The organism is Acinetobacter sp. YH12106, assembly GCF_013418995.1.
GTDB lineage: Bacteria > Pseudomonadota > Gammaproteobacteria > Pseudomonadales > Moraxellaceae > Acinetobacter > Acinetobacter pseudolwoffii.
On sequence record NZ_VPAV01000022.1, the window covers coordinates 1 to 41384 of the forward strand.

The 41384-nt window shown below is 45.0% G+C and carries 41 protein-coding genes, 6 tRNA genes and 1 pseudogene; 14 read left to right on the top strand and 34 right to left on the bottom strand.

The window, feature by feature from the left end; all coding sequences use genetic code 11:
- From FTU45_RS12665 to FTU45_RS12755, 19 genes are all read right to left on the bottom strand, one after another.
- Window positions 1–126, bottom strand: a 126-nt coding sequence (locus FTU45_RS12665) for a GTP-binding protein (protein WP_227518531.1), incomplete at its 3' end; no start/stop codon positions are given.
- A 150-nt stretch (window positions 127–276) separates the two neighbouring features.
- Window positions 277–351, bottom strand: a tRNA-Thr gene (locus tag FTU45_RS12670).
- A 17-nt stretch (window positions 352–368) separates the two neighbouring features.
- A tRNA-Gly gene (locus tag FTU45_RS12675) sits at window positions 369–444 on the bottom strand.
- A 38-nt stretch (window positions 445–482) separates the two neighbouring features.
- Window positions 483–566 (bottom strand) — tRNA-Tyr (locus tag FTU45_RS12680).
- A 54-nt stretch (window positions 567–620) separates the two neighbouring features.
- Window positions 621–696 (bottom strand) — tRNA-Thr (locus FTU45_RS12685).
- A gap of 98 nt (window positions 697–794) precedes the next feature.
- Window positions 795–2288 (bottom strand): anthranilate synthase component I, encoded by a 1494-nt coding sequence (trpE, locus tag FTU45_RS12690; protein WP_005095263.1) that lies wholly within the window; start codon window positions 2286–2288, stop codon window positions 795–797.
- Window positions 2289–2396: 108 nt separating this feature from the next.
- On the bottom strand, window positions 2397–3065 hold the full coding sequence (gene gph / locus FTU45_RS12695; RefSeq protein ID WP_100329455.1) for a phosphoglycolate phosphatase: 669 nt from the start codon (window positions 3063–3065) through the stop codon (window positions 2397–2399).
- A 78-nt stretch (window positions 3066–3143) separates the two neighbouring features.
- Entirely contained in the window at window positions 3144–3803 is a 660-nt protein-coding gene (locus tag FTU45_RS12700; RefSeq protein WP_005095259.1) for an FHA domain-containing protein, read from the bottom strand.
- A gap of 62 nt (window positions 3804–3865) precedes the next feature.
- A complete protein-coding gene (gene gspD, locus FTU45_RS12705; RefSeq protein WP_180076498.1) occupies window positions 3866–6118 on the bottom strand; it encodes a type II secretion system secretin GspD in 2253 nt (750 codons plus the stop codon).
- A 38-nt stretch (window positions 6119–6156) separates the two neighbouring features.
- Complete coding sequence (locus tag FTU45_RS12710) at window positions 6157–7020, bottom strand: type II secretion system protein N (protein WP_180076499.1); 864 nt, start codon at window positions 7018–7020, stop codon at window positions 6157–6159.
- A complete protein-coding gene (gene gspN / locus FTU45_RS12715; protein WP_180001408.1) occupies window positions 7020–7763 on the bottom strand; it encodes a type II secretion system protein N in 744 nt (247 codons plus the stop codon). The genes FTU45_RS12710 and gspN overlap by 1 nt, the downstream gene beginning before the upstream one ends.
- Before the next feature lie 181 nt (window positions 7764–7944).
- Window positions 7945–8271, bottom strand: a complete 327-nt coding sequence (locus FTU45_RS12720; RefSeq protein WP_167381258.1) for an H-NS family nucleoid-associated regulatory protein — start codon at window positions 8269–8271, stop codon at window positions 7945–7947.
- A gap of 142 nt (window positions 8272–8413) precedes the next feature.
- On the bottom strand, window positions 8414–8842 hold the full coding sequence (locus FTU45_RS12725) for a thioesterase family protein (protein ID WP_180076500.1): 429 nt from the start codon (window positions 8840–8842) through the stop codon (window positions 8414–8416).
- Between the two features lie 8 nt (window positions 8843–8850).
- Window positions 8851–10044 (bottom strand): heme biosynthesis protein HemY, encoded by a 1194-nt coding sequence (locus tag FTU45_RS12730; protein WP_180076501.1) that lies wholly within the window; start codon window positions 10042–10044, stop codon window positions 8851–8853.
- Between the two features lie 6 nt (window positions 10045–10050).
- Window positions 10051–10887 (bottom strand): hypothetical protein, encoded by an 837-nt coding sequence (locus FTU45_RS12735; protein WP_180076502.1) that lies wholly within the window; start codon window positions 10885–10887, stop codon window positions 10051–10053.
- Window positions 10884–11663, bottom strand: coding sequence for a uroporphyrinogen-III synthase (locus FTU45_RS12740; RefSeq protein WP_100354891.1), 780 nt, complete (start codon window positions 11661–11663; stop codon window positions 10884–10886). The genes FTU45_RS12735 and FTU45_RS12740 overlap by 4 nt, the downstream gene beginning before the upstream one ends.
- On the bottom strand, window positions 11663–12586 hold the full coding sequence (gene hemC, locus FTU45_RS12745) for a hydroxymethylbilane synthase (protein WP_005095241.1): 924 nt from the start codon (window positions 12584–12586) through the stop codon (window positions 11663–11665). The genes FTU45_RS12740 and hemC overlap by 1 nt, the downstream gene beginning before the upstream one ends.
- A gap of 107 nt (window positions 12587–12693) precedes the next feature.
- A complete protein-coding gene (locus FTU45_RS12750; RefSeq protein WP_005095238.1) occupies window positions 12694–13434 on the bottom strand; it encodes a LytTR family DNA-binding domain-containing protein in 741 nt (246 codons plus the stop codon).
- 69 nt (window positions 13435–13503) lie between these two features.
- Window positions 13504–14658, bottom strand: a complete 1155-nt coding sequence (locus FTU45_RS12755; RefSeq protein WP_180076503.1) for a sensor histidine kinase — start codon at window positions 14656–14658, stop codon at window positions 13504–13506.
- Between FTU45_RS12755 and argH the strand changes: the two genes are divergently transcribed.
- Window positions 14649–16079: an argininosuccinate lyase gene (gene argH / locus FTU45_RS12760; RefSeq protein WP_180076504.1), complete on the top strand. Its 1431-nt coding sequence runs from the start codon at window positions 14649–14651 to the stop codon at window positions 16077–16079. The genes FTU45_RS12755 and argH overlap by 10 nt on opposite strands.
- Before the next feature lie 29 nt (window positions 16080–16108).
- A complete protein-coding gene (locus tag FTU45_RS12765) occupies window positions 16109–16378 on the top strand; it encodes an oxidative damage protection protein (protein ID WP_005095230.1) in 270 nt (89 codons plus the stop codon).
- A 346-nt stretch (window positions 16379–16724) separates the two neighbouring features.
- Here the strand turns inward: FTU45_RS12765 and FTU45_RS12770 are convergent, their stop codons facing one another.
- From FTU45_RS12770 to uvrC, 4 genes are all read right to left on the bottom strand, one after another.
- On the bottom strand, window positions 16725–17000 hold the full coding sequence (locus FTU45_RS12770) for a hypothetical protein (RefSeq protein WP_180076505.1): 276 nt from the start codon (window positions 16998–17000) through the stop codon (window positions 16725–16727).
- Window positions 17001–17042: 42 nt separating this feature from the next.
- Window positions 17043–17630: a CDP-diacylglycerol--glycerol-3-phosphate 3-phosphatidyltransferase gene (gene pgsA, locus FTU45_RS12775; RefSeq protein WP_005095228.1), complete on the bottom strand. Its 588-nt coding sequence runs from the start codon at window positions 17628–17630 to the stop codon at window positions 17043–17045.
- 107 nt (window positions 17631–17737) lie between these two features.
- A complete protein-coding gene (locus FTU45_RS12780) occupies window positions 17738–18532 on the bottom strand; it encodes a thioesterase family protein (RefSeq protein ID WP_100329465.1) in 795 nt (264 codons plus the stop codon).
- Window positions 18533–18647: 115 nt separating this feature from the next.
- Window positions 18648–20447, bottom strand: a complete 1800-nt coding sequence (gene uvrC / locus FTU45_RS12785) for an excinuclease ABC subunit UvrC (RefSeq protein ID WP_180076506.1) — start codon at window positions 20445–20447, stop codon at window positions 18648–18650.
- Window positions 20448–20671: 224 nt separating this feature from the next.
- Between uvrC and FTU45_RS12790 the strand changes: the two genes are divergently transcribed.
- Window positions 20672–21733: an AAA family ATPase gene (locus FTU45_RS12790; RefSeq protein WP_180076516.1), complete on the top strand. Its 1062-nt coding sequence runs from the start codon at window positions 20672–20674 to the stop codon at window positions 21731–21733.
- A 1-nt stretch (window position 21734) separates the two neighbouring features.
- Here FTU45_RS12790 and FTU45_RS12795 read toward each other — a convergent pair whose 3' ends face one another.
- On the bottom strand, window positions 21735–22163 hold the full coding sequence (locus tag FTU45_RS12795; protein ID WP_034609149.1) for a PH domain-containing protein: 429 nt from the start codon (window positions 22161–22163) through the stop codon (window positions 21735–21737).
- A 583-nt stretch (window positions 22164–22746) separates the two neighbouring features.
- Here FTU45_RS12795 and fadB point away from each other — a divergent pair.
- From fadB to FTU45_RS12815, 4 genes and pseudogenes are all read left to right on the top strand, one after another.
- Window positions 22747–24897, top strand: a complete 2151-nt coding sequence (fadB, locus tag FTU45_RS12800) for a fatty acid oxidation complex subunit alpha FadB (protein WP_180076507.1) — start codon at window positions 22747–22749, stop codon at window positions 24895–24897.
- 12 nt (window positions 24898–24909) lie between these two features.
- Window positions 24910–26082: an acetyl-CoA C-acyltransferase FadA gene (gene fadA, locus FTU45_RS12805; RefSeq protein WP_180076508.1), complete on the top strand. Its 1173-nt coding sequence runs from the start codon at window positions 24910–24912 to the stop codon at window positions 26080–26082.
- A 58-nt stretch (window positions 26083–26140) separates the two neighbouring features.
- A pseudogene (locus FTU45_RS15590) lies at window positions 26141–26740 on the top strand (ImmA/IrrE family metallo-endopeptidase); the annotation flags it as partial.
- Window positions 26741–26890: 150 nt separating this feature from the next.
- The gene (locus FTU45_RS12815) at window positions 26891–27316 is read left to right on the top strand and encodes a hypothetical protein (protein ID WP_180076509.1); all 426 of its coding nucleotides are present in this window, start codon (window positions 26891–26893) and stop codon (window positions 27314–27316) included.
- 96 nt (window positions 27317–27412) lie between these two features.
- On the opposite strand, the gene tehB is transcribed toward FTU45_RS12815, so the two are convergent.
- The 8 genes from tehB to FTU45_RS12855 form a co-directional block, all read right to left on the bottom strand.
- Entirely contained in the window at window positions 27413–28279 is an 867-nt protein-coding gene (gene tehB / locus FTU45_RS12820; protein WP_180076510.1) for an SAM-dependent methyltransferase TehB, read from the bottom strand.
- A gap of 213 nt (window positions 28280–28492) precedes the next feature.
- Window positions 28493–28765, bottom strand: coding sequence for a hypothetical protein (locus FTU45_RS12825; RefSeq protein ID WP_005095207.1), 273 nt, complete (start codon window positions 28763–28765; stop codon window positions 28493–28495).
- Window positions 28766–28875: 110 nt separating this feature from the next.
- On the bottom strand, window positions 28876–29625 hold the full coding sequence (locus FTU45_RS12830; protein WP_180039569.1) for a hypothetical protein: 750 nt from the start codon (window positions 29623–29625) through the stop codon (window positions 28876–28878).
- A gap of 172 nt (window positions 29626–29797) precedes the next feature.
- Window positions 29798–30301 carry a hypothetical protein gene (locus FTU45_RS12835; protein ID WP_180076511.1) on the bottom strand — a complete coding sequence of 168 codons (504 nt, stop codon included), beginning with the start codon at window positions 30299–30301 and terminating at the stop codon, window positions 29798–29800.
- 237 nt (window positions 30302–30538) lie between these two features.
- On the bottom strand, window positions 30539–31051 hold the full coding sequence (locus tag FTU45_RS12840; RefSeq protein ID WP_257224041.1) for a hypothetical protein: 513 nt from the start codon (window positions 31049–31051) through the stop codon (window positions 30539–30541).
- Between the two features lie 283 nt (window positions 31052–31334).
- Window positions 31335–31410, bottom strand: a tRNA-Phe gene (locus FTU45_RS12845).
- Between the two features lie 136 nt (window positions 31411–31546).
- Window positions 31547–31622 (bottom strand) — tRNA-Phe (locus FTU45_RS12850).
- A gap of 201 nt (window positions 31623–31823) precedes the next feature.
- Entirely contained in the window at window positions 31824–32201 is a 378-nt protein-coding gene (locus FTU45_RS12855) for a GNAT family N-acetyltransferase (RefSeq protein ID WP_005095200.1), read from the bottom strand.
- A 96-nt stretch (window positions 32202–32297) separates the two neighbouring features.
- On the opposite strand from FTU45_RS12855, the gene hisB reads away from it, so the two are divergent.
- The 6 genes from hisB to FTU45_RS12885 all read left to right on the top strand — a co-directional run bounded on the left by hisB (window position 32298) and on the right by FTU45_RS12885 (window position 37617).
- A complete protein-coding gene (gene hisB / locus FTU45_RS12860; protein ID WP_180076513.1) occupies window positions 32298–32891 on the top strand; it encodes an imidazoleglycerol-phosphate dehydratase HisB in 594 nt (197 codons plus the stop codon).
- On the top strand, window positions 32891–33508 hold the full coding sequence (gene hisH, locus FTU45_RS12865) for an imidazole glycerol phosphate synthase subunit HisH (RefSeq protein WP_100354903.1): 618 nt from the start codon (window positions 32891–32893) through the stop codon (window positions 33506–33508). Before hisB ends, hisH begins: the two co-directional genes overlap by 1 nt.
- 359 nt (window positions 33509–33867) lie before the next feature.
- Window positions 33868–34530: a 3'-5' exonuclease gene (locus FTU45_RS12870; protein WP_074383908.1), complete on the top strand. Its 663-nt coding sequence runs from the start codon at window positions 33868–33870 to the stop codon at window positions 34528–34530.
- A gap of 406 nt (window positions 34531–34936) precedes the next feature.
- Window positions 34937–35707: a hypothetical protein gene (locus FTU45_RS12875; protein WP_074383907.1), complete on the top strand. Its 771-nt coding sequence runs from the start codon at window positions 34937–34939 to the stop codon at window positions 35705–35707.
- A 199-nt stretch (window positions 35708–35906) separates the two neighbouring features.
- Window positions 35907–36641: a 1-(5-phosphoribosyl)-5-[(5-phosphoribosylamino)methylideneamino]imidazole-4-carboxamide isomerase gene (hisA, locus tag FTU45_RS12880; protein WP_074383906.1), complete on the top strand. Its 735-nt coding sequence runs from the start codon at window positions 35907–35909 to the stop codon at window positions 36639–36641.
- 64 nt (window positions 36642–36705) lie between these two features.
- On the top strand, window positions 36706–37617 hold the full coding sequence (locus FTU45_RS12885; protein ID WP_074383905.1) for a DMT family transporter: 912 nt from the start codon (window positions 36706–36708) through the stop codon (window positions 37615–37617).
- A 71-nt stretch (window positions 37618–37688) separates the two neighbouring features.
- Here the strand turns inward: FTU45_RS12885 and FTU45_RS12890 are convergent, their stop codons facing one another.
- Together FTU45_RS12890 and FTU45_RS12895 are read right to left on the bottom strand one after the other, a co-directional pair.
- Window positions 37689–39095, bottom strand: coding sequence for an FAD-binding oxidoreductase (locus FTU45_RS12890; RefSeq protein WP_180076514.1), 1407 nt, complete (start codon window positions 39093–39095; stop codon window positions 37689–37691).
- Window positions 39096–39135: 40 nt separating this feature from the next.
- Entirely contained in the window at window positions 39136–40467 is a 1332-nt protein-coding gene (locus FTU45_RS12895; RefSeq protein WP_180076515.1) for an APC family permease, read from the bottom strand.
- A 96-nt stretch (window positions 40468–40563) separates the two neighbouring features.
- Between FTU45_RS12895 and FTU45_RS12900 the strand changes: the two genes are divergently transcribed.
- Window positions 40564–40923: a helix-turn-helix domain-containing protein gene (locus tag FTU45_RS12900; protein WP_005095181.1), complete on the top strand. Its 360-nt coding sequence runs from the start codon at window positions 40564–40566 to the stop codon at window positions 40921–40923.
- Window positions 40924–41384: the final 461 nt, after the last annotated feature.

Sequence of the window (41384 nt, forward strand, 5' to 3'; positions counted from 1 at the left end):
GCCACCGAATTTCTTCGCACATACAGTTGCAATCGCAGCTGTTAAAGTTGTTTTACCATGGTCGACGTGACCAATTGTGCCCACGTTAACGTGTGGCTTATTACGTTCAAACTTAGCCTTAGCCATGTTAATACTCCTCGTTTACGTCGAACACAATTCTGAGTAAAACCCAGTTCCGACATGTCGTTTTAAAAAACCAAATACCAAATACTTGAAAAGCAGACTAAATAGCCTGCTTCTGGAATATTGTGCAATAAAAATTGCTAAACTGTAATCTGGAGCTCTTATCGAGATTTGAACTCGAGACCTCTCCCTTACCAAGGGAGTGCTCTACCACTGAGCTATAAGAGCAAATATTAGCACTTCAATGGAGCGGGAGACGAGGGTCGAACTCGCGACATGCAGCTTGGAAGGCTACCGCTCTACCAACTGAGCTACTCCCGCACGATGTTGGTACAAACCACTTATTGAAGTATTAAAATTGGTGGTGAGGGAAGGATTCGAACCTTCGAAACTTTCGTAGCGGAGTTACAGTCCGCCCCCTTTGACCGCTCGGGAACCTCACCATTTTACACTTACATCAGTGCTGTTCTTTACTCAACCCTTGAAACTCTCTAAGATGGTGCCGGCACACGGATTCGAACTGTGGACCTACTGATTACAAGTCAGTTGCTCTACCAACTGAGCTATGCCGGCGTTTCTTAGTGTTTCGTACGTTTCGTATCGGAACGGTGTGCAGTTTAGCAAAACTCACAAACCATGCAAGTGTTTTTTTCAAAAAAAACCCCAAAAACTCATAAAATCAAACCATTTGATGATAATTCAACCGCTTTGATCACTGCGCGAGCTTTTATTTGGGTTTCATTCCATTCAGATTCGGGATTTGAGTCGGCAACCAGCCCTGCTCCGGCCTGAACATAGACCTTATTTTCACGAATCACACAGGTACGAATCGCAATCGACATGTCCATTTCACCGTGCCAGCCTAAATAACCGACAGCGCCTCCAAAAATTCCGCGTTTTACCGGCTCAACTTCGTCAATAATTTCCATGGCACGAATTTTTGGTGCACCTGAAAGCGTACCGGCAGGGAAGGTTGCCTTAAAAACATCCAAGGCATCCACATCATCACGCACTTCACCCTGTACATTCGAGACAATATGCATGACATGCGAATAACGTTCGATCACCATTTGATCAGTCACTTGAACTTTACCAATTTTTGCAATGCGTCCGACGTCATTGCGACCCAAGTCAATCAGCATGACATGTTCGGCAATTTCTTTTTCATCAGAGAGCAAGTCTTGCTCAAGGGCCAGATCTTCTTCCTTGGTTTTGCCACGTGGTCGTGTGCCTGCTAAAGGACGCACTGTGGCAATGCCATTTTCCAGACGTGACAGAATCTCTGGCGAAGAACCGACAATATGGAACGGTGTATTGTTTTCCAAGGTTTGCCCTTGTACCAGAAACAGATACGGCGAAGGATTCAGATGACGTAGCGCACGATAGACCTGCAAAGGATCACCATCGAAATCTGACACCATACGATGCCCGGGCACCACCTGCATCACATCGCCGGCACGAATATATTCTTTGACCTTTTCAACCGAGGCAATAAAGTTGTCATGTCCGGTTAGAGATTCAAAATGTGGCGGACTATGTTTTTCAGCTTTCAGGCTAATCGGTGTTGCCAGAATATTTTCCAATTCATTCAATTGTTCATGTGCTTTTTCATAAGCAATCGGGTCAGCTGCATCGGCATGCACAATCAGAAATAAGGTATCTTTTAAATTGTCAAAGACAATGACGGTTTTAGACAACATCATCCAGATATCAGGCAAGCCAACCGGATCTGCTTCAGGCACATTTTTGAGTTTGGGTTCAATATAACGCACGGCATCATAACCAAAGTAGCCCACCAGACCGCCAGTGAAGCTTGGCAATGCAGGTAAGTCCTGTTGGGTCGGCACTTTAAACTGAGCCTGAAAGTCACGAATATAGTGAAAAGGATCTGCACAGTGCTGCTTTTCAATCGAGCCGTCCGCATGCTGTACCGTCAGTTCACCGGCATTACAGGAAAATACCGTAGATTCGCCCAGCCCAATAATCGAATAGCGTGCCCAGTTTTCTCCACCTTCGACAGATTCAAACAGATAAGCCTGCTGATGCTGCTTAAGACGCGCGAAAATAGAAAGTGGGGTATCCGTATCGGCCAGACGCTGACGGTACACTGGAATCAGGTTATAGCCTTGTGCAGCAAGTTGCTGGAATTGTGCTTGTGTGGTCATGCGGTTTTTCTCTTTAAATTGGGTTTACTCAGTGTATAAATAGACTTGAACTGAGCGACGCCATCGAAAAACCTGATCACTATTCATTTTATTTTCCTAACACCCTAATTAAGCAAGCAATTCACGTAGATCATCTACAATTTCTTGAGGATGACAGTCTGCTATATTTTCACCGTGATTATAGCCGTAGCTCACCACAATACAATCAATCCCGGCGCGACGTGCAGCCTCCACATCATTGGAAGAATCCCCGATCAGTAACACCTGTTCTTTCGTTACACCATACTGTTCGACACAGTGTAATAATTGACGCGGATGCGGTTTACGCTCGCTAAAACGGTCGCCACCAATGGTCTCGGCAAAATAATGTGCCATATCCAATGTCTCTAAAATAGCACAAGCAGGAAGCTCCGGCTTATTGGTGACGCAGATCAGGGTTTTGCCCTGCGCTTTGGCCCAGTCGAGAAACTTCAGAATTCCGGGAAATGGAACCGTGTCGACACAAGGATCAACATTATAAATATCCAGAAAAGTATTCAGCAGCTCCTGATGCTGTGCGGGTGTGACTTCACCAACCAGATGTAGCAATACACTTTCACAAAATATCGAGGTGCCCTTGCCCACCCAGGTACGAACCTGCTCTTCCGTGACCAAAGGCAATTGCAACACATTCAGGCTCATATTCATGGCACGATACAGGTCATGCGCCGAATCAACCAAAGTACCATCCAGATCAAACAAGATCAGTTCACGCTGTTCTAATTGTGCAATAGACATCCCGACCCTCTTTTATATTATTCGCAGCCACAAAAAAGGCATGCGCTGTGCATGCCTTGATTGTAACCAATCATCGGCTTATTTAAACATTACCCAAGCCATAATTGCCAAAATAATTAATACAATCACTGAAATCAAACCAACAGACACATTTTTCTGGGTTTCTTTTTCCTGCTCTACCCGTGACACAGGCTGCTCAACCGGCATTGGCGTAGGTTCTGGTTTCACTGCAGCAAGATCGACGCCTTCAGGAATCGGCGCTGGTTTTGGAATCCCGACATGGGTTGGCATGCCATCTCGGGTCAGCTGGACTGAGGCATCTCGCTGTGTCAGTTCCGGTATACCCTGCTCATTCATTTGTTGTGCTGGCGTTGGTTCAGTCACTTCAACCTGTGCCACGACTTTTTCTGCCGTGGCTTCTATTTCTGCTGGAACTTCTACCGCAGCCACAGGCGCCAACACGGAAAATTTCAGGCTGGCAAACTGAACGATATCATCCTGTTTTAATAACGTTTCCTGTGCAATCTGCACATCATTGACGAAAGTGCCATTCGATGATCCTAAGTCCTGTACCCAGAGCGCATCATCTTTGAGCAAGAAAGCAGCATGTTTGCGCGAGATCTCTGCGGCCTGCAACACAATGTCTGCGGCCTGATGTCGTCCCACCAGCATATCACGGTCAATGCTAATCTCTTGCCCTGTCAAGTCACCTGTAATCGCGTGTATTTTCCAAGTCATGAATTTACTTCTCTTTTCTCTTTGACATTATCATAACATGCTGTTTGTTCATGCTACATCACTTAGCTCTTCGGTCTAAGTGTTGTGGTGGTCACGGTATTTTTACGCTTTTCGACGTGTTGTCCGGGTTGTGACTGCAACACAGGCTCAATCGCGACAGGCGTGACTACCACAGCAGCTGGCTGAGTCGGCACTGGAGCCGTCGGCACAGTTTGATAAGACGAATTTTGTAAAGGTGTTTTCGAAACCGGAATACGCTGTTGATAGACATCACTGACCTGTTCCGGCAGCTTGGCAAAATTACCATCAGCATCCAGGGCCAGTTGCAGACTATACAGTTGGCTATAACGTTGCTGGGTCAGTTTACTGACTTCATTTTTATCCCCCACAATCGTTGGATGGATGAAGATCAGCAGATTACGTTTCTGATTAGATTTACCTTCAGAACGGAATAAACGCCCAAGACCAGGGATTGCGCCCAGACCCGGAACTGCCTGACGGCCATAACTGGTGTTATCCGAAATCAGACCACCCAGCACAATGGTTTGCCCATTTTCAGCCAGAATCGAAGTTTTAATCGCACGCTTGCTGGTCACCAGATCCTGCGCTTGTCCACGATCCCGATTAACAGCCGATACTTCCTGCTCCACTTCCAGACGCACCGTACCATCTTCACCAATATGCGGCACCACTTTTAAAGTGACCCCGACATCTTTACGTTCAATCGTGGTATAGGGATTGGCCACCCCAGCAGCGCCAGTTGAAACCGAGCCTGTCACAAAGGGTACGTTTTCACCGACCACAATATAGGCTTCTTCGTTGTCCATGGTCACAATGGATGGCGTAGACAACAGATTGGACTTGGTGCTTTCTTTTAAGGCCTGAATCAGCGCACCATACAGACGGCGTGAACCATCACTGCCTTCACGATAATCACCAAGCACCAACGAAGTCCCAGCTCCCACGGCACTTGCAGCACCTGCACCACCGCCGGTGAGATAACCGGCTGCCACATTTTTTAGGCTGGTACCAAAATTATCAAAGTTAATCAGCCCGATACCGCTACTGATATCTCCCAAGGCCCATTGCACCCCAAGCTGATCGGCATCTGTACCTTCTACTTCGATAATGGCAGCTTCAATCAGTACCTGTTGACGGCGAATATCCAGCTGATTAATTGCTGATTCGATTTCCCGCATCAATTGTGGATCGGCCTTAACCACCAAAGAGTTTTGCGTGGCATCGGCAATAATACTCACCCCATTTGCGCTAAAGCTGCTAATTCCACCCTGCTCGGTGTTCATGCCGGTATTCAACTGAATAGCGGAGGAAGTATTATTTCCGCTGGTGTTGCTACTGTTGTTATTGCTTAAACTGTTATTCGAACTCAGGGAAGATGAACCCGAAGACGTGCTAGTGGAATTTGAACTACTGTTCACCGCCTGCCCTGTCACCAGTCCCTGCAAGATCTCTGCCAGATTCTTGGCACTGGCATATTTCAAACGAAAGACTTTCAAGCCGCCCAGACGGTCTGCCGCCGGCACATCCAAAGTTTCAATCATTTGACGCAGCCGCTTACGCGTTGTCGGATCACCTTTAATGATAATCCGGTTGGTGCGGGTATCTGCGATGACACGTACCCGCGAACCACGAACATCTTTGGCTGCACCCGTGGCTGTCATGGACTCGATCAGCTCGATCATTTCCTCGGCCTGACTCGATTGTAGACTGACCGCTTCCATATCATTTTGACCGGTGCCATCCAGATTACGAATGATGGTTTCCAGCTGATAAATATTATTGGCCCGATCTGATACGATCAGCGCATTGGTGCCCGGCACTGCTGCCAGATGGGCAAATTGCGGCATCAAAGGGCGCAGTGCTGGAATCAGATCATTCGGATTGGTATTTTCCAGCCACAATACCCGAGTCACGATCTGGTCACCACTGGCACGGCTTCTGGCATCATAGGGAATGCCCGAGCTTTTGACATTGCTGTCCGGTACCAGCTTGATGGTATTGCCCGAAGGAATCGCCACCACACCATTGACATTGAGCACACCTAAAAACAGGTCATAGACTTCATTTTTATTCAGTGCTTTATTGGAAATAACGGTAACATTACCACGCACCCGCGGATCGACTGCGAAGTTCTTGCCGGTAATGTCAGCCACTTCATTAATGAATGCGGTGAGGTCAGCATCCCGCAGGTTGATTTTCCAGGTTTGCGCATAACCCGCCGTACTGATCATTGCTACGAGCGGGGCGGCCACACAGCATGCCCATGCTGATCGATTATTATTAAATAAAGCCATAAACTTTTGTGTTTCCTAACCCTATGCGTGATGACACATCACTTCAAATCTTGTTGTATGGTCATCGTCTGATCACCACGTTTTATTTCGAGTTTGACCTGACCTTCACGTCGAGCCTGTTCCAGTAATTGCGCCTCGGTTTGCCCCTGCGATAGCGTCTGACCGTTTAAAGATAAAATCCGGTCTCCCGGTCTTAAACCGAGTCGATTACGCAGTGCAGCTGGTGTCCGGGAAGTGATTTCAAAGCCTCCATCCGACGCACTGACCCCCATATTCTGTAAATACTGATCCTTGTTTTCCTGCATCTGCTGGATTGCCCGACCGATTTCATTTTGCACTGAAGGCAGATTTTGTGCTTCAGCTGCGCTATTCATAATCGAAGATGGAGCAGACATCGTATTAGATGCTGGGGTTGCCGGCACGATCGGCTGATTCAAGCCATTTTCCAGCCCCTTGAATAACACTTCATGAGTGGCACCGGTTGCTCTGCGCAGAATGACCCGATCCCAATAGACCTCGGCCAGCTCAAAACCACTACTGCCCAGCATTTCTCCAACGCGATAACGATCCACCTGATCATTGACTTTCAGCACCGCAGAAGAGTTATAGCTTGGACTGGCAACCACCACGCCTTGCAAAAGAATATTGGCAGCTTCTGCTCCTGCCGCTGTTTGTCCACTTTCCTGAAACAGCGAAAATGCACTGATATTGGGGATTTGCGCCTGTTGTGAACCCAGTTCCACCCGATCCAGCTGCATAGCTTGAGGTGGTGCAATCAGCAACCAGAACATGGCCGCCAGTTTCCAGCATAAATATAGAATCAACAACAGCAACACGACAGGCGCAACACGATTGGCCTGTTTCAGATCGATATTTTTTAGATCGCCAAGAGAAATGGCCATTAGTTCAAGCCTCCCATTAGGGGTTGGCGGGTACTAATCACATAAGTATCCAGGCCAGCTTTACCTTCATAGGAGGGTGCATTCATTAAAAAGCGCTGGGTAAGCTGGATATCGAGCATCAGACTGGGATCAAGCTTTATATTCAGCATACGTTGCTCTCGGTTATCCCGAACGTCGAGTAAGAGCTGTCCGCTCTCATCTGCCAGTTGTCCGGTCATGGCCGGTACATTCATACGTTCCTGACGCTGGGCAAAGCTATAAATCAGCTCACCACCCGCCCATTGCATTTGCCCGGTCACCTGACTGAAGCCTTGTTCCTGTTTATATTTAAAATCCAGCTCTTTAAACTGAATAGCAGTCGCTGGCCATTGCCAGTCTGCCACTTTTTTTAAGGTTTCCGGCGCGAGCTGACCCTCAAGATTTTTGACGATCAAGGCTTTATTCAGCCCATAGCCCATGATCCCTGAAAGCTGAGTATTGCCGCTATGCAATTCAACATCTGCCCCAACTCGCAGCAACAGCAAGTCCAATGGCCGTACTTTCCAGTTCAGGCTGCCCCGCAAATTACCTTTTTTCCAGTCAGCACTGCCCTGCCAGATATTCCCGTTTACATTGTGCAAGGCCTGATTATTTTTATAAAATTTTGAAATCAACCAGGCAGCTGGCACTTGCAGGATCACAAAGATAAAAAACGCCACAAGAGCAAGGATGAACCATTTTAAAGTTTTAGGTTTATTGCTCATCCCACCACGACCAATATCTCAAGTCTAAATCCCCATTTATAATGTTTTCCTTATACAGACACATTATGCACACTTTTTTCCCAACGCCAATTCATAGATATAAAAAAACCAAGCAATCATGCTTGGTTCAGCAATCTTAGACTGTCTGTATGACAGCCTAATGACGAGATCAAATCGAGGCTTAGATCAAGAAATCTTCAAGCTTGGCACCTTTGTCCAGCTCTGCCACCAACCAGCGCGGCTGCTTGCCACGACCCGTCCAGGTATCATCTGGGTTGCTTTTACTACGATAACGTGGCTCTACTGATTTACGTGATGATTTCTTGCGTTTAGACGCGCCAAATTCAAGTAACTGTTCAACCGTCATACCTACTTTGTCAGCAACGGCCAAGATTTGCTGATAAGCATCTTCGATCTCTTGGTCTTTTTTTGAAGCAATCAGTGATTCTGCTTCGGCTTGTAAACGCTTTAACTCTTCTACTGATAAATGAGTAATATCTGGCATAATGCTCTCCGATTAAATAATATTATTTGTTTTGTTAAATAATACCTCATCATATTTATATTAAATAAAACATTCAATATAAATATTTAAATCAATAACAATAAAGTTTAGAAATAATGACAAAATCAAATAATCAATTCATTTTTTAGATTTCATGTCCGGCTGTTAATTCAAGTGCTTCGATTTTCTTTCGGATATGTTCTGGAATTTGAGTTTTCTGCAGGGTTTTTTGATCAATAAAAACAATAACCGCTTCAGAAGTTGCTACTATACTTTGCTGTTTTTCACTCCATAATAAATAATGCATGCGGAATGCACTATTTCGAATCTCTTCAATACGTGCTGCAATTTTTAAATGATCTGGAAAAACCACCGGTTTTAAATAACGGCACTGATTTGAAGAGACCACCATAGAGACCGATTCATTCAGTAAATCCAATGCATCCAGATAAGCCAGACGTGCATTTTCTATATAACGATAATACATGGCATTATTCACATGGCCCAATGCATCCATATCTCCCCATGCCACGCTCTGTGCATAAACCACTGGATATTGTTGTAATTCTGACATGATGATTCTCAAATCTTAATTTCGATAAAGTTTACATTGGACTCAAATACTGCATTTAACTGCTGGAGCAAGTCTTCACGGTCTTGTAAGGCCGCTTTAATTCTCAAATAACTCATACGAATATCATCAGGATATAAGTCAAGCAAATACTGGGCTTCCTCTGTATAACCGGTGGCCTGTAACACATGCCATTTTGCAAAACTCAAAATCGGTAATGCCGGATACTTGGTTTCCCAATGCGAAATCTGCTGTGCAATATGATCATAATCCGGGTTCTGCCGTAACAATTGCTGTTGAAACCACAAATAAAATACGTCCTGATTAAATTGTTGCTCTAATAAATGAATTGCCATTGTTTCATGTTCGGCACTCATTTCAGGCATTCTGAATAATAATTTCAACCATAATAACTTGACTGTATAGTCACGATCAAATACTTGCTTTTTTAAATCTAAATAACGCTGTTGTAAATAAATTAAATCATCTTGTGTGGCCTGATCATAGGCTAATAATAATTGTTCAAGCCATATTTTTTTTACTTCTTGTTCTAAATGTCCATATTTAGTCGAGCGTAAATATAACCAGGGAAACTGTAGGGCAAATACACCCCATAATGTGGTGAGTCGCTGTTCATAGGCTGGTTTCACCTGTATTAACCATGGTGATAATTCATGCTGATTTAAAAATTCTAAATGAGTCAGTGCTTGCTCACCGTGCTGTTGCGATAAATAAATTTCAATTCGCTGCAATTCTGCCAACTCAAATGCCATCGGGTTAGACTGATTTAAAGCAGTCAAGGCATCTGTATATTGCTGTTGCCCCCAAGATAATCGTGCATCAATAATATGTTTGAGTAAGCCCGACTTGCTAAAAGACTGCTGAATAAAATCCCGTTGATCCTGAGCTGCATTTAATAACCAGATTACAGCCAGTTGTTCATAAGGATGTAAATGGGCAAAACTAAATACGGTTTCATTTTTACGCTGTTCACGGCTGCGATACTGTTTGATCGCGTACCAGAGGCAATGGATCAAAAAACTGAACGTGACCAGTGAGGCCGCCAAAAACCACAATGTGGTTTGTAACTGCCACTCACGCCAATATAAATAGACATAGCCGGCCCCATGCCCATAACTCAGGATGCTCAGCCCCGCTATACCCAGTAGGCAGATAAATAAATAGGCCAGCAAAATCTGTTTCATAAGCAATTAGCCAACTAAGGTGCGTGTATTTAATAAAGGCTTTGGAGTGACCGGTGTGGCCTTGATTTGATGCAACTGCTGAATCCAGTACTGACTACGTGCATCCGGTAATTGCTCCAAGACATCAATCACCGCATTCAACGCTTGCTGAAAGGCGACAGATTGATCTTGCTGCAACGTATTTTGTGCAATGAGCAAGCGCAACTGAGCTTCTTTCAATACCAGATGCCGTTGCATTAATACAGTACTCGGCTGCTCTGCAGCTTCGATCTGAATCCAGCGCTGCCAGAAAGAGCGTTGAGTTTCCAAACTTTGAAGATGCGGAGCCTGAATTTCTTTTTCAATTTCAGCATCCATCTGCATCAATACTTCTTTTAATTTATTTTGCTGCACCAAGCGACTATTGACGAATTTTTTCAGCATGTCCTGATCTTTCGCAATTACTTGCTGCAGACTACTGACCAAGGCAGGCGCCAAGACATACTCATCCAACTCATTCTGCAGGTGGTTTAGTTTTTCAATGGCGGTGGCATATTGTTGCTGTTGCAGTGCAAATTCAATCAGATCCAGCTGCTGTTGTACGAGAGCAATATCATTCTGCATGTCAGCAGTTAGCACTGCAGCTGCTGCCTGAGCTGAGGGAGTGCCTGCATTTTGCTGCTGGGCGGTAAACTGGCGTTTTAATGCCACAAACTGATCATTGAGATTGGCATTTTGCTGCTGCAACTGTTTAACACCTTGATGAAGTCCAGTCTGCGCTGCATTGAGAACATAAAGGTCATAGCTGAGTTTGATGAGCCACACCACACTCAAAATGAAAAATACAATAAATAGTTTCTTCATGCGTTCCCTAGTATCAGTCTCATTTTTTGCAAGATCGTATTCGCCTCTAAATCATCAATTTGCACAAATTCAAACCCTGCCTGATGCTGCTGTTGATATTCCCCAAGAAGAGTGGCCAAACGCGGCCCCAAAACCAAATAACGGGCCTGATGCATTAAATCCGAGTTATCCTGCATTAATGTCAGCCAGTTTAACCAGCTTGCTTCACTGCTGATTAGCACGGCAAAGCGCTGCTGCGCTTCAAGCAATGCCAGGTTTTCTGCCAAAATTATTGCTGTGCTTGCGGGGCATTGCCGCCGATATAAAATAAAATTCAAAATTTTGATATTATTTGCGCGCAGATGATCCATCATAAATTGACGGCCGCCTTCTCCGCGCCAGAAGGCCACAGCTGAGCCAGCAGGCAGTTGCCTTAACACGGGTAATTGCAACATGCCTTCCGAAGTTTCAAGTTCAGGCACATGACTTTGAATACCATAACCAGCCAGCGCCTGCTCAGTGGCTTTACCCACCGCCACCCATTGCACATCTGCCAAGCGCGATAAGATAATTTCCGCTTGCTGTAAATATTGCATGCCAATCTGGGCGGCAGTCGGACTGACCACCACAATGATTTTGGCCTGATCCAGCTGGCGATACAAGCGTAACAGCTCGTCGGAATAAGGCTGTGCGTGCAATTCCAGCAAAGGCAATTCTAGTACAGAAATCTGCGCTGCCTGTAACTGCTGAGTCAAACCCGCAGCACGCTCACTCGGACGGGTATTAATCAGTAACATCAGTTTGAATAAAGTGCTTTCAGCAACTCGCCTGCACCTTGATCGAGTAAATTTTTGGCCAATTCCACCCCTAACTGTTCAGCTTCTGCAATTTTTCCAGTGTGCTGTGCACGCAGCAAAACCGTTCCATCAACACTGCCAACGCGACCTTCGATTGAAATCACATCATTCTGGAGCGTGGCATAGCCGGCAATCGGCACCTGACATCCGCCTTCCAGATAGGCATTAAAGGCACGCTCAGCACGCACGCAGGCATCCGTTTCTGCATGTAATAATGGCTGAATCAAGTCCAGTACCGCCTGATCATGGGTACGGCATTCCAGCCCCAGTGCACCTTGACCTACGGCCGGTAGACTGATTTCAGGAGTCAGAGTATGACGAATACGTTCTGCCAGACCCAAACGTTTCAAACCGGCACTGGCCAGAATAATCGCATCATACTGACCGGCATCCAGCTTGGACAAACGTGTACCGACATTCCCGCGCAAATCAATGATTTCGAGATCAGGACGCTGTTTTAAAATCTGGGTTTTACGGCGCAAACTGGAAGTGCCCACTTTGGCGCCCTGTGGCAATTCATCAAAGCTGGCATAGGTATTCGAGACAAAGGCATCCAGTGGATCTTCACGCTCACAGATCACCGCAAGGCTCAGCCCTTCCGGCAATGCCATCGGTACATCCTTCATGGAATGTACGGCCAGATCGGCACGACCATCGAGTAAAGCAGCTTCTAATTCTTTTACAAATAGACCTTTACCACCAATTTTGGCCAGCGGCGTATCTAGGATTTTATCGCCCTGTGTAACAAAAGTGACTAACTCGACCTGCAAACCAGCGTGCAAATCTTGTAGGCGCGCACGGATATGTTCCGCTTGCCAAAGCGCAAGTGGACTTTGTCGAGTTGCAATTTTTAGGGTCTTCATAAATTTCAATAACAGTAAATGAGAACAATAGTCTAAACTTAACCTGCTCACTTTAAAATGCAAGTGAATTTATACAAGTTTCAACTGAATGCTCTCATTGATTCCTGCTATAGCTTTTGAATCCGATCCCTTAAAAATGGCAAATGTCGCCGACTGACCGCTAAACGGTCGTCCAGCTCACGACAACGCACCTGATACTGACCTGAACTGACCACTTCCAGACCATCCAGATAATTCACCGAGATCAAGGCATTACGATGAATCCGGATAAACTGGTTCCCAAACTCCTGCTCTAGCTCCTTTAAGGTTTCATCAATCAGTACACTGCCGTTTTTATGACGTACAGTGACATATTTCTGATCCGCCAGAAAATAATAGATATTTTCAACTGGCACCAATTCGACACCACGATAGGTCTTTGCCGCAATCTGCTGGCGGCTGATATTGATTTCGTCCATATTTTCTTTTTGTTTTAGTTGGCTCATCTGAGCTTGGGTAAGTTTAGTTAAGTGCTCCAAAACCTGTGCCAATTCCTGTTGCATCACGGGTTTAAGCAAGTAGCCTTCGGCATTTGATTTAAATGCATCCAGCGCATGTTGGTCATAGGCCGTACAAAAGATAATTGCCGGCATCGGGTCCAGCTGACGCAAATACTGCGCACAAGCAAGGCCATTCATTTCAGGCATTTGAATATCTAATAGTATGACATCGGGTTCGTATTGGTGAGCCAGATCAATCGCTTGACGACCATGACTTGCAGTCGCCACCACATCATGCCCCAGCTGAGAGACTAAACGTGATAATCGCTCGACAGCCAAAGGCTCATCATCACAAATCAGGATGTCCATTGCTCCTCCTTACCCAGTTAACATGATCAAATACATGATAAAGCTAACTGCGATTTCTTTGATTTATTTTTATTTATATTGATATCGCACTACCGTCGTAAACATCCCTTCGCCGGCAAAGGTTTGAAAGGTCATACTGGGTCCGTAATAAGCTTGCAGACGCTGTCTGACATTTTCTATTGCAATACCATGCCCCTTTTTTAAAGTTTTATTATCCTGCGTATAAGGGTTAGTAATAATGATATTAATTTGATTTTGCAATATTTCAACCAATATGCTTATCGTACTCTTTGTGAGAATTTTTTCAACTCCATGGAAAATACTATTTTCTAACAAGGGTTGTAAAGTTAATAATGGGATTTGTACTTGTGAGTATAAGTCTTTGTTTTCTAACTTCCATTCGATTTGCAGGCGTTCACCCAAACGGATCTGCTCAATCTCCAGATAGCGCTGGCACAGATCAATTTCCTCTTGCAGACTGACCAGTTTCAACTCCTGAAAACTGGCACGAAATAAGCGGGACAGATTCAGCAGCATATGTTCGGCTTTATCCGGATCGATGCTGATCAGGCTAATCACACTGTTCATACTATTGAACAGAAAATGCGGTTGAATCCGCGCTTGCATGGCCTGAATCCGGGCATTCAGTTCACTATGCTGCTGCTGTTCCCATTGTTCACGCAAATACAGGTAGCGAAAACAAAACATACCGAGCAAAACACCCAAACTGAGATGTAACCCAACCTGATCCAGGGCAATTGCCAGGTTTAAGCCCTGAAAATTAAAATTCATTCCAAAATGTATCACAACATTCAGATTGATGGTTGTCAGCACCACAATGGCCTGTAGTAGCAAAAAACCGGAAATGAGCGCCAGCTTAATCCCCATATGCTGAAAGGCCTGATGGAATAATTCCACCAGTGCTGCAAAACATAACAGTACCCAGTTGATATACAGCATATATTGCAGCAGATGCATCGCATTTAAAGCTTGCCACGACTGTGCTTCTGCGAGCGCTAGAATCATGGCCAGAATATTGCCGCCGACAAACAGTTCCATCAAATAGCGAAGATTGCCAATCTGGCTAAAAAAATAGGAACTTTGTGTTTGCTCGTTTATCGATGCGAAAGATTGAGCAGATGTGACTTCGGCAATGGGCTTTGAATTTGTTATACTCTTTTTCGTTCTACTGCTTTTAATCTGATTGAGCCGACATGACCACATCTTCTAATTCCTCTAATCCATCACAAGCCCAGACTTCGGGTATGTGGGGTGGTCGTTTCTCTGAAGCGACTGATGCTTTTGTTGCTGAATTTACAGCATCTGTTCAATTTGACCAACGTTTTTATAAACAGGATATTGCAGGCTCGATTGCCCATGCAACCATGCTGGCCAAAGTAGGCGTACTGACGGCACAGGAACGCGATGACATCATCGAAGGTCTGACTGCCATTCAAGCCGATATTGAAGCAGGTAAGTTCGAATGGCGCATTGACCTAGAAGATGTGCACATGAACATTGAGTCGCGCCTGACTCAGCGTATTGGCATCACAGGCAAGAAATTACACACTGGCCGTAGCCGTAATGATCAGGTCGCAACTGACATTCGTCTTTATGTACGTGATGAAATTGATGCGATTTTAAAATTACTCGAAAAATTACAAAAAGGTATTTTAAGCCTAGCGGCTAAAAACACCGATACCATCATGCCGGGCTTCACCCATTTACAAACCGCTCAGCCGGTGACTTTTGGTCACCACTTAATGGCCTGGTTTGAAATGCTGGTACGCGACTCTGAGCGTCTGATTGATTGCCGTAAACGTGTCAACCGTATGCCACTGGGTTCTGCTGCACTTGCAGGAACCACCTATCCGATCGAGCGTGCTTACACCGCTGAGCTGTTAGGTTTTGAAGCCGTTGCTGAAAACTCTTTAGACGCAGTATCGGATCGTGACTTTGCAATTGAATTTAATGCTGCTGCCTCGTTAATTATGATGCACTTGTCTCGTATGTCTGAAGAACTGATTCTATGGACTTCAGCGCAGTTCAAATTCGTGAATATTCCGGATCGTTTCTGTACGGGCTCTTCAATCATGCCACAGAAGAAAAACCCGGATGTGCCTGAACTGGTACGTGGTAAAACCGGCCGTGTCTATGGCGACCTGATGAGTCTGCTGACCCTGATGAAAGGCCAGCCGCTGGCGTACAACAAAGACAATCAGGAAGACAAAGAACCCTTGTTTGATGCGATCGATACGGTACGTGGTTCATTGATGGCATTTGCCGACATGATTCCTGCACTGGTTCCAAACATTGCTGAAATGCGCGAAGCAGCGCTACGTGGTTTCTCTACTGCGACTGATCTGGCAGATTACTTGGTGAAAAATGGCGTTGCATTCCGTGATGCGCACGAAATTGTCGGCAAAGCTGTAGCACTGGGTGTTGCAGAGTCGAAAGATTTGTCTGAGCTGACACTTGAACAACTTCAACAGTTCTCTGAACTGATTCAGGCCGATGTATTTGAAAAAGCGTTAACACTTGAAGCATCTGTGAATGCACGTAACCATATTGGTGGAACTGCACCTGCGCAAGTCGAAGCTGCTATTGCCCGGGCTTATACTCGCTTAGAAAATCTTTACGCTTAACTTTTTTAGCTTAAATTCGGAGTATTGATATGTCTCGACAAGTATTTTGCCGTAAGTATCAACAAGAAATGGAAGGCCTGGACTTTGCACCCTTCCCAGGCCCCAAGGGTCAGGAACTGTTTGACCATGTGTCTAAACAGGCTTGGCAGGAATGGCTCAAACACCAGACTACGCTGATTAATGAAAAGCGTTTAAACGTATTTGAACCGGACGCGAAAAAGTTTCTAGAAGAACAACGTGAAAAGTTCTTTAGCAATGACGAAACTTTGGAAAAAGCTGAAGGGCTGAAGCCTGAGTAATTTTTAAAGCGTTACTTTAAAAATTATGCAAGACAAGCGCTGAAAGCGCGCTTAGGCTTAAATTAAAAAAGAATCTCCATTATTGGGGATTCTTTTTTTATGTATTGCTCTAAACATTACTCAAGACCAGCGAAGCGGGTAGTTTTGAATGTGAAGAGCTCCCAATGCAGGAACTTTTCACATTAAAGCCCTGCCTTTCTTTTTTACACAAAACAAGAATGAAGTCCGCGTAGGCATAAATCTATCCCCTATCTCAGGGGATTTTTTGACTAATTCTAGCAAATCTTACTAACTCACACTTAGAGCACAAAAACAGATTTTTACTTATTCTATTTCGTTTATCTAGTCAGCCACTATCCTGCTGAAAAACATTCAGATTTGTATCAAAATAATAGATTGTAAAAGCAATATACAGAGTAATCACAAAACACAACATTCTGCTACAAGAAGCCACATGATTAAAAAAAACTGTCTCTCTATAATGATCCCTAAGAAGATGAGATATCTTTGAATAACTATAATAATAAGCAACAAATACCCCGATTTCATCCCAGTTCTTCCCCCAAAGGCTGGGTATTTTTTTGCCTGCAATTTGCCGATTGGCTTGATAATTTAAGCGCATAAAAAAAGCCCCCTTTCAAGGAGCTTCTCTTTTTAATTTTGCTTAAGGCTGTTTCAAATAGGGCCAAGCCGCTTTCAGATAAATAAACATCGACCATAAAGTCAGGATGACTGCTGTGTACAACAAGGCATAGGCCAGCATTTCCAGTGGTGGCCAGTTCAGCAAAAACACGGTAATCGCAATCATCTGAAAAGCCGTTTTGTACTTACCCACGGTTGATACTGCAACATTGGTTCGTGCACCCAGTTCTGCCATCCATTCACGTAATGCTGAAACAGTAATTTCACGTGAAATAATCACAATCGCAGCAAAAGCCATCGACATTGAAGGTTGCCATTGCACCAATACAATCAGCGCAGCTGCGACCATCAATTTATCTGCGACCGGATCGAGAAAACGGCCAAAAGCAGAGGTCTGGTTTAAAGTTCGAGCCAGATAGCCATCAAACCAGTCCGTCACTGCAGCCACTACAAAAATCGTGGTCAAAATAATATGCCGTGTCATGTCGGAATGGTTAGCTTCAAAGCCCATTGCAGGCGGCCAGTAAGCCACCAATAAAAATACCGGAATAAGAGCGATACGCGCCAAGGTCAAGATATTTGGAATATTCAGGATACGACCTGTAGTCATAGACACCGCCAATTGTTCCCCTCATGTACGATGAAAATGCACACTTTTTTAGAGGTTTGATCCATCATTAATAGGCTTCACTTTATACGAATTGGCTGTCAGTGTCACTAGGCAAACACCGTCACTGTTTGTCTTGCCATCGCAATCAGGCGATTTTCTGCATCCCAGAGATAGGCATGCTCGGTTGCATAACCATCCGTAGCATGATCCGTAAATACTTTATATTTAAACCAATCATGCAGTTGATGCTGAAGCGGATGCACATAAGTCACGCTCCAGGTCAGACTACTCGCGGGTGCCATACTTTTAAACATCGGCAGTACACCAGGTGGCCAGATGTCGAAAATTGCCATCAGGTCAGCGATCAGGAATTCACGATTGCTATGCTTTTCAGGATGAAAACGGCACCAGCCGCCAAAGTCCGGACGTGAGCTGGCACTACAAGGCAGATTGACGTCCGCCCAGGCGATTTCAAAATGGTCATAACATTCTGGCAGGCCATAACCAGCAGGAATCTGCAACAACTGCTCTGGTGCAGCATAGTCAGGTGCCTGTTCTTCTTGCTGCACCTGAATTTCCGAGTCACGCGAGATACCAAAACTGGCAATCAGAATACTTTGTACTACCTCGTCTTGCCATAGACGCACTTCGATGGTGGTGACCGACTTACCTTCCCGCAAAATTTCAGCACTTAGTCGCACTTTCGCCTGTTGGATCGGCCCAACAAAGGTGACGCTGCAACTGAGCAGATGTTTGGCCGGATCATTGATCTGAATAACCGCTTTTTGCATCATCATTGCTGCAGCCAGACCACCATACAGGGTGCGCCCCTGTAACCATCCTGATGGAAATTCCACCCATTCCTGTTCGGAAATTTGTGCATAAAGCGCCTGCAAAGACATGTTGATCCCTCAGTGAGTCTTGATCCTCAGTATATTGAGTCAAGCTTGCTCTGCTGTGAATGATCAATGACCCGTGCGTCAATGTGCTCTTTTGCCCTTGCATTGGGCTTGATAATTATTCATGCAGCACTTTATAGATCATCCGTGCCATGACTGAACCCAATCCCGGCACCAGTTGCAGATCTCTTTCTGAGGCTTTCAGTACGCCCTGAATCCCGCCAAAATGGGTCAACAGGTCACGACGGCGTTTTGGCCCAAGGCCCGGAATGACTTCTAGTACCGATGAACCGCGTTTTTTATCGCGTTTGGCGCGGTGCTTGGTAATCGCAAAGCGATGCGCTTCATCCCGCACCTGCTGAATCAAATGGAGTGCCTTATGATCTTCTGGCAACTGAATCTTGCGACCATCGGTAAAGTGCAGGGTTTCCAGACCGGGTTTACGCCCCTCGCCTTTGGACACACCGACCATAAAGGCCTCCAGCCCCAGTTCCTGCATCACTTCCATCGCCATATGCAGTTGCCCCTTGCCGCCATCAATCAGGAGTAAATCTGGCAGCATGGCTTTTTTATAACGACGGGTCAAAGCCTGACGCATGGCGGCATAGTCATCGCCCGCCTGAATGTCATGGATGGAAAACTGACGATAATCACGTTTACGTACCCCACCACTATCAAATACCACACAAGACGCGATAGTGTCTTCACCCATGGTATGCGAAATATCAAAACATTCGATCCGGTCCACCGGGCGGCCGACCACCTGTTCCAGCTGATGGAAACGGTCATTCAGCTCAAAATGATTGGCCAGCTTGCCCTGAATCGCATGCTGTACATTCATTTGTGCCAGTTCCAGCCATTCCGCGCGGGTTTCTCGTACCTTGGACTTGATCTGGATTTTCTTGTCAAAATGCTGCGACAGGGCAGCTTCCAGTTCCTTGCGATCGGCCACTTCGACATTGACAATCAGCTCGGCCGGAATTTCATCCGCCACCTGAAAATAGAAATTGGCAATAAAATCGGCCAGCATCTGCCCCAGATCATCACTAAGCATATCCGGAAAATAGCTTTTTCCGCCAAGCATTTTACCGTTGCGCACATGCATGATCTGCACACAGGTCACCCCGGCCTGATAAGCAATCGACAAAATATCGGCTTCGCCTTTGAGCTTATAAATCGCCTGCTGTGACTGCACATCTCTTAACAGTGCCATCCGATCGCGATAGAACACGGCTTTTTCAAATTCCAGAGCTTCGGCTGCCGCTTCCATTTTTGCGATCAGTTCCTGATTCAGCTCCTTGGTATCGCCCTGCAAAAAGCGAATCGAATTATCCACATCTGCTTTGTAGTCATCCGGAGAGATAAATCCGACACAGGGCGCCGAACAGCGCTTGATCTGGTATTGCAGACAAGGACGGGTTCGGTTGGCAAAAAAGCTGTTTTCACAGGAACGCACATTAAACAGTTTTTGCAGCACCACCAAGGTATCCCGGGCGGTATAGGCACTCGGATAAGGCCCAAAAAACTTGCCGACCTGATGCTTGCCCTTGCCGCGCCCACTGGCCAGTCGTGGATAAGGTTTATCTGCGGAAACAAAGATATAGACATAAGATTTATCATCGCGCAGCATGATGTTATACGGCGGATGATGCAGCTTGATCAGGTTCTGTTCCAGCAACAAGGCTTCGGTTTCAGAGCGCACCACCAAGGTCTGAATATCATAAATCCGCGCCACCAAGGCCTGGGTTTTGGGATGATCCAGCGTTTTGACAAAATAGCTGGAGACCCGGTTTTTTAGATTTTTGGCTTTACCCACATACAATAGTTCGCCGTCTTTGCCATACATCCTGTAGACCCCGGGCAAGCTGGTCATATTGGCCAGAATTTTCTCGATATGAGGACGTGCGTTTTCGTTCACCTAAAGCCTATTTTTTACATGCAATCTGCAGATATATGTGATGATTATTCGGTTATTTTCAAGCGAAAACACAAAATTCCCCTCAACTTGACACCCAATTTAAAACTATAGCTCAGCCATCTTTGCAATCTATAGCTTTCTCCGCATGATCTGATTGCTAAAAGCTCTAAATTTCAACCTTTAACTTTGCTATGCTCGAAGGGTCTAGTTTTGAGATGATTCGCATGACCATGCAGCAATCGGGCATCCATATTGTTCAACCATCCAGCTCCACCCATCACCCCTCTGAGCGTGATCGCCGGATTGGCAAACCGCGTTTTCATTTCGAGCCGAATCACGTGATGCAATTGCTGCGTGAACGGATGATTGGACAGGATGCCGCACTGAATGAAATTGAAAAAATGCTGCATGTGGTCAAGGCCGATTTCTCCAGTCCGGAGCGTCCACTCTCGGTCACCTTGATGCTCGGCCCAACCGGCGTCGGTAAAACTGAAACCGTGCGTCTGATTGCCGAAGCGATTTATGGTCATCCGGATGCTTTCTGCCGGATTGACATGAACACTCTGGCACAGGAACATTATGCCGCGGCACTCACCGGTGCGCCGCCAGGTTATGTCGGTTCTAAAGAAGGTCATAGCCTGTTTGATGAAACGGCGATTGCCGGCAGTCATACCCGTCCCGGCATTATGTTGTTTGATGAACTGGAAAAAGCCAGTAACGAAGTGATTCGTGGTTTGATGAATGTGCTGGATACTGGCAGATTGACCCTGACAGCTGGAACCAAAACTATTGATTTTCGTAACTGCATGATCTTTATGACCAGTAATGTCGGCGCACAGGCAGCACAGCAATATCTGGAAAAACTCAGCTACCTGCCACAGCAAATGCAGGCGCTGTGCCTGAAACATGTACCCACCCAGCGCATTATTGAAAAAGTCATGCAGCGTAAATTCGATCCTGAATTTCTAAACCGGATTGACCGCAGCCTGCATTATCAGGCGGTACAGCATGATGCCCTGCCGCGTCTGGTCGAAATTGAACTGGATAAACTGAACAAGCGCTTGCAACATCAGCAACGCAGCGTGCATTTAAGCGCTGCAGCCAAAGCCTATTTTTATCAAGGGCATGATATTCGTTACGGCGCCCGGCATTTGGGCCGCAAGCTGCGTACCGAACTGGAACCGGTTCTGGCGCTGTATTTTTTAAGCCAGCCCGAGCAGTTCAGTCTGCATCTGGACTGTGTCGATGGACAATTTGTGGTTCTGCCTGAGCAAGCAAAAGCTTAAATCATGCAGACTCAATATCCGGTTTATTTGCTTGAATCGCTTGTCTAAAAGTGGTCGGATCTTTAGGTGAAACCAATACAAATTTCTGCACGCCGTCTTCCCTATAGTCAATCCGCAGACGCTTTAAGGACAAGGCCGGTGCAATAATGGAATGATCCGTCGGCTGAATGGACTGGATGGCGCTCAACGGAATCTGCCAGCTCAACCACAGGCTTTTAATGCTCAACACCCCATTTTCCAGCACATAGCGCGTACTCCACAGCGGCCACCACAGAATAATAATGGTCAGAATGTAGATGGCAGTGTGCAGTGGATATTGCTGCAGGGTGCCTTTGGCCTGCATGGTCAGCAGCAGTTGCAGTAACAGGCCACTCATACAGATCAGAAAAGCGACCAGCCACCAGTCTTTTTTGGAACGAAATACCTGCATCGAGATCCCCATATCTATGTGCCTAATCATCATAAACAATTCTGTGCCAGATGACAGAGGTCATATCCAACAGAAGCACTGTTATTTCAGGCCTAGCATCAACATAGGCATGCTGGGGCTGAAATCCTCAGAAAACCCTCGACTAAAACAATCAACTGCAGTTTTATTGCGGCTGATCCGAAAATATCTATACATGCCTGCACGCCCTGTACTGAGCGAGATTCAGCCCTGATTTCCCTTGTTCCACAGGCCGATAATTGACTGAATTGACCAAATAGCGGTAAAGCCTGCCCTTGAATATTGTCCACCCTGCTCCATATCAATCAGGCTAATCGATAAAAAATAATGAATTGAAACAGAATCTTTAGTTCAGGCTGTGGTCAAAAACGGCAACAAAAATACAGCGCAGATGGAATCGATTCGGCAAAAATTGATGACCCTTGCGTCACGGCTTGATACAACTTGTTATGTTCTTTTTGGATATAGTTATCGTAAGATTAGCGAAGTCTAAAAGTGCGCGGGATATGCGCATTTGCTTCACAACATCAACTTAGAAGTCCTCCAAAATAAAGGAGATCAGGGCATGATCCACGCTGGCAATGCCATTACCGTCCAAATGCTAGAGGACGGGATTGCAGAATTCCGCTTTGACTTACAAGGTGAGTCTGTTAACAAATTCAACCGTGCAACGATTGAAGATTTCAAGGCTGCTATTGAAGCCGTCTCCCATGCCGATATTCAAGGTCTGATTGTCACTTCAGGCAAATCTACATTTATTGTCGGTGCCGATATCACAGAATTCGGCGATAACTTTGCTCAGGGTGAACAAGCGATTGTTGACTGGGCGATGCCGGTACATGAAATTTTCAACAGCTTCGAAGATCTCGACATTCCTAAAGTGGCGGCCATTAATGGTATGGCACTGGGTGGTGGTTTTGAAATGTGTCTGGTGTGTGACTACCGTGTCATGTCAGAACAGGCGCAAGTCGGTCTGCCTGAAATCAAGCTGGGCATTTTCCCGGGCTTCGGTGGTACAGTGCGTTTAAGCCGTCTGATCGGTATCGACAATGCTGTAGAATGGATGGCCATGGCCAACCCGAAAAAGCCTGCTGCTGCACTAAAAGACGGTGCTGTAGATGCGGTGGTTGCTGCTGAAAAACTTAAAGATGCTGCACTTGATCTGGTCAAACAGGCGATTCATGGCCGTTTAGACTGGAGAACCAAGCGTCAGGAAAAACTGGATCCGGTTAAACTCAGCCCGATCGAACAGATGATGGCGTTTAATTCATCGAAAGGCATGGTTCTGGCCAAAGCCAATCCTGCTCAATATCCTGCACCAAAATTATTGCTTGATTCATTACAAGCCGGCGCTAGCCTGCATCGTGATGATGCGTTGAAAGCTGAAGCTGAAGGCTTTGCCAAAGCTGCGGTAACACCTCAGGCAGGTGCCCTGATCGGTTTGTTCCTGAACGATCAGGTGGTGAAAAAAACCTCCAAGAAATATGAAAAAGGTGCACATCCGGTGAACCAGGCGGCGGTACTTGGCGCTGGGATCATGGGTGGCGGTATTGCTTACCAGGCGGCAAGCAAAGGCACACCAATCATCATGAAAGATATTGGTAATCCGCAACTGGCTTTGGGCATGAAAGAAGCCAATGGCTTGTTGACCAAACAGGTTGAACGCAAGAAGATGAAGCCTGCGCAAATGGGTGAAACGCTTGCACGTATCCGTCCAACGCTAAGCTATGACGAATTCACAGAAGTCGACATCGTGATTGAAGCAGTCACGGAAAACCCGAAAGTCAAAGCTGCTGTACTTGCTGATACTGAAAAATCAGTACGTGAGAACACCATCATTGCTTCAAATACGTCTACGATTTCGATCACGCGTCTGGCTGAAAGCCTGCAACGTCCTGAGAACTTCGTGGGGATGCACTTCTTTAACCCGGTACATATGATGCCTTTGGTTGAAGTGATCCGTGGCGCGAAGACCTCTGACGAAGCCATTGCAACGACTGTGGTACTTGCTCAGAAAATGGGTAAAACACCAATCGTGGTGAATGACTGCCCGGGCTTCCTGGTCAACCGCGTATTGTTCCCTTACTTCGGTGCATTTGACCTATTGCTTAAAGATGGCGCTGATTTCCAGCAAATCGATAAAGTGATGGAAAAATTCGGCTGGCCGATGGGCCCTGCTTACCTGATGGACGTTGTCGGTATTGATACTGGCGTGCATGGTGCAGAAGTGATGGCTGAAGGCTTCCCGGATCGTATGAAACCGGACTTCAAAGGTTCGATTCAAACCATGTATGAAAACAAACGTCTGGGGCAAAAGAACGACGTGGGTTTCTACAAGTATGAACTTGACCGTAAAGGCAAAAAAGCCAAAGTGGTTGATCCAACTGCATATGAGCTTGTGGCCTCTGTTGCAACTGTGGAAAAACGTGAATTTGACGCTCAGGAAATCATTGACCGTATGATGCTGGCTTTCTGTAACGAAACGGTTCGTTGCCTGGAAGACAACATTGTCGCGACTGCTTCTGAAGCAGATATGGCAATGATCATGGGTGTCGGTTTCCCTCCATTCCGTGGTGGTCCATGCCGTTACATCGATCAAACCGGTGTAGCTGAGTATGTTGCGCTTTGCAATAAGTATGCGCACCTTGGTAAAGCTTATGAAGCGCCAGAAATGTTGCGTGAAATGGCTGCTAACAACAAAAAATTCTACGGTTAAGGAGCAACGTGAATGGCTACTTTAAATCCACGTGACGTTGTCATCGTCGATGGCGTACGTTCAGCAATGGGTAAAACCAAAAACGGTATGTTCCGCAATGTACGTGCGGACAGCCTGTCTGCTGAACTTGTCCGTGCCCTGATGGTACGTAACGAATTCGACCCGAATGAAGTTGAAGACGTGATCTGGGGCTGTGTCAACCAGACTCTGGAACAAGGGATGAACATTGCCCGTAATATCGCATTACTGGCAGACTTGCCGAAAACTGTGGCTGGTCAAACCGTGAACCGTTTGTGTGGTTCGTCTATGCAGGCGATTCATACTGCGGCTGCGCAAATTGCCACCAATCAGGGTGATATCTTCATCATTGGTGGTGTCGAGCACATGGGTCACGTTGGCATGATGCACGGTATCGACCTGAACCCGGAAGCGTCTAAGCATTATGCCAAAGCGTCCAACATGATGGGCTTGACTGCGGAAATGCTGGGTCGCATAAATGGCATTAGCCGTGAGGAACAGGATGCCTTTGGTGTGGAATCACATCGTCGTGCCTGGGCTGCGACTGAAAATGGTCTGTTCCAGAACGAGATTGTGGGCATTGAAGGTCACAACGCTGATGGTTATAAAGTTCTATGTGATATCGATGAAGTGATCCGTCCGGATGCCAACATCGAATCATTCCGTGCTTTACGTCCAGTGTTCGATCCGAAAGGCGGTACAGTGACTGCGGCAACCTCTTCAGCCTTGTCTGATGGTGCTTCTGCAATGTTGCTCATGTCTTATGAGCGTGCACAAGCCTTAGGTCTTAAGCCACGTGCTGTAATTCGCTCTATGGCGGTTGCAGGTTGTGATGCTGCGATCATGGGTTATGGCCCGGTTCCGGCAACGCAAAAAGCCTTGAAACGTGCTGGCCTTGCGATTTCTGATATTCAGACTTTTGAATTGAACGAAGCCTTTGCTGCACAAGGTCTGTCTGTTCTTAAGGGCTTAGGCATTTATGACAAGCAAGACATCGTGAACCATAACGGTGGTGCGATTGCGTTGGGTCACCCACTCGGTTGTTCTGGTGCGCGTATTACCACGTCTCTGCTTAACGTGATGGAACAGCAAGATACGCAAATTGGTCTTGCGACCATGTGTATTGGTTTGGGTCAAGGTATTGCGACCATTATCGAACGTGTTTAATTCTTAAATACCGAGATAAAAAGAAACCCCGCTTAGTGCGGGGTTTTTTATACAAAAAAAAGAAATTGATGCCCTTTCTTTTTTTGATGATGAATCAGGCTCACCGTTTATTTTTTTGAATGATACAAAATCTGCCGAACGGGTAAGATTCGATTGTGCGCATGAATTAGGCCACACCGTTATGCACACACATAATAAATATGTCCGCAATGAAGTAGACAATCGTATTTTAGAAACTGAAGCAGATAAGTTTGCTTCAGAATTTTTAATGCCTACTGAAGGTTTTTTAAGTACAGTTCCTTCTTATTTAACGATTGAAAATATGATCGACTATAAGAAAGTATGACGAACATCTTTAAAGGCTATAAATTATAAATCGCATAAATTGCAACGTATAACAGATTGGTTTTATCGAAGTAACTCTATGAAAATTAATACCTTAGGTTATCATATTAATGAGCCTAACGAAACTCACCGTGATGAAAGCGTAATGCTTCCTAAATTAATTTTAACATTAGCTTCAGATCCAAAATTTAGTAAGCAGAAAATGCTCGATGAAATTCGTATATCTGAAAAAGACTTTAATGAACTAACATTTGATTCTTTAATTAAATATGAAGAATCTAAACCTCGACCAAAACTTTATGTCATTAGTTAAAGCTCTTCGGAGCTTTTTTATTTAAACTAGAATGTTATCCCTTTGTAAAATTGGTTTATTTTTCCACCATTAAAATCTTAATTATGAATCGCTTAAATTTTATCTGTGTATGATCAAGCCTCTTTTTTCCTACTTCCTTAAGGGGTTTATATGAACATGCTTAAAACAATGCTTGCGACTGCAATCGTAGCAACTTCTGCATCTGCAATGGCAACTGAAGCTCAAGTAGCACCTGCTGCTACAACCACTACAGTTCAAACTGTTGCTACAGAAGCGGTTGCGCCTGTGCAAGCAAAAGTTGAAGCTGCTCAAGCCACTGCTACAGATGCAAAACAAGCAACTGAAGCGAAAGTTGAAACAGTAAAAGCTGAAACAACTGCTCAAGTAGAAACTGCACAAGCAACCGCAGAACAACAAGTTGAAGCTGCAAAAACAGAAGTAGCAGAAGCAAAAGACGCAACTGTTGAAACTGCTGCTGAAGTAAAAGACGCGGCTGCTGAGAAAGCCGAAGCTGCTCAAGCAGACGTAAAAGCTGAGAAAAAAGGCTGGTTCTCTTGGTTTAAAAAAGCGGCTTAAGCTTTTTAAAAGCATAAAAAAGATGTCATTACGACATCTTTTTTTGTTTTGAACACTCTCATTTTAATTCAAGAGTTTAACAGCAGCTTAAAGCACTTATTCGACCTTTTGCGCTAACATGGTCGCAAAATGCTGTTTAATCCGTTGGCCCTGCGCATCCACCCGATGCAGCTCACCAATATCTTCATTGTATTTCACAATCTTCCAGTCCTCATAATAAGCCCGTAACTCGCCCGGCTTAAAGCTAAATGGAAAATCGGGCTGTACCGGAATCTCTGGCGTATCCATCGCACAAACAATCAGGTTATAACCACCCGGCACGGTGGCCTGCTGCATCTGCGCAATCAAGGGTGCAATGGTTTTCGCCTCGAGGAACATCATCACCACGGTGCAGCAAATGAAGTCATACTGGCCTGTAATGCTGGTATCTGTGTTGAGATCACGGCGCTGGATCTGCACGTGATCAATGTGCTCCGTCTGCACAATCTGTCTTAAGGTCTGCAAACTGTTTTCATTGACATCCCAGGCATCGACATTAAAACCATTCTGACTTAAATACAGCGCATTACGTCCTGTACCGCAACCGACATCCAGCGCACGGCCACCCTTTAAATAGGGCATGGCAGCCAGTACTTCAGAATGGGTAGGATTCAACTGATATTTTTTGATGAAGTAATCTTCAGGCCGGCAATAAAAACGCAGCTGGCATTCGACATCCTCACTGGCAGAAACAATCTTGTGCCAAGCCTCAGGTTCAATAAATGGCGGTTGCTGTTCTGGTGTAAATACATGTTCAGATTGCACCGCACCGGATGCTTCCAGCATGGCAAAACGCAGCTCACCTTTAAGTAACGTCAGTTTGGCCCAAGTCCCTGCTTTGGTATTGTGCTGATTCTTGAAGCCCTGAGGAATACTCTTTTCTGTCCAGACCGGAAGTTGCTTATAACAAATCAGTTCTTGCATCAATATCGCCCTCCATCTCATGCATGCGCCGCCTGTCATGCTTATAGCGACGGTTTTATTCATTTCAGCATAGCTGGTTCAGGCCGGAATTGGAATCAGCGCTTATTTACGCTGTGCCAATACAGCAGCAAGATGCAGACCAAATCTGGAAAATAAAAAAGCTGCCTCGATCGACAGCTTGAGTTTAGCCAGAGAATGAATAGGGTGACTGGATTAATGCAATAGTTCTGATTGTAGCCAGCGCATATAATTTTCCTGATCCATAAAATCCGGCGCGCCTTCCAGATCCAGACTGAAATATTGCTGATTAAACTGAATCACAATCTGTTCGGTATAGTGCCAGTCCTCGATCAGCTTGAAATATTGATTCAAGAAAAATCGGCTCCTGCCCTCATTATTCAGACTTTGTAGTTTTGGACATATTTTATTTGCGACAAACTCACCGTACACCTGCTGAATATCAGCAAAAACCTGAATTGTTTGCATGACTCACCTGCTTAAATGTTATGTCGTGATCTGTGCGACACATTCAATTTAAGCACTGAGTTTGAACAGCAGATGACAGTCATGTGGCAATCCTGTGATTGCCTACAGGGTTATAACTTGTTTTCAACCGCTTTCTGGTTTGCTGTCGCAATCTGTTGCATCTGTTTATTCAGATTTAATATTTCTTTATACAGCGCATTAAACTCTTTCACTGCTTTATCTTCATAAAACATGAAAGTTTTATTTTTCTTTTGCCATTTATGCTTTTTCAATACGGCAAATAAGGCATCTGCCTTGGCCAGACTTTGTTTCTCAATCTCAAAGATCGCATGGGCATTACTTTGCTGTTGATCGGCTTGCAGGTTCGCGGTCAGCTGCTGGCGATAACGGTTTTTAATATCCAGTTGCTGTGCCTTATTGATCAGCTCGGCATCACGCTGCTGAATTTGCTGCTGATAGCTGTTCACAATTTGATGCACTTGCTTGAGCATGGCTTCGGTTTCTTTATAGTCTTGTGCCTGATCCTTGGCCAGACGGTCAATATCCAGAAAATTCTGCCAGTTGGCCGCTTTCAGGTCGCGTAGATACTGATTGCGCTCCTCGGCACTGTCCCGTAGTTGACCCAGCATAAATTCGGCCATGATGGCATAGTCCCCATCCAGACGATCATCCTCAAGCTCAAGCTGAATCGGTTTAGACCAGTCCTGCGCTTGCTGCGCAATGCTCTCGGTCTTTTCTTCAAGCACAGTTTCATATTCGAGCAAATCAGCCTGATGTTTTTTCTGGGCAGAGTTTTGATAAAACAGTCCGATAAAAATTGCCAGTGTCACAGCGGCTAAAATCATAAAAACACGCGGCATGCACATGCTCCCCTGCTGCAAGTTATGTATAGATTTCCTTTTTATCAATATGCTTATTTTTTAAGCATAAATCAATTCTTCTATACAAAACCTCTGCAAAGGCACGGACTGTTCCAAAAGGAAATCAGATCGAAATCCTGTTTTAAACTCACGCTGTATCGTTTGACTTTATCTAGCAACCATTCGCAGCACACCATTCATTCAGCAGCGTCCGGTCAATATTATTCAGGTTGAATTGTTCTCGGGCAGCCTGAACCGAAGTTGCATTACGGTTAATACCAAATGGCACCAGCATCAGATAAATACCATCACGTGGGTCAGCAGAGCGTAAACCATCCGCAATCGCCTGCACATACTGTTGCAGCCCCGGTGGCAGGCTATCCAGTCGTGCCGGATTGCTGCTAGGTAGAATGTCGAGATCACCCGCGAAATCAGCATTAACCGTGTAGTCCTGCAATTCGCGTTCAATCTTCAGCATCCGCATCTTTAACGCTTTTTTCTGGCTGGATTGTTGTTGCAGGGGAAGTATGAACTCTGTTTCTTCACGCAATTCACGGTCTGCCATCACGGTCAGTGTCGGTAAAGTGACAGATTCTGGTGCGGCATGTGCATTGACCAGATGCAGCACAGAAAACAGGCTTATTAATACAAGGAAAGTTGTGCTAAGGGGACGCATAAGGAAAACCTCCGCATCTTCATTTCAGGGGGAGATACCTTATTGTTCCTTAAACTTGTGTAAATATGATCAGCATTACTGTGAGGATTGATACACGGTCATGTCAGCCTGATCACTGGCGCATATTTCGAGCTGGTTTTAAGCGGGCGATTAGAAATTAATGCTCCTTTTACCGTAAATTTTAGCAATAAAAAATCCCCGACTGGCGGGGATGGATAGGTAGCATTGGACAGTATTTCAGGGCTGTTTCGGTAATTGTATGACAGCAGGTACATTAAGGTGATTTTCAAGCAGGTCGATATTCACCTTGTCCAGATTGATCTGGATTTTCATATTGCGATCTGGCTGCAGGCTGTTACTCCGATCAATGCCAAAATTCTCCAGAATGGTATACAGCCCTTGGGTTGGATCACTGGATTGCAGTCCCTGGGCAATGGTGAGCACGTACTGCTGTAGTGCCGGTGACAATGAATCTAAATCAGGTGCTTTTATGGGCTGGATCTCGAGGTTTGCCACCACATCAGGATTGACCATAAAATTCTCTGCATCCCGGGTACCACGAATCACCTGATGCTGTAAGGCACGCAGATTCTTTTCTTCCTGTACAAAAGGTACATAGCCGGTTTCATTACTCATTTCAGGTTCAGCCATCACGGTCAGGGTTGGTAGCATCACCACCGCTTGCTCGTCCTCGGCTTGCGCTCCGATGCTGTAAACACCGAGCATGAGTCCGAATATAGACATTTTCATGATATTCATTGGTTTGCCTTTCCCCTATTATTGATGGCCCAAATACTGCAACTGACGATGATCCAGTCTATTTTCAATATTCTTATCTACTAGATTACATTGATTAATTGGATAACTCATGCTTGCTCAGATGAATGGCAACTCATGTGAATCATCCCGGAAATAGCAGAGCACAGACTCATCGTCTGAAAGCCGAATAGTGAGGCAAAACCACTGTTTTCAGCTGAAAGACAAAATGACAGGCGAAAAAAAACCTCAAACAATGTTTGAGGTTTTTTGAATATGGTGGCGAGACCCAGGATCGAACTGGGGACACACGGATTTTCAATCCGTTGCTCTACCTACTGAGCTATCACGCCGATGCGGTGTATTAAGCCGTATCTGGCTGCATTAGTCAATCAAAATTATAAAAAAAATAATTGAATGACTGAATTTTGGTCTAAAAAAAATCCCTGATGGGATCAGGGATTGAAAACTTTAAAATGTTTTAAAATATGGTGGCGAGACCCAGGATCGAACTGGGGACACACGGATTTTCAATCCGTTGCTCTACCTACTGAGCTATCACGCCGATGTCGCGTATTAAACAGTTTCAGCTTTAAATCGTCAAGAGCGCAGAGAATAATTTTCATCAAATGTTTACTTTTCCATCAACTCGCATCAATTTGAGTCATAAATTAAACAGTTTTTACCAAAGACTTCACCAATAAAACAAATCTGCGGTCTTATTTACAAAAAAGCAGCCCGAAGGCTGCGACTGCTTGATCTATTTTTAGATTTTTTCCAGATTGGCCAGACAACGATGGATGGCACCACACCCCGGCACAAAATTCTTGACCCCTTTTTCTTCTTCCATGCGGCAGACTTCACTGACCAGCCTTTCTGCAACGCCACGCCCGCGGTTGGCCGGATGCACCACGATATTTTCCAGAATCCGGCTTTCTCCCTGTCCGGTGCACCAGATTGCCCCGATAATCTTGGTATTAAATTCTGCACTATAAACTGAGGTATACTGTGTAAGGTTTTGCTCTAGTTGTTCCATGGCATCTGCCCCATCGCTAAATTCAGGGCTAGTGTCATACAGTCGCTCAAGCTGGCTGCGCACTTCATCATTTTCTAAAGAAGTATAAGCATGTACGGTAATAGGCATTGATAAACCCTCCTGAGCAATCTAATATGCAGTGACGTCGTCACGGCGAAAATATTTTCTACATCAATCATTTTGACGTATTTGAGGAACGTGTCTATGACAGATCGTATCAGTGAAGTGGTAAGAAATACCAACGAAACCAAAATTCGAGTTCGTTTGAATCTCGACGGTACTGGTCAAGGCACCTTAAACACGGGTATTCCATTTTTAGACCATATGATTGATCAAATCAAGCGTCATGGTTTGTTTGATATTGATATTCATTGTGAAGGCGATCTGGAAATTGATGACCATCATACCGTAGAAGACTGTGGTATTACCTTGGGTCAGGCTTTTGCACAAGCGCTGGGCGATAAAAAAGGCCTGAAACGCTACGGTCACTTTTATGCACCACTCGATGAATCTTTAAGCCGTGTTGTGGTGGATCTGTCCGGTCGTCCAGGCCTGTTTATGGATATTCCATTTACCCGTGCCATGATCGGCCGTTTTGATGTGGATTTATTCTCTGAATTCTTCCAGGGCTTTGTCAATCATTCCTTGATGACGGTGCATATCGATAACCTGAAAGGCAAAAACAGCCATCACCAGATTGAAAGTACGTTCAAGGCTTTTGCCCGCGCTCTGCGTATGGCTTGTGAAATCGATCCACGTGCGGCTAACACAGTAGCTTCAACCAAAGGTACGCTGTAATGACCCGTATTGCCCTTCTTGATTATGGCATGGGAAATTTGCACTCTGCGGCAAAAGCATTAGAACATGTCGGTGCCACGGTGGATGTCACCAATGATCCAAAACTGATTGCTCAGGCAGACAAGATTGTCTTTCCGGGTGTAGGCGCCATGCGTGACTGCATGCAAGGCATGCACGAAGCCGGCATTGATGAAGTGGTCCGTAACGCGGTATTTAACAAGCCGGTACTGGCCATTTGTGTCGGTATGCAGGCCTTGATGCAGCATTCTGAAGAAAACGGCGGCACAGATGCGCTGGGTATTTTTGCAGGTGCGGTGAAGCATTTCCCGGAAATGGCCGGTCTAAAAGTGCCACATATGGGCTGGAATCAGGTACATCAGGCCAATCCAGACCATCCGATGTGGAACAATATTGAACAGGATGCGCGGTTCTACTTTGTACATAGCTACTATGTCGAGCCACAAGATTCAGAGCTGGTGGCTGCCAGCTGTACCTATGGCATCGAGTTCTGTACCGCGATTCATCAAGAAAACCTGTTCGCGACCCAGTTCCATCCGGAAAAGAGCCATACCGCAGGTTTGCAATTACTGAAAAACTTTGTGGACTGGAAAATCTGATTTTCCTTTCACTTAAAAAGCTCGCAGATTGCGGGCTTTTTTATTCGTTCAGCTTAATCTACCGCCAGAATCATGACTATTTCTTAGTCACTAGAATTATTATTCTGCTTAGTCAAGCCCTTATATTTAAACAATAATTAAAGCATATGGGAATAAAATAATGTATCAATACTCTCACACTCGTGAATCAGCCTTAAGCCCAAATGGATGTTTTGACCGCCTGTCTTATCTGGCTGGAACATGCTGATGGCCTTGTCGCTCCTGATCCTCATTCCGCTGGTCAATCTAGGCTTTATTTTTGCTTAAACGTCGAAAAGTAATTAAGCTGAGTGCCCAAGCCCAGTGAACTATTGATAATTATGGAAGCGCTCCAGCCGACAATACTGCCGAGCAAAGAACAGATTCAGGCCTTTCCTGTATTTCAAAATCTTCCCATGCAGCAGATTCAACTTATTCATAGTCTGGAACAATGTCTGGCTGTTGAACAGGAGCTGAAAAGCTGCGCACTATTTGGCTTTGATTCTGAATCTAAACCGACCTTTAAAGTCGGTGAAATCTCTACCGGGCCACATCTGATTCAGCTGGCCACTCTAGACAAAGCCTATTTATTTCAAATGAACCCGGCCATCTGGGCTTTTCTTGCACCAATTTTTGCCAATCGTGATCAGATCAAGGTTGGTTTTGGCCTGAAAAATGATGCGCATCTGTTTCGTAAACGAGGCATAGAACTGAATAGCGTGATTGAGCTGTCGAAATGCTTTGGTCATTTTGGTCTAAAAAATCCGGTCGGACTGAAAAATGCCATCGCCCTGTTATTTGGATTAAATTTTCCTAAATCGAAACGGATTAGCACTTCCAATTGGGCCAGCAAAAACTTAAGTGCAGCCCAGATTGACTATGCAGCTGCAGATGCCTATGCGCCAGTGTTGGTATTTGAAGAATTGCTGCGCCGAAATCTACTCCCCAAAGAGATTCCGAATACATCACTGAAATTACGTCTACGCCCTTCGTCAAGGCTTTAATGTCTTCAGCACACTGCAACAATGTAACTTTGTGTAAATCAGATTCTGCCCCAAAAGTTGGCAATATTAAGACTGCTTAAATACCCATTCCAAGTGTATTTAGCAACTTTCAGCGTCTCTTTAACTTGGAACTTAACTTCAGATAGAATCATGCCCAATCTTGAGGCATAAAATCTCAAAAAGCACCATAAAATTCAAATTAATTTACTGATTTTATTTACATTTTAAAACAATAACCATTTTCAAACTTAGCAATTTGAATATATTCAACTTTTTATAATTTCTTTATTTTTCATGATCTATTTGCAGTTTCTCCGTTCTGTTTTTTATTAAAAAATTTGCTAAAACATGAGCCATCTTATTCATCATCCGATCAGGATGTGCATGTTCTAGAGGGTTAATACACATGTTCAGTTTATTGAATGAAAAAATCAGTGGCGTGCTGAGTCTGGCACTGCAAGGGATTACGACAGCACTGGGTGTGCTGACTAAAACGGTGATCACCGTGGTAGATGAAGTGGTATCAACCGTATCGGATCTGACTGCGCCTCTTAGCGCTCAGCTCGGTGCACTGCCCGTTGTCGGAGATCTGCTATCGACCGTCCTGAATGTCAGCACTGGTCTGGTCAGTGGCGTCAGCGCAGGTGTACATGCCATCTCGGACCAGTGGATTGCAGGAGACTTAGCAGGCGGTGTTAATACTGCCTTGAATGGTACGACTGATCTGCTGGGTCAGGGTCTAGGGGGTGTATCTGACATTCTGGACAGTGTGCTTGCCGCTACGGCTCCATTGACTGCTCCATTGGCTAACTTACCGATCCTGGGTGATGTGGTGACCGCGATTGGGCAGACTGGCAGCAATCTAAGTGGTCTGGTCGATGAAACCGGACAATATGTGGCAGCAATCAATCCACTTGAGCTGATTAACAATACCCTAGAAAATCCGGTCGCCAGTGTCGGCGGCGTAATTCAGGATGTATCGGGCACACTGGATGCCCTGCTCAATGACCTGGTTCCGGTCACGGACGTCGCGACCAGCCTGCCAGTTGCAGGTACGGTGGTCGGTTTAGTGGGTGAAACTGTCAGTACAGTCAATCAGGGACTTTATGAGTTGGGAGCGCAGCTGGGCCAAGTCAATTCACTAGACCATCTGTCTCAAACTTATAGCTATGTCTAATCAGTGTGCCAGTGAAAATAAAGCAGATCGTATGCGCAGTCGCTGAATCATTAAAAGGATAAAAATAAATTACCTGACTGCGACCTGTCTTCGGACAGGTTTTCTTTATTGATACTGTTTAAGAGTTAGAAATTTCGACTTTATTTGCTAAGATGAACTCACTCAAATTCATTCTAAAGATTAAGCAAGGAGCGAAAGCATGCTGATCATCCCTGCAATTGACCTGAAAGATGGCAAATGTGTCCGTTTAAAACAAGGTCGTATGGAAGACGATACCGTATTTTCTGACGATCCGGTCGCAACAGCACAGCATTGGGTAAATGAAGGCGCTCGCCGCTTGCATTTAGTGGATTTAAACGGTGCTTTCGCAGGTACGCCTATCCATAAGCCAGTGGTTGAAGCCATTGCCAGAGCGCAGCCAGATTTACCGATCCAGATTGGCGGCGGTATCCGTTCGATGGAAACCATCGAGCATTATCTGCAAGCAGGCGTATCTTTTGTGATTATTGGTACCAAAGCAGTTCAGGATCCTGAATTTGTGGAAGAAGCATGCAAAAAATTCGCGGGTCATATCATTGTCGGCATTGATGCCATGAATGGCATGGTGGCAACCGATGGCTGGGCCAATGTGACGGATGTCAAAGCGACAGATCTGGCCAAGCGTTTTGCCGATGCGGGCGTATCCAGCATTGTCTATACTGACATTGCCCGTGATGGCATGATGCAGGGTGTGAATATTGAGCAAACCGTAAATCTGGCACAATATTCAGGTTTACCTGTGATTGCTTCAGGCGGCGTAACCAATATGGATGACGTCCGTAACCTGAAAGATCAGCCGGGCATTCTAGGTGCTATTACTGGTCGTGCCATTTACGAAGGTACATTAAGCCTGCGTGAAGCGCAGTTATTGCTAGATGAACAACAGGCGCTATAATTAAGCCTGCTGCACAAGAGGTCTTCGGACCTCTTTTTTATTTGTTATTTTCCGATCTCCTGATATGTCGACCCTCATCTCCACTTTTCGCTCTCCCGCTCTGGCAGCCAAACTTCCGCAGCTTGCTTTAATTCTGATTACCCTGATCTGGGGCGGCAGTTTTATTACCGTACAATACGGGCTGAATTTTAGCAGTCCGATTATGTTTGTTGGGCTGCGTTTTGCTGCAGCTGCCATTGCCGTGACCCTGATCTCATTAAAATCTTTAAAAGGTATGACCCTCAAGGAGATTATTGCCGGCGCGGTGATTGGGATCATGATCGCCATCGGTTACGGCACCCAAACCGTGGGATTGCAAACGATTAGCAGCAGCGAGTCTGCTTTTTTAACCGCCTTGTATGTTCCACTGGTACCAATCCTGCTCTGGCTGCTGTTTGGTCAAAAACCACAGGTGATGACCTGGATCGGGGCATTGTTTGCCTTTATCGGGTTAGTGTTTTTGACTGGTAATGGCTTTGCAGCAATTCAGCTCAGTTTTGGACAAACTTTGACTTTACTTGGCTCCATTGCCATTGCCCTGGAGATTATTTTGATCAGTTATTTTGCTGAGCAGGTGAATGTACGCCGGGTCACAGTGCTGCAACTGATTTTTGCGTCCTTGTTCTGCTTTATGATTGCACCTGTTTTAGGTGAATCTCAGCTACCTGAATTTCACTGGCATCTGGCAGGCATTTTAGTCGGTTTAGGCATTGCCAGTGCGATGATTCAACTGGTTATGAACTGGGCACAACGTAGGGTAGCTCCATCACAGGCAGCAATTATCTATGCCGGTGAACCGGTATGGGCAGCACTTTTTGGCCGACTTGCAGGAGAACGCCTACCTGCACTGGCACTGTTGGGCGGATTGATGGTGGTACTGGGCGTAATTGCCAGTGAATGGAAACCGAAGTTTTTAAAGCGGAAAGTAAAAGAATAAATCACTTAATTTCCTATTTTTAATCCCCCTAAATTCCCCTTTTAAGAAAGGGGAATTTTTTATATTTAATTTTAGAAAGACACCATCTTGCCCGGATTTACCAGTGCTCCCAGTCCATAGGCAGTTTTGGCAATTGGAATCACCACAGGGGCAAGTGTGCGACCAAACAACATATCCTGATGCTGAATAGTGGTCAGCATATTGAAATCATCTGCCTTGCCACAGAAATCATCTGCAATCGCTTTACCGATACGCACCGTTTGCGCCACACCATGCCCACTCCAGCCTTGCACGGCATAAATCGGGAATTTATGGCCAAATTTACGGCTGTCGGCTGCACCATTTATGGTCAGATCCGTGGTTCCACTCCAGACAAAATCCAGCTCAACCTGTTTTAATTGTGGGAATACATGCTGAATTCGACCTAACAAATACTGATGGGTTTTTTCAGGACTCCAACACGAACCTGTCCCTTCACCACCAAATAAAATTCGGTTTTGAGACACACCCCGGTAATAATCAATCTGGAACTGGGTGTCGTAGACAGGCGCATCGGTTGGCAATAGCTCTTTTAAACTTACTTCTAAAGGCGCGGTGGTACATACGTAAGTATAAAATGGAATTGTGGTCTGATTGTTCTTTTGCAGCAGTTTAAACGAAGCATGATGTACGCCCATGACCACACTCTTACGCGCTTTTACTACGCCACTTATGGTCGTGACATAAATCCCATCTTCACGCTCTTCTACTGACACCACTTCAGTTTGCTCAAACACCTGTCCACCGTTTTGGCAGAAGCCATAAACCAGTCCACGGTTCAGTGCGAGTGGATGGATATGTCCCCCCAGCGAGTCAATTAGACCACCACAATAATTCTCTGAAGCAATATGCTGTTTCAGCTCATGCTCACCGACAATTTTGGTGTGGTCTTCACCTAAAAATTTACGTGCATCTGCCCCTTGAGTTAAACCAACCAAGTGCCCTTCATGCACTGCTGCGGTAATATGTCCACGTTTACGCTGTAGCTCAAGTTGGTATTTTGCTGCAATGTCATCGATTAAAGACATCGCTTCAGTAGAGCTAAAGTGCCAGAGTTTTTTCGCATCTGCATAGCTGAAATGCTCAATCATTTCTGACGCTTCCCAACGCGCTAGCCCTGGTGTGAGCTGTCCACCATTACGTCCTGAAGCAGCGCCACCAATGCGATTTTTTTCTACCAAAATGGTATCTATGCCATGTTCAGACAGATGGAGTGCTGTCGATGCTCCAAGTAGCCCACCACCAATCACCACCACATCACATTCAAGATCGGCATTTAAACCTGGAAACGCATGCCCAGTTTCGAGTGAGCTTTCATAGTAATTGGCAGGATGTTCAAAATTGCCATGTTTGGGATTAATCCAGTTCCACTCTTTGCCACTCTGTGTATTAATACTGGCTTTAAACTCGACATCTTCAATAAATTTTGGCTTATTCATTTCATCTTCTCACTATTACTTCAATACAATTGATTCGATCTTAGTAAGCACTACTAATCACAATATTCTGTTTACGCAAACGCTTATACATATAGAGCAGCACACCTACTGCGAGCCAAATACAGCCACAGATCAAGGCTGACATTTCCAGGTTGATCCATAAACCCAACATCACGCCCACCGAAAACAGGGGCAAAACCAAGTTAAGGAAGATATTTTTTAAGCCTTGACGCTGTTTGTCCTGAACAAAGAATTTTACAAATACCGAGAAATTCACTGCAGTAAAGGCAATCAGGGCACCAAAACTCACCATACTCACCACTGTCGCAAGATCAAGGCTGATGGCGAGGAGTGAAGTTAAGCCAATGAACAGCACGGCATAAAGTGGTGTACCCAACTTGTTATGCACTTGACCGAATGTGCCTTTATGGAAAATTCCGTCACGTCCCATGATATGGATTAAACGCGAGGCACTGGCATGAGTCGCCAAACCTGAAGCAAAGGTATTCATGATTTGCGCGCAGAGGAACACCGCCTGAAACAGTGCCCCACCGACATACATCACAATTTCAGGCAATGCTTCATCGGGGTTGTTAAAGCGGACATTGCTGGGGAAATACAACTGGATAAACCACGATGCCGAGAAGAAAATCACCCCGCCTGTCAACGTGGTCAGCATTACAGCACGTGGAATATTTTTTTTCGGGTCTTTAGTTTCGTGTGACATCGTCGTCACGGCATCAAAGCCCAGAAACGAGAAACATAAAATTGATGCCCCGGCAATTAACGGCAATATACTGCTTTCACCGTTCAATAATGGCGTCATGGTCAGGACATAATGATAACCTTGCTCCGTACCTATACCCTTGATCACCAGATAGATAAACAGCAGCATTAAAATCAAGGGAGCCACCACAAAAACCAGGCTTAAGTTCGCCAAGATATTAATGCGGAAACAGTTAATCAGGGTCACCAAACCGGTAAAGATACAGACCCACACCCAATATGGCACGCCTGGAATCAGGGCTTCCAAATAGATCCCGGCCAGTAAAGCATTCACGAGCGGCAGCAATATATAATCCATTAAGGCACACCAGCCAACAAAGAAACCGGCTTTCGGCCCGCAAGATTCCGCCGTATAAGTATAAGCCGAGCCCGGTTTTTCTGTCTGGCGACTAAATCGCGCATAGCTGAATGCCGTTAACAGCATGGCACCTAAGGCAAGGATATACGCGAGTGGAACACGTCCCTCAGTGATGCCGGAAACAATCCCAAAGGTATCAAAAACAACCATCGGGGTCATATATGCCACACCAATGATCACGACCTGCCACAAAGACATTTTTTTGAAAGCAACTTGTGCTTTTTCCATTGATGTCACCTGAACATTATTTATTTTCGTTATTTGTTCAATTGCAATGACTATGCCATATAATAAAAATATAAATAAATTGAGTGAGGATGAAAAATGCCAAAGTACAATTTAGAAACTCGAATTGCAGCCATTCAGATGTATAAAAAGACCGATTACAAGGTGGCTGTCTGTAAAGAATTTGGCATCTCTCGGGTGACTCTGGATGCATGGATCCGCCTTGAAGAAGAAACTGGCGACTTGGTCCAGAAACCTGTAAAAAATCGCGGCGCACCGGGCCATATTAAAGATTGGAATGAATTTCAAGTGTTTGTAAGATCTTTAAAATTTCAAAATATTAGTGATTTGGTTCCAATATTTGAACAGCGCTTTGGTTATGCAGTTTCTTATGCGGTTCTGGTGCGTGCTATTCATGTTTTAGGCATGCGTCGCCGTCGTGGTCGCTTTTATTCTTAAATTAAAAATGAGCCCGACAATAAAATAATTCGACCTGTTAAATTTAAAAAAATAAATGTACATTAATGTAAGTTTTCTTTATTAAAAACGTAAACTATATTTATTAAAAAAGTAAATTTATGAAACAAAAAAGTAAAGTCTAAATATTAAAAATGTAAATTTATAAAATTAAAAATATTTAGCAATGTTCGTCATTATGTTCAATGATGATAAGAATTGCTCACTAAAATAGAGCAAGCTTGAATAAAAGTGGTGCGAGTTGGTAATTTTTTTCAGCCTATGCGGACAGCCGGAATCCGTTCTATTACATGAGGCATAAAAAAAGCAGCACTTTGGCCATTGCTGTCCCACAATTTTTCACAAGAGGAAGCTCATTTGAGCTTCCTCTTGTTTTATGGGTATTTTATCGGGTGAAAATAAAGCTTTTAAAGTTCTTCTTTCAAACAAATTCACTTGAATTA

Coding starts and splice junctions, on each gene's coding strand:
- trpE (WP_005095263.1), bottom strand. CDS start 2,288: ATGACCACACAAGCACAATTCCAGCAACTTGCTGCACAAGGCTATAAC.
- gph (WP_100329455.1), bottom strand. CDS start 3,065: ATGTCTATTGCACAATTAGAACAGCGTGAACTGATCTTGTTTGATCTG.
- FTU45_RS12700 (WP_005095259.1), bottom strand. CDS start 3,803: ATGACTTGGAAAATACACGCGATTACAGGTGACTTGACAGGGCAAGAG.
- gspD (WP_180076498.1), bottom strand. CDS start 6,118: ATGGCTTTATTTAATAATAATCGATCAGCATGGGCATGCTGTGTGGCC.
- FTU45_RS12710 (WP_180076499.1), bottom strand. CDS start 7,020: ATGGCCATTTCTCTTGGCGATCTAAAAAATATCGATCTGAAACAGGCC.
- gspN (WP_180001408.1), bottom strand. CDS start 7,763: ATGAGCAATAAACCTAAAACTTTAAAATGGTTCATCCTTGCTCTTGTG.
- FTU45_RS12725 (WP_180076500.1), bottom strand. CDS start 8,842: ATGTCAGAATTACAACAATATCCAGTGGTTTATGCACAGAGCGTGGCA.
- FTU45_RS12730 (WP_180076501.1), bottom strand. CDS start 10,044: ATGAAACAGATTTTGCTGGCCTATTTATTTATCTGCCTACTGGGTATA.
- FTU45_RS12735 (WP_180076502.1), bottom strand. CDS start 10,887: ATGAAGAAACTATTTATTGTATTTTTCATTTTGAGTGTGGTGTGGCTC.
- FTU45_RS12740 (WP_100354891.1), bottom strand. CDS start 11,663: ATGTTACTGATTAATACCCGTCCGAGTGAGCGTGCTGCGGGTTTGACT.
- hemC (WP_005095241.1), bottom strand. CDS start 12,586: ATGAAGACCCTAAAAATTGCAACTCGACAAAGTCCACTTGCGCTTTGG.
- FTU45_RS12750 (WP_005095238.1), bottom strand. CDS start 13,434: ATGGACATCCTGATTTGTGATGATGAGCCTTTGGCTGTCGAGCGATTA.
- argH (WP_180076504.1), top strand. CDS start 14,649: ATGACCACATCTTCTAATTCCTCTAATCCATCACAAGCCCAGACTTCG.
- FTU45_RS12755 (WP_180076503.1), bottom strand. CDS start 14,658: ATGTGGTCATGTCGGCTCAATCAGATTAAAAGCAGTAGAACGAAAAAG.
- FTU45_RS12765 (WP_005095230.1), top strand. CDS start 16,109: ATGTCTCGACAAGTATTTTGCCGTAAGTATCAACAAGAAATGGAAGGC.
- FTU45_RS12770 (WP_180076505.1), bottom strand. CDS start 17,000: ATGCGCTTAAATTATCAAGCCAATCGGCAAATTGCAGGCAAAAAAATA.
- pgsA (WP_005095228.1), bottom strand. CDS start 17,630: ATGACTACAGGTCGTATCCTGAATATTCCAAATATCTTGACCTTGGCG.
- FTU45_RS12780 (WP_100329465.1), bottom strand. CDS start 18,532: ATGTCTTTGCAGGCGCTTTATGCACAAATTTCCGAACAGGAATGGGTG.
- FTU45_RS12790 (WP_180076516.1), top strand. CDS start 20,672: ATGACCATGCAGCAATCGGGCATCCATATTGTTCAACCATCCAGCTCC.
- FTU45_RS12795 (WP_034609149.1), bottom strand. CDS start 22,163: ATGCAGGTATTTCGTTCCAAAAAAGACTGGTGGCTGGTCGCTTTTCTG.
- fadB (WP_180076507.1), top strand. CDS start 22,747: ATGATCCACGCTGGCAATGCCATTACCGTCCAAATGCTAGAGGACGGG.
- fadA (WP_180076508.1), top strand. CDS start 24,910: ATGGCTACTTTAAATCCACGTGACGTTGTCATCGTCGATGGCGTACGT.
- FTU45_RS12815 (WP_180076509.1), top strand. CDS start 26,891: ATGAACATGCTTAAAACAATGCTTGCGACTGCAATCGTAGCAACTTCT.
- tehB (WP_180076510.1), bottom strand. CDS start 28,279: ATGCAAGAACTGATTTGTTATAAGCAACTTCCGGTCTGGACAGAAAAG.
- FTU45_RS12825 (WP_005095207.1), bottom strand. CDS start 28,765: ATGCAAACAATTCAGGTTTTTGCTGATATTCAGCAGGTGTACGGTGAG.
- FTU45_RS12830 (WP_180039569.1), bottom strand. CDS start 29,625: ATGCCGCGTGTTTTTATGATTTTAGCCGCTGTGACACTGGCAATTTTT.
- FTU45_RS12835 (WP_180076511.1), bottom strand. CDS start 30,301: ATGCGTCCCCTTAGCACAACTTTCCTTGTATTAATAAGCCTGTTTTCT.
- FTU45_RS12840 (WP_257224041.1), bottom strand. CDS start 31,051: ATGAAAATGTCTATATTCGGACTCATGCTCGGTGTTTACAGCATCGGA.
- FTU45_RS12855 (WP_005095200.1), bottom strand. CDS start 32,201: ATGCCTATTACCGTACATGCTTATACTTCTTTAGAAAATGATGAAGTG.
- hisB (WP_180076513.1), top strand. CDS start 32,298: ATGACAGATCGTATCAGTGAAGTGGTAAGAAATACCAACGAAACCAAA.
- hisH (WP_100354903.1), top strand. CDS start 32,891: ATGACCCGTATTGCCCTTCTTGATTATGGCATGGGAAATTTGCACTCT.
- FTU45_RS12870 (WP_074383908.1), top strand. CDS start 33,868: ATGGAAGCGCTCCAGCCGACAATACTGCCGAGCAAAGAACAGATTCAG.
- FTU45_RS12875 (WP_074383907.1), top strand. CDS start 34,937: ATGTTCAGTTTATTGAATGAAAAAATCAGTGGCGTGCTGAGTCTGGCA.
- hisA (WP_074383906.1), top strand. CDS start 35,907: ATGCTGATCATCCCTGCAATTGACCTGAAAGATGGCAAATGTGTCCGT.
- FTU45_RS12885 (WP_074383905.1), top strand. CDS start 36,706: ATGTCGACCCTCATCTCCACTTTTCGCTCTCCCGCTCTGGCAGCCAAA.
- FTU45_RS12890 (WP_180076514.1), bottom strand. CDS start 39,095: ATGAATAAGCCAAAATTTATTGAAGATGTCGAGTTTAAAGCCAGTATT.
- FTU45_RS12895 (WP_180076515.1), bottom strand. CDS start 40,467: ATGGAAAAAGCACAAGTTGCTTTCAAAAAAATGTCTTTGTGGCAGGTC.
- FTU45_RS12900 (WP_005095181.1), top strand. CDS start 40,564: ATGCCAAAGTACAATTTAGAAACTCGAATTGCAGCCATTCAGATGTAT.